This window comes from Psychromarinibacter sediminicola (assembly GCF_029168335.1).
Taxonomy (GTDB): Bacteria; Pseudomonadota; Alphaproteobacteria; order Rhodobacterales; family Rhodobacteraceae; genus Psychromarinibacter; species Psychromarinibacter sediminicola.
This window is the reverse complement of the sequence record NZ_JARGYC010000035.1, coordinates 1-49,071: the sequence shown is the minus strand read 5'-3', so window position 1 is coordinate 49,071 and position 49,071 is coordinate 1. Positions and strand designations below refer to the sequence as shown.

General features: G+C 69.6%; 48 protein-coding genes and 1 tRNA gene. 21 read left to right on the top strand and 28 right to left on the bottom strand.

Going from position 1 to position 49,071, the window contains the following annotated elements; translation table 11 throughout:
• From P1J78_RS13955 to P1J78_RS13945, 3 genes are all read right to left on the bottom strand, one after another.
• A partial coding sequence (locus tag P1J78_RS13955; protein WP_275567987.1) for a LysE family translocator occupies positions 1–641 on the bottom strand: 641 nt, incomplete at its 3' end.
• Between the two features lie 333 nt (positions 642–974).
• The gene (locus tag P1J78_RS13950; RefSeq protein ID WP_275567986.1) at positions 975–1,478 is read right to left on the bottom strand and encodes an SET domain-containing protein; all 504 of its coding nucleotides are present in this window, start codon (positions 1,476–1,478) and stop codon (positions 975–977) included.
• A gap of 225 nt (positions 1,479–1,703) precedes the next feature.
• Positions 1,704–2,564, bottom strand: a complete 861-nt coding sequence (locus tag P1J78_RS13945; protein ID WP_275567985.1) for an N-formylglutamate amidohydrolase — start codon at positions 2,562–2,564, stop codon at positions 1,704–1,706.
• Positions 2,565–2,717: 153 nt separating this feature from the next.
• On the opposite strand from P1J78_RS13945, the gene P1J78_RS13940 reads away from it, so the two are divergent.
• From P1J78_RS13940 to P1J78_RS13930, 3 genes are all read left to right on the top strand, one after another.
• Positions 2,718–2,792 (top strand) — tRNA-Val (locus tag P1J78_RS13940).
• 87 nt (positions 2,793–2,879) lie between these two features.
• Positions 2,880–3,005: a type B 50S ribosomal protein L36 gene (gene ykgO, locus P1J78_RS13935; RefSeq protein WP_275567984.1), complete on the top strand. Its 126-nt coding sequence runs from the start codon at positions 2,880–2,882 to the stop codon at positions 3,003–3,005.
• An 84-nt stretch (positions 3,006–3,089) separates the two neighbouring features.
• Entirely contained in the window at positions 3,090–4,280 is a 1,191-nt protein-coding gene (locus tag P1J78_RS13930; protein ID WP_275567983.1) for an FAD-binding domain, read from the top strand.
• Between the two features lie 157 nt (positions 4,281–4,437).
• Here the strand turns inward: P1J78_RS13930 and P1J78_RS13925 are convergent, their stop codons facing one another.
• Positions 4,438–6,081 carry a peptidoglycan-binding domain-containing protein gene (locus P1J78_RS13925; RefSeq protein WP_275567982.1) on the bottom strand — a complete coding sequence of 548 codons (1,644 nt, stop codon included), beginning with the start codon at positions 6,079–6,081 and terminating at the stop codon, positions 4,438–4,440.
• A 38-nt stretch (positions 6,082–6,119) separates the two neighbouring features.
• Positions 6,120–7,343 (bottom strand): phenylacetate--CoA ligase family protein, encoded by a 1,224-nt coding sequence (locus P1J78_RS13920; RefSeq protein WP_275567981.1) that lies wholly within the window; start codon positions 7,341–7,343, stop codon positions 6,120–6,122.
• Between the two features lie 133 nt (positions 7,344–7,476).
• Between P1J78_RS13920 and P1J78_RS13915 the strand changes: the two genes are divergently transcribed.
• Positions 7,477–8,328 carry a hypothetical protein gene (locus tag P1J78_RS13915; RefSeq protein WP_275567980.1) on the top strand — a complete coding sequence of 284 codons (852 nt, stop codon included), beginning with the start codon at positions 7,477–7,479 and terminating at the stop codon, positions 8,326–8,328.
• A gap of 63 nt (positions 8,329–8,391) precedes the next feature.
• Here the strand turns inward: P1J78_RS13915 and P1J78_RS13910 are convergent, their stop codons facing one another.
• The 11 genes from P1J78_RS13910 to P1J78_RS13860 all read right to left on the bottom strand — a co-directional run bounded on the left by P1J78_RS13910 (position 8,392) and on the right by P1J78_RS13860 (position 18,058).
• A complete protein-coding gene (locus tag P1J78_RS13910; protein WP_275567979.1) occupies positions 8,392–9,033 on the bottom strand; it encodes a hypothetical protein in 642 nt (213 codons plus the stop codon).
• 316 nt (positions 9,034–9,349) lie between these two features.
• Positions 9,350–10,174 carry an ABC transporter ATP-binding protein gene (locus tag P1J78_RS13905; protein ID WP_275567978.1) on the bottom strand — a complete coding sequence of 275 codons (825 nt, stop codon included), beginning with the start codon at positions 10,172–10,174 and terminating at the stop codon, positions 9,350–9,352.
• A gap of 57 nt (positions 10,175–10,231) precedes the next feature.
• A complete protein-coding gene (locus P1J78_RS13900) occupies positions 10,232–11,518 on the bottom strand; it encodes an ABC transporter substrate-binding protein (RefSeq protein WP_275567977.1) in 1,287 nt (428 codons plus the stop codon).
• Positions 11,519–11,586: 68 nt separating this feature from the next.
• Entirely contained in the window at positions 11,587–12,663 is a 1,077-nt protein-coding gene (locus tag P1J78_RS13895; protein ID WP_275567976.1) for a branched-chain amino acid ABC transporter permease, read from the bottom strand.
• A gap of 4 nt (positions 12,664–12,667) precedes the next feature.
• Positions 12,668–12,916 carry a hypothetical protein gene (locus P1J78_RS13890; protein WP_275567975.1) on the bottom strand — a complete coding sequence of 83 codons (249 nt, stop codon included), beginning with the start codon at positions 12,914–12,916 and terminating at the stop codon, positions 12,668–12,670.
• The gene (locus P1J78_RS13885; protein WP_275567974.1) at positions 12,913–13,287 is read right to left on the bottom strand and encodes a VOC family protein; all 375 of its coding nucleotides are present in this window, start codon (positions 13,285–13,287) and stop codon (positions 12,913–12,915) included. Before P1J78_RS13885 ends, P1J78_RS13890 begins: the two co-directional genes overlap by 4 nt.
• Positions 13,287–13,484 carry a hypothetical protein gene (locus P1J78_RS13880; protein ID WP_275567973.1) on the bottom strand — a complete coding sequence of 66 codons (198 nt, stop codon included), beginning with the start codon at positions 13,482–13,484 and terminating at the stop codon, positions 13,287–13,289. The genes P1J78_RS13885 and P1J78_RS13880 overlap by 1 nt, the downstream gene beginning before the upstream one ends.
• A 144-nt stretch (positions 13,485–13,628) precedes the next feature.
• Positions 13,629–14,615: a branched-chain amino acid ABC transporter permease gene (locus P1J78_RS13875; protein ID WP_275567972.1), complete on the bottom strand. Its 987-nt coding sequence runs from the start codon at positions 14,613–14,615 to the stop codon at positions 13,629–13,631.
• Between the two features lie 69 nt (positions 14,616–14,684).
• On the bottom strand, positions 14,685–15,050 hold the full coding sequence (locus P1J78_RS13870; RefSeq protein ID WP_275567971.1) for a hypothetical protein: 366 nt from the start codon (positions 15,048–15,050) through the stop codon (positions 14,685–14,687).
• A gap of 92 nt (positions 15,051–15,142) precedes the next feature.
• On the bottom strand, positions 15,143–15,961 hold the full coding sequence (locus P1J78_RS13865; RefSeq protein ID WP_275567970.1) for an ABC transporter ATP-binding protein: 819 nt from the start codon (positions 15,959–15,961) through the stop codon (positions 15,143–15,145).
• A 123-nt stretch (positions 15,962–16,084) separates the two neighbouring features.
• Positions 16,085–18,058, bottom strand: coding sequence for an AMP-binding protein (locus P1J78_RS13860; RefSeq protein ID WP_275567969.1), 1,974 nt, complete (start codon positions 18,056–18,058; stop codon positions 16,085–16,087).
• A gap of 174 nt (positions 18,059–18,232) precedes the next feature.
• Between P1J78_RS13860 and P1J78_RS13855 the strand changes: the two genes are divergently transcribed.
• Positions 18,233–18,397 (top strand): hypothetical protein, encoded by a 165-nt coding sequence (locus tag P1J78_RS13855; RefSeq protein ID WP_275567968.1) that lies wholly within the window; start codon positions 18,233–18,235, stop codon positions 18,395–18,397.
• Here P1J78_RS13855 and P1J78_RS13850 read toward each other — a convergent pair.
• Positions 18,391–19,590, bottom strand: coding sequence for a hydantoinase/carbamoylase family amidase (locus tag P1J78_RS13850; protein ID WP_275567967.1), 1,200 nt, complete (start codon positions 19,588–19,590; stop codon positions 18,391–18,393). The genes P1J78_RS13855 and P1J78_RS13850 overlap by 7 nt on opposite strands.
• A 243-nt stretch (positions 19,591–19,833) precedes the next feature.
• Here P1J78_RS13850 and P1J78_RS13845 point away from each other — a divergent pair, with 243 nt between their 5' ends.
• Positions 19,834–20,487: a histidine phosphatase family protein gene (locus tag P1J78_RS13845; protein ID WP_275567966.1), complete on the top strand. Its 654-nt coding sequence runs from the start codon at positions 19,834–19,836 to the stop codon at positions 20,485–20,487.
• 121 nt (positions 20,488–20,608) lie between these two features.
• Here the strand turns inward: P1J78_RS13845 and P1J78_RS13840 are convergent, their stop codons facing one another.
• The 6 genes from P1J78_RS13840 to P1J78_RS13815 form a co-directional block, all read right to left on the bottom strand.
• Positions 20,609–21,007 (bottom strand): DUF3775 domain-containing protein, encoded by a 399-nt coding sequence (locus P1J78_RS13840; protein WP_374213283.1) that lies wholly within the window; start codon positions 21,005–21,007, stop codon positions 20,609–20,611.
• A 68-nt stretch (positions 21,008–21,075) separates the two neighbouring features.
• Positions 21,076–22,032 (bottom strand): agmatinase, encoded by a 957-nt coding sequence (gene speB, locus P1J78_RS13835; protein ID WP_275567965.1) that lies wholly within the window; start codon positions 22,030–22,032, stop codon positions 21,076–21,078.
• 456 nt (positions 22,033–22,488) lie between these two features.
• Positions 22,489–24,594 (bottom strand): putative bifunctional diguanylate cyclase/phosphodiesterase, encoded by a 2,106-nt coding sequence (locus P1J78_RS13830; protein WP_275567964.1) that lies wholly within the window; start codon positions 24,592–24,594, stop codon positions 22,489–22,491.
• 85 nt (positions 24,595–24,679) lie between these two features.
• Entirely contained in the window at positions 24,680–25,858 is a 1,179-nt protein-coding gene (locus tag P1J78_RS13825) for a DNA recombination protein RmuC (RefSeq protein WP_275567963.1), read from the bottom strand.
• Positions 25,855–27,711 (bottom strand): DNA mismatch repair endonuclease MutL, encoded by a 1,857-nt coding sequence (gene mutL / locus P1J78_RS13820; protein WP_275567962.1) that lies wholly within the window; start codon positions 27,709–27,711, stop codon positions 25,855–25,857. The genes P1J78_RS13825 and mutL overlap by 4 nt, the downstream gene beginning before the upstream one ends.
• Positions 27,712–27,783: 72 nt before the next feature.
• Entirely contained in the window at positions 27,784–27,987 is a 204-nt protein-coding gene (locus tag P1J78_RS13815) for a DUF1674 domain-containing protein (RefSeq protein ID WP_275567961.1), read from the bottom strand.
• Positions 27,988–28,061: 74 nt separating this feature from the next.
• Here P1J78_RS13815 and P1J78_RS13810 point away from each other — a divergent pair, with 74 nt between their 5' ends.
• The 7 genes from P1J78_RS13810 to P1J78_RS13780 all read left to right on the top strand — a co-directional run bounded on the left by P1J78_RS13810 (position 28,062) and on the right by P1J78_RS13780 (position 36,956).
• On the top strand, positions 28,062–29,330 hold the full coding sequence (locus tag P1J78_RS13810; RefSeq protein ID WP_275567960.1) for an RsmB/NOP family class I SAM-dependent RNA methyltransferase: 1,269 nt from the start codon (positions 28,062–28,064) through the stop codon (positions 29,328–29,330).
• Positions 29,331–29,471: 141 nt separating this feature from the next.
• Entirely contained in the window at positions 29,472–31,181 is a 1,710-nt protein-coding gene (locus P1J78_RS13805; protein WP_275567959.1) for a heparinase II/III family protein, read from the top strand.
• Positions 31,182–31,195: 14 nt separating this feature from the next.
• Positions 31,196–32,785 (top strand): bifunctional phosphoribosylaminoimidazolecarboxamide formyltransferase/IMP cyclohydrolase, encoded by a 1,590-nt coding sequence (purH, locus tag P1J78_RS13800; RefSeq protein WP_275567958.1) that lies wholly within the window; start codon positions 31,196–31,198, stop codon positions 32,783–32,785.
• Between the two features lie 148 nt (positions 32,786–32,933).
• Complete coding sequence (lspA, locus tag P1J78_RS13795; RefSeq protein ID WP_275567957.1) at positions 32,934–33,401, top strand: signal peptidase II; 468 nt, start codon at positions 32,934–32,936, stop codon at positions 33,399–33,401.
• Positions 33,402–33,452: 51 nt separating this feature from the next.
• Entirely contained in the window at positions 33,453–33,974 is a 522-nt protein-coding gene (locus P1J78_RS13790) for a DUF3035 domain-containing protein (protein ID WP_275567956.1), read from the top strand.
• 283 nt (positions 33,975–34,257) lie between these two features.
• Positions 34,258–35,646, top strand: coding sequence for a M16 family metallopeptidase (locus P1J78_RS13785; protein ID WP_275567955.1), 1,389 nt, complete (start codon positions 34,258–34,260; stop codon positions 35,644–35,646).
• Positions 35,643–36,956, top strand: coding sequence for a M16 family metallopeptidase (locus P1J78_RS13780; RefSeq protein ID WP_275567954.1), 1,314 nt, complete (start codon positions 35,643–35,645; stop codon positions 36,954–36,956). Before P1J78_RS13785 ends, P1J78_RS13780 begins: the two co-directional genes overlap by 4 nt.
• A 106-nt stretch (positions 36,957–37,062) precedes the next feature.
• Here P1J78_RS13780 and dapB read toward each other — a convergent pair whose 3' ends face one another.
• On the bottom strand, positions 37,063–37,875 hold the full coding sequence (gene dapB / locus P1J78_RS13775) for a 4-hydroxy-tetrahydrodipicolinate reductase (RefSeq protein WP_275567953.1): 813 nt from the start codon (positions 37,873–37,875) through the stop codon (positions 37,063–37,065).
• Positions 37,876–37,978: 103 nt separating this feature from the next.
• On the opposite strand from dapB, the gene rbfA reads away from it, so the two are divergent.
• From rbfA to P1J78_RS13750, 5 genes are all read left to right on the top strand, one after another.
• A complete protein-coding gene (gene rbfA / locus P1J78_RS13770) occupies positions 37,979–38,374 on the top strand; it encodes a 30S ribosome-binding factor RbfA (RefSeq protein WP_275567952.1) in 396 nt (131 codons plus the stop codon).
• A gap of 8 nt (positions 38,375–38,382) precedes the next feature.
• Entirely contained in the window at positions 38,383–39,123 is a 741-nt protein-coding gene (locus tag P1J78_RS13765) for a phosphodiester glycosidase family protein (RefSeq protein ID WP_275567951.1), read from the top strand.
• A 52-nt stretch (positions 39,124–39,175) separates the two neighbouring features.
• Positions 39,176–40,081, top strand: coding sequence for a tRNA pseudouridine(55) synthase TruB (gene truB / locus P1J78_RS13760; protein ID WP_275567950.1), 906 nt, complete (start codon positions 39,176–39,178; stop codon positions 40,079–40,081).
• 78 nt (positions 40,082–40,159) lie between these two features.
• On the top strand, positions 40,160–41,722 hold the full coding sequence (locus tag P1J78_RS13755; protein WP_275567949.1) for a hypothetical protein: 1,563 nt from the start codon (positions 40,160–40,162) through the stop codon (positions 41,720–41,722).
• Positions 41,723–41,766: 44 nt separating this feature from the next.
• Positions 41,767–42,273, top strand: coding sequence for a DUF1643 domain-containing protein (locus tag P1J78_RS13750; protein WP_275567948.1), 507 nt, complete (start codon positions 41,767–41,769; stop codon positions 42,271–42,273).
• A 16-nt stretch (positions 42,274–42,289) separates the two neighbouring features.
• Here the strand turns inward: P1J78_RS13750 and P1J78_RS13745 are convergent, their stop codons facing one another.
• A complete protein-coding gene (locus tag P1J78_RS13745) occupies positions 42,290–43,960 on the bottom strand; it encodes a calcium-binding protein (protein ID WP_275567947.1) in 1,671 nt (556 codons plus the stop codon).
• A gap of 233 nt (positions 43,961–44,193) precedes the next feature.
• Positions 44,194–44,655: a hypothetical protein gene (locus tag P1J78_RS13740; RefSeq protein ID WP_275567946.1), complete on the bottom strand. Its 462-nt coding sequence runs from the start codon at positions 44,653–44,655 to the stop codon at positions 44,194–44,196.
• Between the two features lie 341 nt (positions 44,656–44,996).
• Between P1J78_RS13740 and rpsO the strand changes: the two genes are divergently transcribed.
• Positions 44,997–45,266: a 30S ribosomal protein S15 gene (gene rpsO / locus P1J78_RS13735; protein ID WP_275567945.1), complete on the top strand. Its 270-nt coding sequence runs from the start codon at positions 44,997–44,999 to the stop codon at positions 45,264–45,266.
• A gap of 107 nt (positions 45,267–45,373) precedes the next feature.
• Here rpsO and P1J78_RS13730 read toward each other — a convergent pair whose 3' ends face one another.
• Together P1J78_RS13730 and P1J78_RS13725 are read right to left on the bottom strand one after the other, a co-directional pair.
• A complete protein-coding gene (locus P1J78_RS13730; RefSeq protein ID WP_275567944.1) occupies positions 45,374–45,601 on the bottom strand; it encodes an N-(5'-phosphoribosyl)anthranilate isomerase in 228 nt (75 codons plus the stop codon).
• A 65-nt stretch (positions 45,602–45,666) separates the two neighbouring features.
• Positions 45,667–46,161 carry a ClbS/DfsB family four-helix bundle protein gene (locus P1J78_RS13725; RefSeq protein ID WP_275567943.1) on the bottom strand — a complete coding sequence of 165 codons (495 nt, stop codon included), beginning with the start codon at positions 46,159–46,161 and terminating at the stop codon, positions 45,667–45,669.
• A gap of 261 nt (positions 46,162–46,422) precedes the next feature.
• Here P1J78_RS13725 and pnp point away from each other — a divergent pair, with 261 nt between their 5' ends.
• Both pnp and P1J78_RS13715 read left to right on the top strand, forming a co-directional pair.
• On the top strand, positions 46,423–48,564 hold the full coding sequence (gene pnp, locus P1J78_RS13720) for a polyribonucleotide nucleotidyltransferase (RefSeq protein ID WP_275567942.1): 2,142 nt from the start codon (positions 46,423–46,425) through the stop codon (positions 48,562–48,564).
• 87 nt (positions 48,565–48,651) lie between these two features.
• A complete protein-coding gene (locus tag P1J78_RS13715; protein ID WP_275567941.1) occupies positions 48,652–49,047 on the top strand; it encodes an ATP-binding protein in 396 nt (131 codons plus the stop codon).
• The last annotated feature ends 24 nt before the right edge of the window (positions 49,048–49,071 follow it).

The following is a 49,071-nucleotide window of genomic DNA, read 5'->3' as shown; positions in this document are numbered from 1 at the left end:
GAAGCCGACGTGAACCTGCCGGGCCGAGAGGCCGAGATCGCCGACATTGTTGAGCGCCAGTATGGGTTGCACAGGGAGGAGGCCGCGCGCGCCAAGCCACCGCCGACCCGTTCGATCCAGACACGCGCGCCGCCCTTGAACCGTTTGACAATCCAACTCGACCCGAGGCCATAGGACGACAGAAAGAGCCCGTCCATGACGATGTAAGTGGCGGATAGTATCAAGAACTGCGGCCAGAAAGCGGCTTCGCTGGTGATGAATTGCGGGAAGAGCGCCGCGAAGAAAACAACAGCTTTCGGGTTCGCAGCGGACGTCAGGAAACCTTGGAGCCAAAGGGTTCGCAGTGAAGCTCTCTTCCGCTCCGCAGGCCCACCTGTGTCATCTGGCTTAGCTCGTCGGATCATGCGGACGCCCAACCAGATCAGGTATGCAACCCCCACCCACTTGATGACTGTGAGGGCAGTCGCAGATGCCGCGATAATAGCGGCCAGCCCCAAACCCGCCGCCAGCATCTGCAAGGCGTTTGCTGAAAGGTCACCTGCGGCGGTCGACAACGAACGCTTGAAGCCGTGAACGCCACTAGTGGTGAGCATCAATAACTGGCTTGGTCCCGGCGTACTCATCAACGCCAGTACGGTCATTACGTACAATGTCCAGGTTTCAATTGGCATCGGTTGGCACCCTCCCGTTCCCCTCACTCTTACATTGAACGAATCTCTTCACAATTTTGAAATGCTTTCGTGCTGTGCGTTCCGGGTTAGCAGACATTGGCTGCAACGCGAAAAGCTGGAATTCTGGCCTCCTTCCGGCCGTGCGCTGCATCCGGGTGCGTGGTGCGTGCGCGCACGCACCCTACGGGGCTACGGGGCGCGCTGAACCATGTCCGACCCGAACCGGACCCCGGTCGCCGGGCGCAGGAAGGTCCGCTTCGCGAGACGAAGCGGACCCTCCGGCCATGCTGCGGAAGTTCGGCTTTAGTGGCCGGGTTGCCGCATCTTCCTTTCAAGGTAGTCGGCAAAACGCCCTGCATAGCGACGCTGAAGCTCGGGAATTTGCCAATCCTTGCCGCTCACTTGTCCACGACAGCCTACGGAACCACAGGCACAATCCATCTGCCAATCGTCGTCATCACCGGTTGCGTAGTCGAAGGTGAGTTCTTCGCCAACTTCTATATCCCGGATGGCCCGAAACGTGATTTGACCAACGATTTGAACGTTAGGGTTACACGAATGGTTCAAACACATCATTGATGCGTCACGCTCTTCCTGCGTTATCGGACCGATGAACAAGTGGTCGTCGATTTGAATTTCTGCCGGACCGAGCGTTTCGGCGAGTTCGTCGCGGGTGCGCCGGTCGAACACGTGACCGCCCTTTACGACCACCGTTTCCCCTGGTGCGATGGCCGACACACAGAAAAGGCCGAGCCCTTCTATGTTGCTACCCCGCTTTTCAACCTTGTCCGAAAACCATGTCGTCACAACTGCACCTCCGTCGCCAGGTGGCGATCGTTATCTGAGCCTTGTGACAAGCCTGTGAACGAGGCACTTATCGTGCTCCAGCGATCGTGCGTAGAGTGGCCAGCGGTCATTCGCTGCACCACCCTCCATCAGCAGGTACGGCCTCCTTCCGCCCGTCCGCTGCATCCGAGTGCGTGGTGCGTGCGAGCACGCACCCTACGCGGCGCGCGGGGCGGATGGGCCGGCCTACTCCGCCGCCAGGGGGAGGTCGACGCGGCCGATCCGGGTCAGGTCCGCCACCACGCCGCGCATCAGCTCCTGGAAGGCGGCGAAGTTGCCGTTGGGCCGCACGTGACGCTCGTCCATGTAGAGCGCGCGGTCGATCTCCACCTGGACCACATGCTGCCCGCGCGAGGGGCGGCCGTAATGCTGCGCCGTGTAGGCGCCTGCGAAGGGCGAGTTGCGGACGACGCGCAGACCGGCCCCGGCGAAGGCGGCCTCGATCATGTCCACCACCGCGGCCTCGGCGGCGGCGCCGAAGCGGTCGCCCAGGACGATCTCGGGATGCGGGGTGCCGGCCGTGCCGACGCTGTCGATCGCCTCGTGCGGCATCGAGTGGCAGTCGATCAGGATCGCCTGGCCGTGCAGATCGCGCGCCGTCGTCAGCAGCGCCTGAAGCTGCGCATGATACGGCCGCCAGTGGTCGCGCAGACGCTCCTGCGCCTCGTCCTGCGTCAGCTTCGCGCGATAGATGGCGCGGCCGTTCGCCACGACGCGCGGGATCACGCCCAGCCCGGAGGTCACCCGCGGATTGTGGGCCGAGCGGCGCACCCCCTCGATCAGGGCGGGGTCGAGCTCCTCGGCGGAGCGGTTCAGGTCGATGAAGGCGCGCGGCGCCGTTGCCGCCAGAAGCGGCGCCCCGAATTCGGGCGCGCAGCCGAAGAGCTGGTCGACGAAGGCATCCTCGGAGGACCGAATCGCCCGCTCGTCCAGCACCGACCGGCGCAGGAAGGCGCTCGGATAGTCGCGCCCACTATGCGGCGAGGCAAAAACCACCGGCGTGGTCTGCCGGTCCGGTCGGGCGAGTGTAAACGGTGGCTTGGTCAATCCCGTCTCCTGCTGAAAGGCAATATAGACGGAACCGGGCGGATGCCAAAAGCCCTTGAACAGCGCGCACGGAGACTTTATACGCTCAGCCCTACGGCGCGGGGGACACCCGCGTCTTGTTCGTTCGGAACGGGACGCGGCCACCGGGCCAAGGGGCGGTTAGCTCAGCGGTAGAGCACTACGTTGACATCGTAGGGGTCACTGGTTCGATCCCAGTACCGCCCACCATCCCGCCGCCGCGGCGGGGACAGATCATCGCCCCATGGGGCGGACCGTAACCACTGGCGCCCGGGCGCCGGCAACAGGAGATGACCGATGAAAGTTCGGAATTCGCTCCGCTCGCTGAAGAACCGGCACCGCGACTGCCGGGTCGTGCGCCGCAAGGGCCGCGTCTATGTGATCAACAAGTCGCAGAAGCGGTTCAAGGCCCGCCAGGGCTGATCACCGGCGCCAGCGTGCGAAACGGGCCGCCCCGCCAAGGCGGCCTTTTTCTGTTGGACCCGCTGCCGCGGCGGGAGGTGTGACATGCGGATCGGAATCAGCGGGGCCGGCATTGCCGGGCCCACCCTGGCCTGGTGGCTGGAGCGGGCCGGGCACGCCCCGACACTGATCGAACGCGCGCCGGCGCTGCGAACCGGCGGGTACATCATCGACTTCTGGGGCGCCGGCTATACGGTGGCCGAGCGGATGGGGCTCATGGACCGCATCCACGCGCGCGGCTACCGGCTGGAGGAACTGCGCCTGGTGGACCGCCACGGCCGCCGCGCGGGCGGGTTTTCGGCCGATGTGTTCCACCGCGCCACGGGCGGCCGTTTCGTCAGCCTGCCGCGGGGCGATCTGGCCGCGGCGATCCACGGCGATCTGCAGCGGACGGAGACGGTGTTCGGGCGGTCGGTCGCGGAGCTGGCGCCGCAGGACGACCGCGTGGGCGTGACGCTGGACGACGGCACGGCGCACGAATTCGACCTTCTGGTCGGCGCCGACGGGCTGCATTCGCAGGTGCGCGCGTTGGGCTGGGGGCCGCAGGACCGGTACGAGCGGACGCTGGGCTATTATGTCGCCGCCTTCGAGACGGCGGGCTATCCGCATCGCGACCCCGATGTCTATGTCAGCCATCTGGCGCCGCAGCGCAGCCTGTCGCGGTTCTCGCTGCAGGGCGACCGGACGATGGTGCTTCTGGTGTTCTCCGCCGATCTCCTGGACGGGCCGGAGCCGCGGGACGCGGCCGGGCGGCGAGCGCTTCTGCACGACGTCTTCGGCGGGTGCGGCTGGGAAGCGCCGGAGATCCTGCGCCACCTGGACGGGGCGGAGGATCTCTATTTCGACCGGGTCAGCCAGATCGAGATACCCGAGTGGCACCGGGGCCGCACGGTCCTGATCGGCGACGCGGCGGCCTGCGCCTCGCTCCTGGCCGGCGAAGGGACGGGGCTTGCCATGACCGAAGCCTACGTGCTGGCCGCCGAATTGCAGCGCGCCGGGGCCGACATGCCCGCCGCGCTGGCCGCCTACGAGACCCGGCTGCGCGACTTCATCGCCGGCAAGCAGCGCGCGGCCCGCGGGCTGGCCTCCTCCTTCGCGCCGAACAGCGCCTTCGCCGTCCGGCTGCGGCAGCTGGCGACGCGGCTGATGCGCGTCGGGCCGCTCGCCGACCTGATGATCGGGCGCATGCTGCGCGACGACGTCGACCTGCCGGACCCGGGGCGCCCGGCGGGTTAGACCGCGTCGCGTTCCTTCGCAGTCACGCGACGCGCTCCAACCTGTTTAGGTCGCATGCCCGGGGCGCACAAAACCGGTCCCCACTTTTGTGCGGCATGCTCCTGTTCCTGCATGCCCGGGGCGCACAAAACCGGTCCCCACTTTTGTGCGGCATGCTTCAGCGCCCGACCGCCGAGATCAGCAGCCGCACGATGGTGTCGCGGGTGACGTACCCGGTCGCGGGCAGGTTGCTCATCCGCTGGAACCGGCGCAGCGCGCGGCGGGTGGAGTCGGTGAAGTCGCCGTCGACCGTGCCGGGCTGAAGCTCCATCTCGGCGAGTTGCGATTCGATCATCCGGCGCCGGAACGGGTCGAGGTTCAGGCTGCGCTCCTCGTCGCGGGCGGCCTCGACCACATGGGCCGGCGTCTCCGGCGCGCTGAGGCTGTCGATCCGTGCCCGGGCCTCGGCCGCGAAGCGTCCGTTCGGGTATTCGGACAGGTACTGGCGGTACGACGCGATGGTGCCGCCGTTCACCGCCGAATCCCAGGCCCGGCGCTCGGCCTCGGCGGCGGCCTGCCGCTTCTCGCGCTCGATGCGGTCCAGCCCGGCCTTCGCCCGGTCCGAGAACAGACCGTCGGGATAGCGCTGCAGATAGGCGCGATAGCCGTCCTCGGTGCCGTCCGCGCCGGTGCGCCGCCACCAGTCGCGGTCGCGCCGCTCTTCCTCGGCGCGGCGCCGCTCGGCCTCGCGGCGCAGTTCCTCGGCGCGCGCGGCGCCTTCCTGCTCGATGCGGGCGACCTGGTTGGCGGTCAGGTAGCCGGTCGCGTTCGCGCCGACATCGTTCTGGAACCGCCGGATGGCGCCGCGCGTGTTGGGCCCGAAGACGCCATCGACGCCGCGCGTGTCATAGCCCAGCAGCGTCAGGTATTCCTGGATGTGCCGCCGCCGGTCGCGGTCGAGGTTCAGCGCCACCTCCTGCTCGCGGGCCCGGTCCTCCGGCGTCGCGCTGAGCTCGTCGATGCGGGCGCGGGCCTCCTGCGCGAAGCGGCCGGTCGGGTAGCGGCGGAGATAGCGCGCATAGCTCGCCGGCGAGTCGCCGTCGACCGCCTGCTGCCACAGCGCCCGCTCGGCCGCGTCCGGCGGCACCACCGGCGCCGAGGCGGGCAGGAAGGCGCGCGCGCGCGGGATATAGCCGTCGACATTCACCCCGTCCGGCGCCGCGCGCACCGCGTCGGCCACGCTCATCCCCGGCGACAGGATGCCGCCGCGCAGGAAGTCGGCGATCCGCGAGGGCACGCCCGTCGCCACCGTCACGCCGTTCGGAATGTCCCCCGACCGGAAGCCGCGGCGCAGGCTCCAGCCGATCTCGGGCGCGTCGTTGTCCACCGCCACCGCGATCAGCGCGTCGCCCGCATTGCGCCGGGCGACGTTGTAGAGCGCCTCGAAGGACAGCCCGTAGCGGCCCACGGTAAAGCTGTCGGGCGCGTCGGCATCGGTGGTCAGCAGCCAGCTGTCGCCCTGCATCCGCGCATAATGGCCGTGGGTGACGACGATGATCCGGTCGGCCCGGGCCAGCTCGCGCCCGATATCGGGCAGCCGCCGCGCCAGGGTCGCGCTGTCCAGGTTCTCCACCACGATGGTGCGGAACCCGGCGCCGTTCAGGAACGGCACCAGATCCAGCAGCGCGCGCGCGTTCTCGGCCCGGGGGTAGTTGCGGTAGTCGTTGTTGGCGACGATCAGGGCCAGGTTCTCGGCACGGGCGGCGCCGGCGGCCGCTAACATGGCCAGGGCGATCAGGATTCGGGCAAACGGGTGTCTCATCAAACGGACTCCTTCATCGAATGGGGCGATCGGACGGCTCAGCCGTAGTCGCGCCGGTCGTCGATCACCTTGCCATCATTGGGCAGCGTCCCAACGCCGACAAGCGCGACGCGGCCCCGCAGCTTCAACACATCGGCAACGCTCTGCTCATAGTCGGCGGAACTCTGCGCGTCGGTCTCGATCTGGACGTCCAGCACGTCGCGCTCCTCGGCGCGGGTGACGGTGATGCGGGCGCGCGCGACCTCGGGGTGCCGCGCGACCAGCTCGGCCACCTGCTCGGGGCGGACGAACATGCCCTTGATCTTGGCGGTCTGGTCGGCGCGGCCCATCCAGCCCCTGATGCGCATGTTGGTGCGGCCGCAGGGGCTTTCTCCGGGCATCACGGCCGACAGGTCGCCGGTGGCGAAGCGGATCAGCGGGTAGTCGGGGTTCAGCGTGGTGACGACCACCTCGCCGACCTCGCCGTCGGGCACGGGGTCGCCGGTACCGGGGCGCACGATCTCGACCAGCACGCCCTCGTCCACGATCATCCCCTCCATGGCCGGGCTCTCATAGGCGATATTGCCGAGATCGGCCGTCGCATAGCATTGCAGACAGGCGATGCCGCGGTCGGCGTATTCCTGGCGCAGCGAGGGAAACAGCGCCCCGCCCGACACCGCCGCCTTCTCGATCTTCAGCGGCAGCCCCAGCGCGTCGGCCTTGTCGAGGATCGACTTCAGGTAATCCGGCGTCCCGGCATAGCCGGTCACGCCCAGATCGGCGGCGGCGCGCGCCTGCAGCTCGGTCTGCCCGGTGCCCGCCGGAAACACCGTGGCCCCCACCGCCCGCGCGCCGTTCTCGAAGATCATGCCGGCCGGCGTCATGTGATAGGAAAAGCAGTTCTGCACGATATCGCCGCGCCCGAACCCGGCGGCGTGCAGGAAACGCCCCAGACGCCACCAGTCCGGGCTGGTCCGCCCCGGCTCGTAGATCGGGCCCGGCGACTGAAAGACATGCTCAAACCCGGCGACGGCATGGGTCGCGAAGCCGCCGAAGGGCGGATGCGCCTTTTGCGCCGCGCCCAGCGCCGTCTTGCGGATCACCGGCAGCTCCGCCAGCGCCGCGCGGTGCGTCACGTCCCCGGCGGCCACGTGGCTCAGCATCTCGGCGATGGCCGGCGCCTTGGCCTTGGCCTGCGCGATCTGCTCGGGCAGACGCTGCGCGAGATCGGCCGCGCGGGTCTCTGCGTCGCGGGTTTCGAGCGAGTCGAAATAAGACGTCATCCATGTCCTCCCTTGCTGGGCGGTCTTTCGCCGCCGCGACATTGTGTACGATTGTATGCCGAATGCCGCGTCCTTACTGCCTCTCCTCCATAGCACGGAACGCGCGCACGTGTAGGGATTGGAGGACACCGCATTGACCGACGCCGAAACCGGGGCCCGCCCGGACCTGGCCCTGACCCGCGAAGAGATCGATCGGCGCATCGTCTTTCACGACGAGCTGCAGACGATGGAGGTGGATTTCTCCGACCTCGCGCTGACCGGCACGGCGGAGGTGAACGCCTTCTACGACCGGGTCGAGGAGCGCATCGCCGAGACCGGCGAGACGCAGTGGTTCTTTCTCGTCAACTACTCGGGCAGCCGGATCGAACCGGATGCCTGGTTCGCCTTCGCCCGCCGGGGCAAGGTGGTGAACCGCGCGCATTCCATGGGCAGCGTCCGGTTCGACGCCTCCGACGAGACCCGCCGCCAGATCGAGCGCGACGCCGGGACCGAAAAATTCGACGCCAACCTCTTCGCCGACCGCGACGCCGCCATCGCCCGCATCCGCGAGATGCCGTCGACCCGGCGGCGCCGGATCCGCCACGTGCCGTCGCACACGCCCGAGGAGATCGCGGCGCGGGTGAGCTTCCTGCCGGAGGACGAGATCATGGAGGTCGACCTGTCGGGCTTCGTGCTGGCCCATAGCCGCGACGTGAACGACCTCTACGACCACCTGGAGCGGCGCATCGAGGAGACCGGGCGCCGCTGGTACTTCCTGGTCAACTACAACGACACCCGGATCATGCCCGAGGCCTGGGTGCAGTTCGCCAAGCGCGGCAAGGCGCTGAACGAGGGCGGCGCGCTCGGCTCGGTGCGCTACGAGGCCGGCGCGCAGACCGAGGCCGACATCCGCCTGCGCGCCGAAAGCCAGGGCTTCCGGCCGAACATCCGCAGCACCCGCGCGGCGGCGCTGGCGCGGATCGCCGAGATGAAGAGGGGCGGCTGACACCCGCGCACCGCGCCCCCGCGGCTTCTTCTCGTCGCAAATACGCATGGCCGGCCGCCCGCCTCACCGCGCCGCCGTCACCGCTTTCGCGGGCCCGTCCAGCGACGCCCGGGTCAGCGCCGCGACCAGCCGCACGAAACGCGCGCGGCCGCCGGCCAGATCGGCCAGCGCGTCGGCGTCCTGCGGCAGGCCCAGCTCGGCCGCCGCCGCCTCCGCCGGCTTGCCCAGCGTCGGATAGAGCGGCGCCCAGACCAGCTGCGCCTCGCGGGCGAATATCTCCGCCCCGGCGGGGCCGATGCCCTTCACCTCCTGCAGCGCCTTCAGGATGCCGGCACGGTCGCCGCCCGCCGCGCAGAGCTTGCGCAGATCGCCCGAGTAACGCTCCTTCACCAGCTGCGCCGCGGCCTCGATGTAATCCGCCCCGCGGTTGTCGAACCGGGCATAGCCGTTCTCGTTCAGCACGCGGATCCGGGTCTCCCGGTCGGCGGCCAGGATCGCGTCGATCTTGTGCAGCCCCTCGGATTTCAGCCCGGCCCCGGCCGCGACCGCGTTCGCCGCGGCGATCCGGGCCGATAGCAGCAGCGCGCCGATCAGCCAGTGAAACCACTGCACCGGCGCGTCCCGCGCGATCTCGGCGCCCATCTCCTCGCTGTAGAGCCTGCCCTGATGCTCGATCAGGGCGTCGACGACATCGCGCGTGCCCATGGCGGTCCTCCTGTCCCCGCCAACCCCCGGCGCGCGCCGGTTGTTCCGGGCGGCGGGGCCCCGCGTCGGCCGCAAGGCCGGCGTGGGGAGAAAGATCGTGCCGCCCGCGGCGCCTTTCGGAAACGACCGCCAACCGACAGCCCGGCCGAAAGAACACAAAACCCCGCCGAAGCGGGGCTTTGGGACGGTGACACTATCTAGGCTGACTTGAGCTTGTCATCGCTCGCTGGCCAACCTGCCTAGTACTCTAGGTCTTAAAGCCCGATAACCGGGATACGTCGTGACGATAACGCCCGGCGCTGCCTTTTGGCAAGGCTCAGCTCAGCCAGCGCTTCCGTCGGCGGTACGAGCGCACGTCGCGGAACGACTTGCGGCCCTCGTCGGACATGCCGAGGTAGAATTCCTTCACGTCCGGGTTCTCGCGCAGCTCGTCGGCCGGGCCGTCCATCACCACGCGGCCGGATTCCAGTATATAGCCGTAATGCGCAAACCGCAGCGCCACGTTGGTGTTCTGCTCGGCCAGCAGGAAGGACACGCCCTCGTTCTCGTTCAGCCCCTTCACGATGCCGAAGATCTCCTCGACCAGCTGCGGCGCCAGGCCCATCGAGGGTTCGTCCAGCAGGATCGTCTCGGGCCGCGACATCAGCGCGCGGCCGATGGCGCACATCTGCTGCTCGCCGCCCGAGGTATAGCCGGCCTGCGACCGGCGCCGCTCCTTCAAGCGGGGAAAGTAGGAATAGACCAGCTCCAGGTCCGCCTCGACGGCCGCCTTGCCGTCCTTGCGGGTATAGGCGCCGGTCATCAGGTTCTCCTCGACCGTCAGGTGCTCGAAGCAGTGCCGGCCTTCCATCACCTGCACCACGCCGCGCTCCACCAGGTCCGACGGCGCCAGGCCCTGCACCCGTTCGCCGCGATAGACGATGGCCCCCTTCGTCACCTCGCCGCGCTCGGAGCGCAGCAGGTTCGAGATCGCCTTCAGCGTCGTCGTCTTGCCCGCGCCGTTGCCGCCCAGAAGCGCGGTGATCCCGCCCTTGGGCACGCCGAGGCTCACGCCCTTCAGAACGAGGATCACGTGGTTGTAGATCACCTCGACATTGTTGACTTCCAACAGCGTCTCGTCGGTGCGTCCGGCGTCCAGCATGGGCATTCCCTTGCGAAGAGGGCCCGCCCCGGACGCGCCGGGACGGGCCGGATCATCCTACTCGCAGCGCAGCTCGATGCCGTTTTCCTCGGCATAGGCCATCGAGTCCTCCTCGACGAGCGCGTTGATCACCTCCTTGTCCGACTCGATATAGTCGGTGATCTGCGTCCATTCCTCGGCTTCGGCGTCCCATTGCTGCACGATGCCCAGGCCCGAGCCGCCGTGGTTCTCGCAGGTCACCTCGAATTCCGGGCCGAAGCTCGGCAGGCCGAGGCTCTCCATCAGCGCGGCGTCGATCACCAGCGCTTCCATCCCGTCGCGCATCATCGCGGGCGTGATGTCCGAGGTGCCGTGGATCTCCTGCGCCTTCTTCGCGGCCTCGACGGCCAGCATCGCGGCATAGAGCCCCCGGTTGTACAGCACCGAGCCCGCCTGGTCGCCGGCGCCCGCGGCGAGGCCGGCGTCGTAGACATGGGTCTGCAGGTCGTCGTAGATCGGGAAGTCGGCGCCCGGCAGGTGCATGTTCAGCGCCTTGTAGCCGTCGGCGCCGTCGCCCACCGGCAGCACGTCGTTCTCCGAGCCCGACCACCAGATGCCGATGAAGTTCTCCATCGGATAGCGGATGTTCGCGGCTTCCTGGATCGCGACCTGGTTCATCACGCCCCAGCCCCACATCAGCACGTAGTCGGGCCGCTCGCGGCGGATCTGCAGCCATTGCGACTTCTGCTCCTGGCCCGGATGGTCCACCGGCAGCAGCATCAGCTCATAGCCGTGCTTGTCCGACAGCTCCTCCAGCGTGCGGATCGGCTCCTTGCCGTAGGCCGAGTTGTGGTAGACCAGCGCGATCTTCTTGTCGTCCAGGCTGCCGTCGTTGAGGTCCAGAAGGTGCTTGATGGCGATCGACGCGCCGTCCCAGTAGTTGGCCGGATAGTTGAAGACCCACTCGAACACCTTGCCGTTCTTGGCCGAGGTCCGGCCGTAGCCCATGGTGTGCATCGGGATGCCGTCGGCCGAGACCTTGGGGATCAGCTGATAGGTGATGCCGGTCGACAGCGGCTGATAGACGAGGCTGCCCTCGCCCTTGGTGGATTCGTAGCACTCCACGCCCTTTTCCGTGTTGTAGCCGGTCTCGCACTCGATCATCTCGATCATCTCGCCGCCGATCCCGCCGTCGCGCTCGTTGATCAGCGTGAAGTAGTCGGCATAGCCGTCGGCGAAGGGAATGCCGTTCGCCGCGTAGGGGCCGGTACGATAGCTGAGCGACGGGAACACCAGCTCGGCCATCGCCGGCGCCGCCGCGGTCATCGCCCCGGCCAGCGCCAGGGTTGCCAGTTTCAGTTTCATCGGTCCTTGTCCTCCCTGTTGTGTCCGATGTCGCCGGTGTGACCCGGCTTTCCTCCCGGGCCGCGCCCCTAGTACGGGAAGGGCCACAGCCTCAGTTTCTCCTTCGCCACGCGCCACAGCTGCGCCAGCCCGTGCGGCTCGGCCACCAGGAACGTCACGATCAGTGCGCCGACGATGATGAACTCGATATGCGCGGCCAGATCGGTGGGCCAGCCCAGCCCGCCCACCAGCACGTTCTTCAGAAAGACCGGCATCAGCACCATGAAGGCCGCGCCCGCGAAGGCGCCGAAGATCGAACCGAGCCCGCCGATGATGATCATGAACAGCACCAGGAACGATTTCTGGATGCCGAACGCCTCGCCCACCTCGACGGCACCGAGGTAGACGGCGAAGAACAGCGCGCCCGCCACGCCGATGAAGAAGGACGACACCGCAAAGGCCGACAGCTTGGCGGTCAGCGGGTTCACCCCGATGATCTCGGCCGCGATGTCCATGTCGCGGATCGCCATCCACTTGCGGCCCACCGAGCCGCGGGTGAGGTTCCGCGCGATCCAGGCCAGCGCCACCACGAAGACCAGGCAGAACAGATAGGTCGCCCAGGCGTCCGTCGCCGCCCCGGTGACGGGGATGCCGAAGACCGTCCGCTCCGGCGCGCTGATCTGGCCGGAGGCCGAATAGTTGTAGAACCACGGCACCCGGTTGAACAGCCAGACCAGGAAGAACTGCGCCGCCAGCGTCGCCACGGCCAGGTAGAACCCCTTGATCCTGAGCGACGGCAGCCCGAACAGTACGCCGACCCCGGCGGTGATGAACCCCGCGATGATCACGTGAAAGAAGATGTTCACGTCGGGAAACCCGGTCATCAGCTTGTAGCAGGCATAGGCCCCCACGGCCATGAACCCGCCGGTGCCCAGGCTCACCTGCCCGCAATAGCCCACCAGGATGTTCAGCCCGATCGCCGCGATGGCGTAGATCAGGAAGGGCAGGAAGATCGCGTTGACCCAGTAGTCGTTGATGACGAACGGGACGACCAGGAACGCCACCGCCAGCACCGCGTAATACCGCCAGCGGTCGAAGGCGATCGGGAAGGTCTGGCCGTCCTCGACATAGGAGGTGCGGAACTCGCCCGCTTCACGGTAGAACATATGACTATTCCTCGAACCTACCATCGTAGCCAGACTGCCTGTTGGCAATCCAGAGCTGCCGGATAATCTCTTGCAGATAGTTGTAGATTAGAAGAACGGAGCCAGAAATCAGTAGCCCGATACCGCTTAGGACGGCGTCCTCCAACTGCGACAAGGAAATGAAATAGACAAAGGCAACAGAAAAACCGATCAGCCCAAACAGCGGAACCAACTTCAACCATGTTTCACTGATCTGAGGCGGTCGTTTGCTCATTCCATCTCCCTCGCGTCGCCCGGCCAGTCGTCGCCCTGCGGCCCCACCAGGCAGAACCGGTGGCCCGTCGGCGCCTCCATCACGATCCAGGACCTGATGCGCGCCACTTCCGTCGCGCCCAGGCCCTTCAGCCGCGCGCATTCGGCCTCCATGTCGTCGGTCTCGATATCCAGATGCACCCGCGGCGGATGCTCGACCTTCTGCAGCAGCACCTTGGGATAGCCCGCGTGCCCGTCGAACTGCGCATACTTGCCGTCGGGGTCGACCGCGCCCTCCATCCCCAGAAGCGCCGACCAGAATTCGGTCGCCGGCCCCAGATCGTCGGTCTCGCAGTCGATGCAGACCACGCCGATGCGCGAGCGATGCGTCATCACCCGCCCATCCGCATCAGCCGCAGCCAGCACCAGACGCCCAGCACCAGCCCGGCAAAGGCCAGCACCGCCGCCCCCACCATCTGCATCGTGTTCTCCGCCGGCGCCGTCACCGCCAGGAACCCGAACACCCAGAACGCCGACCAGCCCAGCACGTTGCCGTTGGCGATCCACCGCAACATCGTCTTCCGACTCATTCGCCCATCCATCCGATCCAAACCGCACCCGGCTTCTTCTGACCAAAAATATCCCCGCCGGAGGCATGGCCCGCAGGGCCATTCATAGGCGCGCCGCGCGTTCCTCGCCGGCATCCGTCCCCCGGACGGATGTCCGGCCGCTCGTCACACCCGCTCAATGATCTTCTCCCCGAACAGCCCCTGCGGCCGGAACACCAGGAAGATCAGCGCCAGCACATAGGCGAACCAGTTCTCCGTCGCCCCGCCCACCAGCGGGCCCACCAGGAACTCGAACAGCTTCTCGCCCACCCCGATGATCAGCCCGCCGACGATGGCGCCGGGGATCGAGGTGAAGCCGCCCAGCATCAGCACCGGCAGCGCCTTCAGCGCGATCAGCGACAGCGAGAACTGCACGCCGGATTTCGCGCCCCACATGATGCCGGCGACCAGCGCCACGAAGCCCGCCAGCGACCAGACCAGCACCCAGATGAAGTTCAGCGAGATCCCCACCGACAGCGCCGCCTGGTGGTCGTCGGCCACCGCGCGCAGCGCCCGGCCCTGCTTGGTGTATTGCGAGAACAGCACCAGCCCCGCCACCAAGAGCGCCGCGATGATCGTCGCCACGATGTCGAGATTGTCGATGAAGAAGCCGTAGCCGAACGCCTCGTAGGTCGTCTCGTCGATCCACAGGTTGATGCCCTGCGGCAGGCCCACATCCAGCGTCTTGATGTCCGAGCCCCACATCAGGTCGCCGAGACCTTCGAGGAAATAGGCGAGCCCGATGGTCGCCATGAACAGGATGATCGGCGCCTGCCCGACGAGATGGCGGAAGATGAACCGGTTGACGGCCCAGGCCAGCGCGATCATCACCACCATGGTCAGCACGATCGCCGCCAGTGCCGGCACGTGCCAGCCGAAGTGATGCAGCTCGGTCCCGAAGACGGCGTTGATCAGGTGCGCGAACGGCACCTGCCCCTCCATGATCCCCACCAGCGTCAGCGCCGCGAACAGCGCCATGACGCCCTGGGAATAGTTGAAGATGCCCGAGGCCTTGAAGATCAGCACGAAGCCCAGCGCGACCAGCGCATAGAGCACCCCGGCCATCAGGCCGTTGAGCGTGACCTCGATGGCGAAAAGCAGCTGGTCAGGCATCCGCGCGCCCTCCTCCCGCGCCCCGCGCGCGGCGCGGGGCGACGGGGGCGCCCCGATCCGTCGTCGCCTCTAGCCGCCGGGCACCGGGCAGTGGCAGTCGGCCAGCAAGGCCTCGGCCTTCTCCGAACGCTCGCTCGCGGGCACCGCTTCCAGCGTGGCGCGCGCCGCCGACAGGCCACGCTCCAGATCCTTGGGCGTGTAGCTCGGCCGCGCGCCGCCCTCCGCCGCGCCCGGCCCGCGCGCATCGCGCGACGCCCGCGCCGCCTGCGCAAAGGCCTGCAGCACCGCGTCGCGTTCGCGGATCTGCAGCTCCGCCAGGTCGTCCGGCCCGAACATCGCCACCGCCGAGGCGGTGCGGTCGTCCAGCCCACGATCCTCGCCGAGGATCTCGCCCAGCTGTTTCTTGGTCCAGGTGATGTCTTGCATATCCGCCATCGGGAACCTCCTTTGCCGGGATCCCAACGCAGAGCCGCGGCGGAAGTTCACGGGCGGCGGGGCGCAGGAGAGGCCGGGCGGCCCAGAACGTCCTAGTCATGCGCCACCCCCAGATAGGCGTCGATCACGTCCTGGTTCGCGCGCACCTCGTCCGGCGTGCCGTCGCCGATCTTCTTGCCGTAATCCATCACCACCACCCGGTCGGACAGGTCCATGACAACGCCCATGTCGTGCTCGATCAGCGCGATGGTGGTGCCGAACTCGTCGTTCACGTCGAGGATGAAGCGCGACATGTCCTCCTTCTCCTCCACGTTCATCCCCGCCATCGGCTCGTCCAGCAGCAAGAGCTTCGGCTCCGCCGCCAGCGCGCGCGCCAGCTCCACCCGCTTCTTCAACCCGTAGGGCAGCCGCCCCACCGGCGTCTTGCGGATCGCCTGGATCTCCAGAAAGTCGATGATCCGCTCCACCTGCGCGCGGTTCTCCACCTCTTCCGCCTGCGCCGGCCCCCACCAGAGCGCCTGGCGCCACAGCCCGGTCCTCATATGGGTGATGCGCCCGGTCATCACGTTGTCCAGCACCGTCATCCCCTCGAACAGGGCGATGTTCTGGAACGTCCGCGCGATCCCCTCGCGCGCCACCTGATAGGGCTTCACCGGCCCGCGCTTCTCGCCGCGGAAGAAAACCTCGCCCTCCTGCGGCTTGTAGAAGCCCGAGATCACGTTCAGCATCGAGGACTTGCCCGCCCCGTTCGGCCCGATGATCGCCCGGATCTCGCCTTCGCGGATGTCGAAGGAGATGTCGCTGATCGCCGTCACCCCGCCGAAGCGCAGGGTGATGTGCTTCATCTCCATCAGCACCCCGCCGATGGTCCGGCCGTCGGGCGTGGTAAAGCTCTCCCCGCCATCAAGCACGCGGCCGCTCCTTCATCCTGGCGAAAATACTCACGTCGCGCCCCATCCAACCGCACAAGCCACAGGGCCCCGTGCCCCGGCGGGAGGGCGGGCGGGGCGATGCCGCAGGCGAGCGCCGCACCGTCATTCCGCCGCCATCTTCGGTTCGTCGGCGCCCACCACGGCCACGTCGCGGATCTCCAGCGTCGCGCGGATCTTGCCCTTGCGGCCGTCCTCGTAGGTGACTTCCGTCTCGGTATAGATCTCCCCCGACCCGTCGTAGAGCGCCGTCACCAGGTCGTCGTACTTCTCCGCGATCAGCCCGCGGCGCACCTTGCGGGTCCGGGTCAGCTCGCCGTCGTCGGCATCGAGCTCCTTGTGCAGGATCAGGAAGCGGTGGATCTGGCAGCCCGACAGCATCTCGTCCTCGGCGATGCCGGCATTCACCTCTTCGACATGCTCCTGCACCATGGCATAGACCTGCGGGTGCTGCGCCAGCTCCTGGTAGGAGCCGTAGGCGATGTTGTTGCGCTCGGCCCAGTTGCCCACCGCCGTCAGGTCGATATTGATGAAGGCGCAGCACTTGTCGCGCCCCGACCCGAACACCACCGCCTCCAGGATGTTGGGGTAGAACTTCAGCTTGTTCTCCACGTATTTCGGCGCGAACAGCGACCCGTCGGCCATCTTGCCCACATCCTTGGCGCGGTCGATGATCCGCAGGTGGCCGCTCGACTCCTCGATGAACCCGGCATCCCCCGTCGCGACCCAGCCGTCGGGATCCTTGGTCGAGGCCGTGGAGTCGGGGTTCTTGTAGTATTCCACGAACACGCCGGGCGAGCGGTAGAACACCTCGCCCGACTCCGCGATCCTCAGCTCCACCCCCGGCGAGGGCACGCCGACCGTGTCCGCCCGCACCTCGTTGTCGGGCTGCTGGGTGATGAAGACCGACGCCTCGGTCTGGCCGTAAAGCTGCTTCAGGTTGACGCCCAGCGCCCGGTAGAACTCGAAGATCTCCGGCCCGATCGCCTCGCCGGCGGTATAACCCACGCGCACCCGGCTCATCCCGATGCGGCTGCGCACCGGCCCGTAGACCAGGATGTCGCCGATCCGATAGCGGACCCGGTCCCAGGCGCTCACCGGCTCGCCGTCGAGGATCTTCGGCCCCACCCGCTTGGCGAAGTTCAGGCAGGTGTGGAACAGCCAGCGCTTGAACCGGCTCGCATCCTCCATCCGGATCATCAGGATGGTCAGCCGCTCCTCGAAGTACCGCGGCGGGGCGAAGAAATAGGTCGGCGCGATCTCGTGCAGGTTCTCGTACATCGTCTCGGGGCTTTCGGGACAGTTCACGCAGAACCCGTTCCAGTAGGCCTGCCCGATCGAGAAGATGAAATCGCCGACCCAGGCCATCGGCAGATAGGCCAGCACCTCGTCGCCGGCGCGCAGGCGGTCGAATTCCGACGACGCCTTCGAGGTCTCGATGATGTTGCGGTTCGACAGGACCACGCCCTTGGGCTTGCCCGTGGTGCCGGAGGTATAGAGCATCACGCAGGTGTCGTCATAGCCGAGCGCCGCCTCGCGGGCCTTCAGCTCGCCCTCCAGCCGCCCCTGCGCCGCGCGGCCCTCGGTCATCACCTCGCGCATCGCGTGCAGCCGCGAATGGTCGTATTTCCGCAGGCCCCGCGGATCCAGGTACAGAAGATGCTCGATGCCATGCACCGTCTCCTGCACCTCGATCACCTTGTCGACCTGCTCCTGATCGCCGCAGACGGCGAAGCGCGCGCCGCAATGCTCCAGGACATAGGCCATCTCCTCGGCGCTGGCGTCCTGATAGAGCGGCACCGGGATCGCGCCGACCTTCTGCGCGGCGACCATCGACCAGTAAAGCGCCGGGCGGTTGCGGCCGATCACCGCGACATAGTCGCCCTTCTCCACCCCCAAGGCCAGGAACCCCAGCGCCAGCGCGCGGATTTCCTCGGCCGCCTCGATCCAGGTCCAGCATTGCCAGATGCCGAATTCCTTCTCGCGATAGGCCGGCTGGGCACCGTATTTGCGCGCATTGCGCGCCAGCAACGCGGGTATGGATATCAGCTCAGCCGCCTGAGGGCTCTTGTCCGGCACCAGTTTCCTCCCTTGTGGCTGGCCCTGCCACAGGTGCTTTCCTTGGAAAGACCCTCGCGAAGTTGAAATACCGGTATCCGTTGTGTCAACGAAAATCCGACCGCACGGTCGGTCTTTCCCGACGGAACCCTGCAGGGGCTACGCCGCGCCGCATCCTGTGCTACGCTGCGCGGCATGGACCCGGTGACCCTGACCTATTACGCGCTCGTCTGCGGCCTGCTCTCGGCCTTCGCGCCGACGGTCCGGCGCCGGATCGCGCGGCTGGCCGTCGGGGCCGTCATCGGCCTCGTCGCCGCGGGCGCCCTTCCTTTTGTGCGCGCCACGCTGCCGTTCTACTGAAGCCGCGCGACGGCGCCGGCCAGCACCTTCAGCCCCGCAACAAGGTCGTCCTCTGCCGTGTCCTCGGCGAAGTCGTGGCTGATCCCGCCGATCGACGGCACGAACAGCATCGCCACGGGCATCAGGTTGGACACGTTGGACGCATCGTGCAGCGCGCCCGAGGGCATCCGCCGCCACTTGCCCGGGCAGACCTCCTCGGCCGCCGCCGCCAGCGCCGCCTGCAAGCCGTCGTCCATCTGCACCGGGTCGAGCCCCAGCATGGTGCCGAAGTCCAGCCCCAGATCGCGTTCGGCGGCCACCTCGGCGGCGGTGTCGCGGATGATCTTTTCCATCTTCTCCAGCCGCTCCGCCGCCCCGTCGCGCCACTGCATCGAGAACACGGCCTTTCCGGGCACGATGGAGGACGCCGAGGGCGTCAGCGCCACATGCCCGATGGTCCAGACGGTCGCCGGCGTCACGATCTCGGCGAAGCGCGCGTTGATCCGCCGGTTGAACTCCGCCAGCCCCTGGAAGGCGTCGCGGCGCAGGTGCATCGGCGTGGTGCCGGCGTGGTTCTGCTGGCCGGCGAAGGTGATGCGCATGTCGCGGATGCCGACGATCGCCTCGACCACGCCGACCTTCTCGCCGGTCTTCTCCAGCCACGGGCCCTGCTCGATATGCGCCTCGACGAAGCCGGTGAAGCGGTCGGCCGGCACCCAGTCGCCGGCCAGATCCGCCATCCGCGCCCGCGCCTCGGCAAAGGACAGGCCGCCGTGGTCCTCCAGCCGGTCGGCCTCGTCCAGCGACAGCTTGCCGCGCCAGACGGTAGAGCCGGTGGTGACGCCCCAGCGCCCTTCCTCGTCCTGGAACGACACGACCGACACCGGCGGCCCGCCCGCCTCCTGCGCCGCGCGCGCCACTTCCAGCCCCGCGACGACGCCCAGCGCGCCGTCGAGCCACCCGCCCTCGGGCTGGCTGTCGGAATGCGAGCCCATCAGCAGGCTTGTCTCCCCGGCGATCCCGAACAGGTTGCCGACGGGGTCGAATTGCGGCTGCAGCCCCGCCGCTTGCATCCGGCCGGCGAGCCATTGGCGCGCGGCGATATCCGCCTCGGAATAGGCGGGGCGGACCACGCCCTTGCCCACGCCGGCCGCGCCGAACTGCCGCAAATCGTGCAGGTCCTTCAGGAATCTCTCGGGCTGGACGGGGATCATCGGGCGCCTCCTGTGGCTGAGTCCCGGCCTATTTATCATGAAAAATGGGCAGACGCGCGGCCGAATGCCGGGGGCCCGGGGCCCGTGCCGCGCGGACGCCCCGGTTCAGTTACCGCTATCAATAACGAAATCAGCGCCTTGGACCCCCGTCCAACCTCGGACACCCCGCCGCGGCGGCGTCGATTCCGGGCGTGACCTTCCCCGCCCGCCGCGCTAAGCCCGCCCCGCAGGCAGGAGCAGATCATGGGCGAAGTCATTCTCATCCGGCACGGCCAGGCCAATTCCGCCTCGCAGGACGAGGCGAGCTACGACCGGCTGTCCGAGCTTGGCCGGCAGCAGTCGCGCTGGCTCGGCGACTGGCTGCGCGCCCACGAGGCGCCGTTCGACCGGGTGCTGACCGGCACCCTGCGCCGGCACCGCCAGACGGCCGAGGCCCTCGGCGCCGTCGGCCCGGCGCCGCAGGAGGACGCGCGGCTGAACGAGATGGACTACTTCAACCTCGGCCGCGCCCTGCAGGACCATTGCGGCCGCCCGATGCCGCAGGCGCCCGAGGAGTTCGCGACCCATGTCGTCGAGGTGCTGGAAGCCTGGCATCGCGCCGAGATCCGCGGGCAGGAGAGCTTCGACGCCTTCGAGGCCCGGGTGACCCAGGTGGTCGAAGAGGCCGCGACGCCCGGCCTCCGCGTGCTCTGCGTGACCTCCGGCGGGGTGATCGGCATGGTCATGCGGCATTTCCTGCGGCTCGATCCGCGGCGCATGGCGCATGTTCTGATGCCGATCCGGAACAGCTCGGTCCACCGGGTCGACGTGGCGCCGCACGGCACCCTTGTCTCCGGCTTCAACGCCACGCCGCACCTGGACGCGCCCGACCGCGCCCATGCGCGCACGACCTACTGACGACCGTCGCCGCGGAACCTGCACCGCCCGGACGCGGCCTCCCACCAGCACGCGGCCCGAGGCTTCTTCTGGCCGGAAATACTCCCGCCGGAGGCATGAAGACCCGGTGCGACGGGCCGTGCTAGAGGAAATCCTCCTCCACGTCGCCCACGTCGACGCCCAGCTTCTCCAGCCCGGATTCCAGGTAGTCCGACAGCATCGGGATGCCCAGCAGGTAATCCTCGGTCGGGGTGGTCTTTTCGGCATAGGCCGTCTCCACCGCCTCGTTCCACTCGTCGGCCTCGTAGGTATCGCGGCCGAGCCACATGATGGCGACGAGCTCGGCCTGCTGGTCCTCGGGCAGGCCCGCGATGAACTCGCGCAACTCGGCCTCGGTCGCGTCGCCGCGCCGGCTTTCGAGGATGGCGTCGGAATCGACCGCGTCGCCGGGATTGTCCCAGCGGGCGACCTTGGTGTCCAGCTCGCGGGCGCGGAAGATCACGTGGGCCACGCGGCGGGCGGAAATCTGCATCTCGGCCATTCTGTCGGCTCCTTCCCTTTTCCCCGATATAGGCCCAGCGGCGGGGCCGGGACAATGACCTGCCGCAACTATCCGCCGGCGACCATGGCGCAGAGCAGCTCGAACATGATCGACACGCCGAGGAAGGCGGTGTTGCCGGTCTGGTCGAAGGGGGGCGAGACCTCGACCAGGTCGGCGCCGACGATGTCGACCCCGGCGAGGGCGCGGGCGACCTGCAGCGCCTGGAAGGAATTCGGCCCGCCCACCTCGGGCGTGCCGGTGCCCGGCGCGAAGGCGGGGTCGACGAAGTCGATGTCGTAGCTGACATAGGTCGGCCGCCCGGCGGCGACGGCGCGGGCCTCTTCCATCACGTCGGCCGGGCCGCGGTCGAAGAACTCCTCGATCTCGACGATGCGGACGCCGTGGGCGCGGGCGAAGTCCTTGTCCTCGCTGTCGTAGGCGGTGCCGCGGATGCCGATCTGGATCACCCGTTTCGGGTCCAGGAGTCCCTCTTCCAGGGCGCGGCGGAAGGGGGTGCCGTGGGTGTATTTGGTGCCGCCGAAATAGCCCGCGAAGAAGTCGGTATGGGCGTCGAAATGGATCATGCCCAGCGGCTCGTCGGCGGCCAGCGCGCGCAGGATCGGCAGGCTGGACAGGTGGTCGCCGCCGGCGGTCAGGGGCCGGATGCCGGCGCCGGCGACCTGGCGGTAGAACGAGGTGATGCGTTCAAGGCTGTCCTCGATATCGGCCGGGTTGGGGCCGACATCGCCCAGGTCGGCGCAGGCGGCGGCCTCGAACGGGCGGAGGCCGGTGGCGCCGTTCTGGGCGCGGATCATGGTGGAGGCGTCGCGGAGCTGGCGCGGCCCGTGCCGCGGGCCGGGGCGGTTGGTGGTGCCGCTGTCCCAGGGCACGCCGATCAGGCCGATCTCGACCTCGGCGAAGCGGGCGTGGTCGGGCGGGACGTGGGGCAAGCGCATGAAGGTGGGGATGCCGGCAAAGCGCGGCAGGTCGAAGCCGGAGACCGGCTGAAAGAACGGGTCGGACATGGCGGCTCCTTGGCGGGCGTCGGCGGGAGCGTAGCCGATCGCTGCGGTGGGGAAAACCGGAGTGTCCGAGGTTGGACGCATGTCTATCTGGCTGATATTGTTACAGATAGCGCTAACTGGAGGCTGCGGACCGCGCGACATGGCGCTGGGTTTTCCGTGGGACATTTCCACTCGCGTCGCGCGGCGGAACGCCGTGCAGCGCCGCCCCGCCCATCGGGGCGGCGCTTCTGGCGATGACGGCGCCAAGTGTCCGATCTATATGCTTATGTCTCCGGCATCACAAAGTTCGACCGCGCCCCGGCGGGTCGGCGCTGCACGGCGTTCCGTTCGACCGGGGCCGCTATCTGGCAAGGCCGAGGATGTAGTGTCGTGTAGGGTGTCCGCGGACACCGTCCGTGACACCGGCTCCGGCGTAGACGATATGCCCCCGACCCGCGCGACGGCGCGCCGGGTCGCTCAGCCGCCCCCGGCCGCGAGGCTTCGGCGGGTGGGCGCGGCCGCGTCGCGGGCGCGGTCGTCGTCCCAGGCGCCGGCCGCGGTTCCGTCCAGGCCGAAGCGGCGGCGCGCCTCTTCGGCCGGCATCGGGCGGCCCAGCAGGAACCCCTGTACCTCGTCGCAGCCGAGGCCCGAGAGGATGTCGGCCTGCGCCTCGGTCTCGACGCCTTCGGCCAGGACCGAGATGCCCAGGTGGCGCCCCAGCGCCACGCTGGAATGCAGCACGCCGATCATGCGCGTGTCGTCCTCCATCCGCTGGATGAAGGAACGGTCGAACTTGATCTTGTCGAAGGGCAGCGCGAGCAGGGTCGAGAGCGCGGAATAGCCGGTGCCGTAATCGTCCATCGCCAGCAGCACGCCGAGCCGCTTCAGCTCGGCCACCTGCCGCCGCGCCGAATCGAGGTCGTCGATCACCGTGGTCTCGGTGATCTCCAGCTCCAGCCGGTCCGGCGGCAGGCCGGTGTCGTCCAGCACCTCGCGGACCGTCCCGACCAGCCCGCCGCCCTCGAACTGCGGCGCGGCCACGTTGACGGCGACGCGGCAGGGAAGCGCCCAGCCCGCCGCCTCGGCCGCCGCGGTGCGCAGCACCCAGGCGCCCAGCGGCTGGATCAGCCCGCGTTCCTCGGCCAGGGGCACGAAGACGGCCGGCGACACCGCGCCGCGCTCGGGATGGGTCCAGCGCAGCAGGGCCTCGAACCCGGTGATCCGCTTCTCGCGCAGGTCGAATTGCGGCTGGTAGTGCAGCGTCAGCTCGCCCGCCTCGAAGGCGCGGGCGAGATCGTCGCCCAGCGCCCGCCGGTCGCGCAGGCTGCGCGCGCGTTCCGCATCGTAGAGCTGCGCGCGCCGGCCGCCGCGCTGCTTGGCGTCGAACAGCGCCAGCTCGGCCGCGGCGACCAGGCCCGGCGCCTCTTGCCCCTGCGCCGGGCAGAGCACCAGCCCGGCGCTGGCCCGGCAGCGGATCACCGCCCCCTCCCAGCGCATCGGCTGGTTCAGCCGGGACACCAGCAGGGTTCCGAATTCCAGCGCCTCGGCCTCGGTCCGCGGGCCGGGGACCAGCAGCGAGAACTCGTCGCCGCCCATGCGCGCGGCAAGGCCGCCGGGCGGCAGCGCGTCGAGAATGCAGCGCGCCGCGACGCGCAGCAGCTCGTCCCCCGCGGCATGGCCGTGGGTGTCGTTGACCTGCTTGAACTCGTCGAGGTCGACGGTGACCAGCAGGAACGGCACCAGCGCCCCGTGCGGGTCGCGCATCGCGTCGAGCCCCTCGGCAAAGCCGGTGCGGTTGGCCAGCCCGGTCAGCGGATCCTGCCGCGCGGCCTTGCGCAGGCGCGCGACGCTTTCCGAGCCCGAGATCGCGTCGATCTGCAGCGACGACAGGCCGAGCACCAGGACCAGCCCCATCACCAGCGCCACCGGCAGGACCAGCCCGGGCGCGGAGAAGTAGCCCTGCGGCAGCGGCACGGCGACGGTGGTATCGAGCTCTAACGCCGACATCGCGGTGAAGTGCAAAAGGACGACGGTGAGCACCAGCCCGGCGGTGCCCTGCAGCGTCGAATGGCGGGTCCGGCGCAGCGTGCGGTTGAAGGCCAGCGCCCCGCCCGCGCAGCTCAGCGCGATGGCGGCGACGGTCGCGCCCGGGGCGGTCTCGAAGCCGCAGACGATGGCGAAGCCGGCCATCCCGACATAGTGCATCGCGGCGATCCCCAGGCCGAGCAGCACGCCCCCGGCCTCCGGCGCGACGGGGCCGCGCAGGACGGAGACCGCCGAGACCGAGATCAGCACCGCCACGATGGCGATGAACAGCGACAGGGCGACGAGCGACTGGTCGTGGCCGGTCAGAAGCTCTGGCCGGAAGCCCAGGACGGCGATGAAATGCGTCGTCCAGATGGTGCCGCCGGCGATGATGCTGAGCAGCCAGGCGCGATAGCGCCGCTGCGCGCCGTCGGCCTGGCCGTAGGCGCGCAGCATCCGGACCGACAGGAACGAGCCGGTCACGCAGAACAGGATGGCGACCCCGAGGCTCGCCGGATCGTGGTCGTAGAAGATCGTGTAGAGTAGCTCGCCCAGCATCGCAGCCCGCCGTGTTTGAGGCGGGCCTAGCAGGCCGGGCTTACCACAAGGTTCCCGAAACCGCGTCGATTTTACCTAACGGCGATTACCCGTCGCCGGCGCTCAGCGGCACCAGGGTGCCCGGTTTTCCGGCGGGCGCCTCAGCCTCTTCGAAGTCGAAGCTGTCGAGCCTGGCCGCGCGCTTGCCGGCGCGTTCGGCGGCGGTGCCGATGCCCTCGACATCGGCGCGGGCCTGGCGGAAGTGGGTGTCGAGCTTGCCCACCCGTTCCACCACCAGTTCGACGTCGCGGTGCAGCTGGCGCAGCGTGGTGCGGATGGCGCCGGCCTGTTCGCGCATCCGGGCGTCTTTCAGCACGGCGCGCAGGGTGTTCAGCGTGGCCATGCAGGTGGTGGGCGAGACGATCCAGACGCGCAGGCCGAAGCCCTCGCGCACCAGGTCGGGGTAGTTGGCGTGCAGTTCCGCATAGACCGCCTCGGAGGGCAGGAACATCAGCGCGCCGTCGGCGGTCTCGCCGTCGAGGACGTATTTGTCGGCGATGGCGCGCAGGTGGCTGCGGACGGCGGCGCGGAACTGGCGCTGGGCCTCCTGGGTCTCGGCCTGCGTGGTGGCGGTGCGCAGGGCCTCGTAGGGCTCCAGCGGGAACTTGGCGTCGACGGCGATGGGGCCGGGCGGCTGCGGCAGGTGGATCAGGCAGTCGGCGCGCTTGCCGTTGGGCAGCGTAGCCTGCAGCGTGTAGCCGTCGGGCGGCAGGGCCTTGGCGACGATGTCGTTCAGCTGGATCTCTCCGAAGGCGCCGCGGGTCTGCTTGTTCGACAAGATGTCCTGCAGCGAGAGGACGTCGCCGGAGAGCCGGGTGATGTTGTCCTGCGCCTTGTCGATGGCGGCGAGGCGTTCCTGCAGCTCGCCGAGCGAGCGCGCGGTGCGGGTGGAGGCGCCGTGCAGGTTCTCGCCCATGGTGCGGGTGACTTCCGCGAGGCGCTGTTCCATCAGCTGCAGGGTCTGGGCCTGCTGCTGCGCCTGCGCTTCCGACACATGGGTGAGGCCGCCGAACAGCTGTTGCTGGCCGTCGGCGAGGGACTGGACGCGGTGGTGCAGGCCGCCGATCTGGCCGGCGAGCTTTTCCGCGGCGCGGGCGGAGCGGCCGGCGCGGGCGATGGCGAGGATCAGCAGGAGCAGGACGAGGAGGAGCGCGGCGGCGCCGGCGAGGGCGGCGAGCGTGAGGGGGTCGGCGGGGTCGACCATGTGGCCGGCGATCTCGATCACGTGCGCCCGAACAGCCGTTCTATGTCGGCGAGCTTCAGTTCGACATAGGTGGGGCGGCCGTGGTTGCACTGGCCGGAATGCGGCGTCGCCTCCATCTCGCGCAGGAGGGCGTTCATCTCGTCGGCGGACATGCGGCGGCCGGAGCGGACCGAGCCGTGGCAGGCGACGCGCGAGAGGATGGCGTCGATCCGGGCCTGCAGGGTGAGGGTGTCGCCGAGGTCGTCCAGCTCGTCGAGGATGTCGCGGATCAGCGCCGAGGCGTCGACGGGGCCGAGGATGGCGGGCGTCTCGCGCACGCAGACGGCGCCTTGGCCGAAGGGCTCGATGGTGAGGCCGAGGCGGGCGAGATCGTCCGAGAGGTCGAGGAGGCGGGCGGCGTCGGGGTCGGAGAGCTCGACCACCTCGGGGATCAGCAGGGCCTGGGCGGCGACGCCGGTCTCGGCCATCTGGCGTTTGAGCTTTTCGTAGACGAGGCGTTCGTGGGCGGCGTGCTGATCCACGATGACCATGCCGCTGGCGGTCTGGGCGATGATGTAGTTCTCGTGGACCTGGCTGCGCGCCGCGCCGAGCGGGTGGTCGGGCGCGTCCGGGGTCTCGTCCGCCCCGTGCGGGGCGTCCTCGACGCGGGCGGCCAGCGGCGCGGTCTCGGCGAAGCCGGGCTGCGGCGCGGCGTCCGGCGCCTGGTACTGGTGCGCGGTGCGGAGCGCGGTCTGCGAGGGGCGGTCCATCTGGTAGACGCGGGGCGGGCCGGCGGGCTCGCGCTGCATCGCGCCCAGCGTGGCGGTGGCGACGGTGGTGGAGGCGCGGTGGCCGGCCTCGGCCAGGGCGTGGCGCAGACCCGAGACGATCAGGCCGCGGGCGATGCCGGGTTCGCGGAACCGGACCTCGGCCTTGGCGGGGTGGACGTTGACGTCGACGAGATGCGGGTCGCAGTCGAGGAACAGCACCGCCGCCGGGTGCCGGTCGCGGCTGAGGAAGTCGGAATAGGCGGCGCGCAGCGCGCCCAGCAGCATCTTGTCGCGCACCGGGCGGCCGTTGACGAAGAGGTACTGGTGGGTGGAGGAGCCGCGCGAATAGGTGGGCAGCGCGGCGTAGCCGGCCAGCGTGAGGCCGTTGCGCTCCGCCTCCAGCCGCAGGGCGTTCTCGGCGAAGTCGGCGCCGAGGATGCGGGACAAACGGCCGTGGAGCGCGCCGAACAGGTCGCCCGTCTCGGGATCGGCACGGAATGTCACGCGGCCCTCGCCGCCGCCGGTGCAGTCGCGCAGGGTGAAGCCGATGAAGGGCTCGGCCATCGCCAGCCGTTTCACCACGTCGCCGACGGCCTGTGTCTCGGCGCGGTCGGAGCGCAGGAATTTCAGCCGGGCGGGCGTGGCGTAGAAGATGTCGCGCAGTTCCACCACCGTGCCGGCGTTCAGCGCGGCGGGTTTCACCGGGTCGATGCGGCTGCCGGAGACGGCGATGCGCGCGGCCTCGGCGCCGGAGCGGGAGGTGATGGTCAGCCGGCCGACGGCGCCGAGCGAGGGCAGCGCCTCGCCCCGGAAGCCGAAGGAATGGATGTTCAGGAGATCCGAGCCGTCGATCTTCGAGGTCGCGTGGCGGCTGAGCGCCAGCGGCAGTTCGTCGGCCGGGATGCCGCAGCCGTCGTCGGTGACGCGGATCAGGGTCTTGCCGCCGCAGGCGATGGCGACCTCGATCCGGGTGGCGCCGGCGTCGATGGCGTTCTCCACCAGTTCCTTGACGGCGGAGGACGGGCGCTCGACCACCTCGCCCGCGGCGATGCGGTTGATCGCGGCCTCGTCCAGTTGGCGGATCGGAGGCCGCTCCGGGCTTATCTTGGGCTGCGGCGCGGTCATACCACTAGGAGTAGCATGACGGCAGGGGGCTTGGCCATACGGATCGTGGCCGGGCCGGCGCCTTTCCGCGGGTCAGAAGTCGATCGCCAGGCCCTTCTTCTCCCAGTCGCCGTAGCGCACCGGCTCGGGCCCGTCGCGGCCGCCCAGTTCGGTCGGCAGCTCCTGCGGCTTCGCCTTCTTTCGCCGTTCCTCCGCCTCGGCCAGGGCGCGCTGCGCGGCGGGGGGCAGGTCGGGATTCGGGTCGGGGGTCGGGTCGGGATTCGGGTCGTCGGGCATTGGGCACACTCCTTGCCGGGCGTCTGGCGTTGATATACGTCGCCGCAGCCCCGTTGCAAACCCGAGAGGTCCCCATGGCCAGACCCGGCCTTGCCCCGCGCCGCGCCGCGCTCCGCCTGATCGGGCGGGTGACGGAAGACGGGCGGCTGCTGTCCGAGCTGCTGCCCCGGGCGGTGGAACAGCTGTCGCCGGACGAGCGGGCGCGCACGCAGCGGCTGGCGACCGAGACGCTGCGCTGGGCCGACCGGGCTGACCGGCTGCTGGGGCCGCATCTGCGCAAGAAGCCCGCGATGCCGGTGCTGAACGCGCTGCGGCTGGGCGTGGTGGAAATGGCGGTGGAGGGCGCGGCGGCGCATGGCGTGGTGGATGCCTGCGTGAGCCTGGTGCGGGAGGACCGCAAGACCGCCTCGGCCGCCGGCCTGGTCAACGCGGTGCTGCGGCGGGTGGAACTGGCGAAATGGGACACACTGCCGCCGCCGCGGCTGCCGAAATGGCTGCGCGGGGCGCTGGTGGCGGCCTGGGGCAAGGAGACGGTGGCGCGGATCGAGGCGGCGCATGCGGCGGGCGCACCGCTGGACCTGACGCCGAAGGACGGCGACGCGGCGGCGCTGGCGGCGCGGGTGGCGGGCACCGCGCTGCCCACCGGGTCGGTGCGTCTCGGGGCCCGAGCGCAGATCTCGGCGCTGCCCGGCTACGACAGCGGCGACTGGTGGGTGCAGGACGCGGCGGCGGCGGTGCCGGCGCGGGTGCTGGCGGCGCGGCCGGGCGAGCGGGTGCTGGACCTTTGCGCCGCGCCGGGCGGCAAGACGCTGCAGCTGGCGGCCACCGGGGCGGAGGTCACGGCGCTGGACATCTCGGCGGCGCGGATGGCGCGGGTGACGGAGAACCTCGCGCGGACCGGGCTGAGCGCCGACGCCGTCACCGCCGACGCGCTGGACTGGGAGCCGCCCGCGCCGTTCGACGCGATCCTGCTGGACGCCCCCTGCTCCGCCACCGGCACGATCCGCCGCCACCCGGACCTGCCGCATGCCAAGGACGGCGGCGATTTCCCCGCGCTCTTCGCGTTGCAGGCGGCGCTGATCGACCGCGCCGCCGCGATGCTGAGACCGGGCGGGCGGCTGGTGTTCTGTACCTGCTCGCTTCTGCCCGACGAGGGCGAGGTGCAGGTGGAGGAGGCGCTTGCCCGCCATCCCGACCTGACGCTCGACGCCGACGCGCTGCGGCTGCCGGGGATCGAGCCGGCCTGGATCGGCGCGGAGGGCCTGCGGCTGCGGCCGGACCTCTGGGAGGACGCGGGCGGCCTGGACGGGTTCTTCGTCGCGATGCTGCGGAAAGCCGCCTGAGCCCGTTTTCCCCCATGACGAACCGCCCCGCCCGCCCTATGATGCGGGCCAAAACGGCCGCGGGGATGCGGCCATAATCAAGGCGAGGCGACGCGGGACTTGTCCCTGAAACACCGCTTCTCGGGGCGCTGGACGCATATGATGAACCGGTGGCAGGCCCGCCGGGCCACCTTCGCGCGTCCGGCCGGCGGCTTCGTGTCGCAGCCCGAGCCGCGCACCATCGGCCGCTATGCCCGCGGCAAGCAGCTGTGTGCCGGCAACTTCCTGGTGGCCGGGCGCGTGGTCGAAGCCCCCGGCGGCTCGATCTGGGAGCTGGGCGATTTCGGGCCGGAATTCGACGACGAGATCCACGGCTTCACCTGGCTCGACGACCTTGCCGCGCTGGGCGATCACAAGGCGCGGACGCTGGCGCAGACCTGGACGCGCGAGTGGCTGGACCGCTACGGCAAGGGACAGGGGCCGGGCTGGATCCCCGACACCACCGGCCGCCGCCTGATCCGCTGGATCAACCACGCGGTGTTCCTGACCCAGGGCGAGGGCAGCGCGCTGTCGCAGGACTATTACCGCTCGCTCGGGCAGCAGACGATCTTCCTGTCGCGCCGCTGGAAGGCCGCGCGCCCCGGCGTGCCGCGGTTCGAGGCGCTGACGGGGCTGATCTATGCCGGGCTGTCGCTGATCGGGATGGAGCGCCACGTGGCCGCCGCCGAGCGTGCGCTGGCCCGCGACTGCCGCGACCAGGTGGACGACGAGGGCGGCATCCGCACCCGCAACCCCGAGGAGTTGCTGGACGTCTTCACCCTGCTGACCTGGGCGTCGCACGCGCTGACTGAAAGCGGCCGCCACCCGGCGCAGGCGCATCTGGACGCGATCGCGCGGATCGCGCCGACGCTGCGGGCGCTGCGCCATTCCGACGGCGCGCTGGCGCGGTTTCACGGCGGCGGCCGGGGCCTCGAAGGGCGGCTCGACGCGGCGCTGGCGGGGGCGGGCATCCGCGGCGGGCCGCGGCCGGGGCTGGCGATGGGCTTCGTCCGGCTGCAGGCGGCGCGCACCTCGCTGATCGTGGATGCGGCGGTGCCGCCGGCGGGCCGCGCCTCGACCCGGGCGCATGCCTCGACCCTGGCCTTCGAGCTGACCTCGGGGCGCCGCCCGCTGATCGTCAGCTGCGGCGACGGGCGGCAGTTCGGGCCGGACTGGGCGCGGGCGGGGCGCGCCACCGCCTCGCATTCCGGGCTGGCGCTGGAGGGCTATTCCTCGTCGCGCTTCGGCCCGACGACGCCCGGCGAGACCGGGCGCGAACAGCTGACCGACCGGCCAAACTCGGTGAAGATGCAGTTCGGCACCGCCGCCAGCCGCATCGCCCTGGTCGCCGGGCATGACGGCTATGTCGCCACCCACGGGCTGACCCATGTGCGCCAGATCGAGCTGTCGGACGACGGCCGCGCCGTGGCGGGCGAGGACATGCTGGCGGCCATCGAGGAGGACCACCAGCGGCTGTTCGACCGGGCGATGGACCGCACGCGGCTGCAGGGCATCGCCTATCAGATCCGGTTCCACCTGCATCCCGACGTGGATGCCGAGGTCGACATGGGCGGCGCGGCCGTGTCGATGGTGCTGAAAAGCGGCGAGGTCTGGATCTTCCGCCACGACGGCACGGCGCAGATGACGCTGGAGCCCTCGGTCTACCTGGAAAAGGCGCGGATCCGGCCGCGCGCGACAAAACAGGTGGTTCTGTCTTCCCGCGCGATCCGCTATGCGACGCGCGTTCGCTGGACCCTCGCCAAGGCGCAAGAGACGCCGACGCATATGCGCGACTACGAGCGGGACGAGAGCGAGCTGATGGAACCGATCTGAGGGACACTGCAAGAATGACCGATCTCGCCCCCGTGCGCCGCGCGCTGATTTCCGTATCCGACAAGGCCGGGCTGGTGGACCTGGCGCGCGAGCTGGACGCGCGCGGCGTGGAGCTGCTGTCGACCGGCGGCAGCGCGAGGATGCTGCGCGAGGCGGGGCTGCCGGTGCGCGACGTGGCGGAGGTGACGGGTTTTCCAGAGATGATGGACGGCCGGGTCAAGACGCTGCACCCGGCGGTGCATGGCGGGCTCCTGGCGCTGCGCGACGACGAGTCCCACGTGGCGGCGATGGAGGCGCACGGGATCGGGCCCATCGACCTTCTGGTCGTCAACCTCTACCCGTTCGAGGAGACGGTGGCGAAGGGCGCGGACTACGCCACCTGCATCGAGAATATCGACATCGGCGGCCCGGCGATGATCCGCGCGGCGGCGAAGAATCACGGCTTCGTCAACGTGGTGGTCGACGTGGCCGACTACCGCCCGCTGCTGGACGAGCTGGCGGCGCATGACGGGCAGACCTCCTATGCCTTCCGCCAGCGGCTGGCGCTGACGGCCTATGCGCGGACGGCGGCCTATGACGCGGCGGTTTCCGGCTGGCTGTCCGGCGCGCTGGGCGAGGCGACGCCGCGCCGCCGGGCCTTCGCCGGCACGCTGGTGCAGAGCCTGCGCTACGGCGAGAACCCGCACCAGCAGGCGGCGTTCTACGCCGACGGGACGAACCGGCCCGGCGTCGCCACGGCGCAGCAGTGGCAGGGCAAGGAGCTCAGCTACAACAACATCAACGACACCGACGCCGCGTTCGAGCTGGTGTCGGAATTCGACCCCGCCGACGGCCCCGCCTGCGCCATCATCAAGCACGCCAATCCCTGCGGTGTGGCGACGGGCGACACGCTGGCCGACGCCTACAGGCGCGCCTTCGACTGCGACCGCACCTCGGCCTTCGGCGGGATCGTGGCGCTGAACCGCCGGCTGGACCGCGAGACGGCCGAGGAGATCGTGCAGATCTTCACCGAGGTGGTCATCGCCCCGGGCGCCGACGAAGACGCCATCGCGGTCTTCGCCGCCAAGAAGAACCTGCGGCTTCTGACGACCGAGGGGTTGGCCGACCCGGCCGAGCCGGTGCTGACCTACCGCCAGGTCTCGGGCGGATTCCTGGTGCAGGACAAGGACAACGGCCAGGTCGCGCCCGACGCTTTGAAGGTGGTGACGAAACGCGCGCCCACGCGCGAGCAGCTGGCCGACATGCGGTTCGCCTGGAAGGTCGCCAAGCACGTGAAGTCGAACGCCATCGTCTACGTGAAGGACGGCGCGACGGTGGGCGTCGGCGCCGGGCAGATGAGCCGGCTCGATTCGGCGCTGATCGCCGCGAAGAAGGCGGAGCGGATGGCCGAGGCGCTGGGCCTGTCCGAGTCGCCCGCCAAGGGCTCGGTCGTGGCCTCGGACGCCTTCTTCCCGTTCCCCGACGGGCTGATGGAGGCGGCCGGCGCGGGCGCGTCGGCGGTGATCCAGCCGGGCGGGTCGATGCGCGACGACGCGGTGATCGAGGCGGCCGACGCGGCGGGGCTGGCGATGGTCTTCACCGGCATGCGGCATTTCCGGCACTGATGGCGGCGGGGGCGCAGTCGGCCGGGCGCAACCCGCGTCGAAGCGGCTTGGCGCACGCGGTTTCGAAACCGCGTGCCAAGGGCATTGCAAGGCCCTTGGCCAAGGCGTTTCGAAACGCCTTGGCCGCCGGGGCGGAGGGCGCGCGCCGATGAAACGCATGTACCTCGTGGCCGGCGCGGTCTTCGTCCTCGACCAGCTGTCCAAGCTCTACGTGCTGTCGGTCCTGAACGTCGACCGGCACGACGTCGACGTCTTCCCGCCCTTCCTGACCTTCCGCATGGCCTGGAATTACGGGATCAATTTCGGCTTGTTCTCGGGCCATGCCGGCTGGACCCGCTGGCTGCTGATCGGCATCGCGCTGGCGATTTCCGCCTGGGTCGCCTGGTGGATGCGGCGCGAGCCGCGGCCGCTCGCCCGGGTCTCCGGCGGGCTGCTGATCGGCGGGGCGCTGGGCAACGTGGTCGACCGGCTGCTCTACGGCGCCGTGGCGGACTTTCTCAACATGTCCTGCTGCGGCATCGACAACCCCTACAGCTTCAACATCGCCGACATCGCGATCTTCGTCGGCGCGGCCGGGCTGATCCTGTTCACGGGCGAGCGCAAGAAGACCCCGTGACCTCGCCGCGGCAATGGGTTAAAGAGACCGAAAACGTGTGAGGGGCGAAGGATGCAGGTCCGTCTGGGCAAATCGGCGATGTGCGCGCTGGCGCTGCTGGCGCTGGCCGCCTGCGGCAGCGACAATCCGCAGCTGCTGAACATCACCTCCACCACCGAAGGGCCGGACGAGTTCGCCATCGTGCCGAACCGTCCGCTGGAGGCGCCGGAGGATTTCAACGCCCTGCCGCCGCCCACGCCCGGCCGCGGCAACCGCACCGACGCCAACCCCAATGCCGACGCCATCGTCGCGCTGGGCGGCCGGCCCGAGGCGCTGCAGTCGGTGCCCACCCGAGATGCCGGCATCGTGACCGCCGCCACCCGCTATGGCGTGTCGCCCGATATCCGCCAGACGCTGGCGGCCGAGGATCTGGACTTCCGCCGCCGCAAGGACGGCCGGCTGCTGGAGCGGCTGTTCAACGTGAACGTCTATTTCCGCGCCTACGACCCGATGTCGCTGGACCAGTATGCCGAGCTGGAGCGGTTCCGCCGGCTGGGCGTGCGCACGCCGGCGGCGCCGCCGAAGCCGCAGTAGGGTTCGGATCGCCGTTGGCGATCCGACCGCGGTGGGGGGCCAGCCCCCGCCGTCCATCGTGCTCGAACCGATGGCGCACAATGAACGGCCCCCCGGAGTATTTTGGGCCAGAAGAAGCATAGGACGCCTGCGAGGGCAGGACGTGGCGTGCACCGACCGCGGGGGGAGCGGGCGTGCGGCGCATCGGGACTCAAGTGCCTCTCACATCTGCGTTGCCCGGCTTGTTTACGCGGGCGCAGGCTGTACCTTGGCCGCGACATCGCCCGTTCAGAGGATCCGCCGCATGCGCCGCCTTTTCGCTGTTCTGATCGCCCTGGCGCCCGCCCTGCCGGCGCTGGCCACGGAGGTCACGACCCGCACGCTCGACAACGGTCTGGAGGTCGTGGTGCTGGAAGATCACCGCGCCCCCGTCGTCGTCCACCAGGTCTGGTACAAGGCCGGCGCCGCCGACGAGCCGCCGGGCAAGTCGGGCATCGCCCATTACCTGGAGCATCTGCTGTTCAAGGGGACCGACGACCTGGAGGAAGGCGAGCTGTCGGCCACGGTCGCGCGCCACGGCGGCTCGGACAACGCCTTTACCCACTGGGACTACACCGGCTACTGGCAGCGCGTCGCCGCCGACCGGCTGGAGCTGATGATGGAGATGGAGGCCGACCGGATGCGCGATCTGCAGATCGACGATGTCGACATCGCCACCGAGCGCGAGGTGATCCTGGAAGAGCGCAGCCAACGGGTGGACTCCAACCCCTACCGCCTGTTCGGCGAGCAGAAGATGGCCGCGCTCTACATGAACCACCCCTACGGCATCCCGGTGATCGGCTGGCGCCACGAGATGGAGGCGCTGGACCTCGACGACGCGATGGCGTTCTACCGCACGTACTATGCGCCCAACAACGCCATCCTGATCGTCGCCGGCGACGTGGCGCCCGACGAGGTGTTCGCGCTGGCCGAAGAGCATTACGGCCCGCTGGCGCCGACCGCGGGGCTCGGCCCGCGGGAGCGGCCGCAGGAGCCGCCGCAGCTGGTCGAGCGGCGGATGACCTTCGAAGACCCGCGCATCTCGGAGCCCTATGTGAGCCGCGACTACCTGGCCCCGGCGCGCGAGCCCGGCGCGCAGGAGGAGGCTGCCGCGCTGGTGATCCTGTCGGGGATCCTGGGCGGCAACGACTTTACCTCGGTCCTGCCGCGCAAGCTGGTGCACGAGGATCAGACGGCACTTTACGCCTGGTCGTATTACTCGGCCACCTCCTACGACGCCACGAGCTTCGGCATCGGCATCCAGCCCGTGCCGGGCGTCGGCCTTGAACAGGCCGAGGCGGCGCTGGACGACGCGCTCGCCGAGTTCCTGGAGGAGGGCATCGACGACGAGCAGTTCGAGCGGGTGAAGTTCCAGCTGCGCGCCCAGCGCATCTATGCCGAGGATTCCACCCGCCACCTGGCGGAACGCTACGGCCGCGGGCTGACCTCGGGCCTGACGGTCGAGGACGTGCAGGCCTGGCCCGACGTGCTGCAGGCGGTCACGCAGGAGGACGTGATGGCCGCCGCGCGCGCCGTGCTGACCCGCGACCGCGCCGTGACCGGCTGGGGCCGCGCCCCCGCCGAGACGGAAGAGGAGGCCGCCGCGATGGATGCCTCCGCCCCCGACGCGCCCGTTGAAGAGGTGACCCAATGATCCGCATCGCCCTGGCCGCCTGCCTGGCCATCGCCGCCGCCTGGCCCGCCCGCGCCGCGGTGGAGATCCAGGAGGTCACCTCGCCCGGCGGCATCACCGCCTGGCTGGTCGAGGAGCACTCGATTCCGTTCACCGCGCTGGAGATCCGCTTCAAGGGCGGCGCGTCGCTGGAGGCGCCGGGCAAGCGCGGGGCGATCAACCTGATGACCTGGATGCTCGAGGAAGGCTCGGGCGAGATGGACAGCCAGGCCTTCGCCGCCGCGCAGGAGGCGCTGGCCGCCAAGTTCGACTTCGACATCGGCAACGACACGCTGTCGGTCTCGGCGAAGTTCCTGACCGAGATCCGCGACGCCTCGGTCGATCTGCTGAAGACGGCGCTGACCGATCCGACCTTCCCCGCCGAGGCGATGGAGCGGGTGCGCGCGCAGGCGCTGGCGCGGATCCGTTCCGACGCGACCGACCCCGAGGAGATCGCCTGGGACGCCTTCGACCGCGCGGCCTTCGGCGACCATCCCTACGGCTCCGACAAGGTGGGCACGCTGGAAAGCGTCGCCGCGCTGACCCGCGACGACCTGTTCGACGCGCATGACCGGGTGCTGACCAAGGATCACCTCTATGTCTCCGCCGTCGGCGACATCACGCCCGAAGAGCTGGGCGCGCTGCTCGACACCCTGCTGGGCGAATTGCCGGACGAGGGCGCGTCCTATCCGCCGATGGCCGAGCTGGGCATCGAGGGGGGCGTCAACATCGTGCCGTTCGACACGCCGCAATCGGTCGCGGTCTTCGGCCATGCCGGCATCCGGCGCGACGACCCGGATTTCTTCGCGGCCTTCGTGCTGAACCAGATCCTCGGCGGCGGCGACCTGAGCTCGCGGCTGTTCACCGAGGTGCGGGAGAAGCGCGGCCTGACCTACGGGGTCTATACCTACCTGGCCGACTGGGACTATGCCAAGCTGCTGATGGGGCAGGTGCAATCGGCCAACGACAAGGTGGCCGAGGCGATCTCCGTGATCCGCGACGAGTGGGCGAAGGTCGCCGAGACCGGCGTGACCGCCGAGGAGCTGGAGGATGCCAAGACCTACCTCACCGGCGCCTACCCGCTGCGCTTCGACGGCAACGGCCGGATCGCGCGCATCCTGGTGGGGATGCAGCTGTCGGACCTGCCGATCGACTATATCGAGACCCGCAACGACAAGGTCGAGGCGGTGACGCTGGAGGACGTGAAGCGCGTCGCGGCCCGGCTGATGCGGCCGGAGGATCTGCACTTCACCGTGGTGGGCCAGCCCGTGGGCCTGGAGGCGACGAACTAGCGCGCGGCGCGTCCGGCCCGGCTGCCGCCTTCCCCGGGGCGGCGGGCGGCTGCAGGGGAACACGGGCCCGGGAGCCGGAGCAGGGCGGACCGGCCCCCGAGAACGGTCACCCCAGGCCCAGCACGTCGTGCATGTCATAGGCGCCGGGTTTCTTGTCCTGCCCCCAGAGCACGGCCTTCAGCGCCCCCCGGGCGAACAGGCCGCGGTCGCTGGCCACATGCCGCAGCATCAGCCGCTCGCCCGCCCCGGCGAAGATCACGTCGTGCTCGCCCACGATGTCGCCGCCGCGGAGAGCCGCGAAGCCGATGTCGCCGCGCCGGCGCGGGCCGGTCATCCCGTCGCGCCCGCGATCGGCCACGTCGTCCAGCTGCACGCCCCGCCCGGCCGCCGCGGCCTCGCCGAGCATCAGCGCGGTGCCCGAGGGCGCGTCGACCTTGCGGTTGTGATGCGCCTCGACGATCTCGATGTCGTATTCGTCGTCCAGGGCGGCCGCTACCATCTGCGTGACCTTCGTCAAGAGGTTCAGGCCCAGCGACATGTTCCCCGCCTGCACGATCACCGCGTGACGCGCGGCGGCGGCGATCCGGTCCAGGTGGTCCGGCCCGAGCCCCGTGGTGCCGATCACATGCACCGCCCGCGCCTGCGCGGCGATCCCGGCGAACTCCGCGCTGGCCTCGGGCGCCGAGAAGTCCAGGATGCCCTGGGCCTTGGCGAAGGCCTCCAGCGGATCGTCGGTCACGGTGATGCCGCAGGCGGTGCCGCCCATCGCCTCGCCCAGGTCGCGGCCGATCCAGTCGTGGCCTTCGCGCTCCACCGCGCCGACCAGATGGGCGCGCTCCGATTCCATCACCGTGCGGGCCAGCATCTGCCCCATCCGGCCCGATGCCCCCGTCACCACGATCCCCGGCGTCTCGGTCATGTCGCTGCCCCTTTGCTGTGCGTCCGTCCCGCCATACCGCCCGCGCGCGCCGTTGGCAAAGCCTGCTGTTGCGCCGCGCCGCGTTCGCGCCTAGATGGGCGCCATGGCCAGACATGCGACAGACCGGGGCGCCGGCCCCTCCCAACGCCAGCTGCGCGTCGGCGAATTGATCCGCCGGACGCTGTCGGACGTGCTGAACCGGGGCGACATCCACGACCCCGAGCTCAATGCCATGTCGATCACCGTGAGCGAGGTGCGCACCTCGCCCGATCTCAAGGTCGCCACGGCCTATGTCCTGCCGCTGGGCGGCGGCCACCGGGACGAGGCCATCGACGCGCTGAAGCGCAACAAGGGCGAGTTGCGCCGCGCGATGAACAAGGGGCTGACCCTGAAATTCTCGCCCGAGCTGCGCTTCGTCATCGACGAGAGCTTCGACCGGATGGACGAGACGCGCCGCCTGCTGAACCGGGACGACGTGCGCCGCGACCTGGACGAGTAGGCCGCCGGATGCGGTGGCTGGTCCTCCTCCTGCTCGCGATGCTGGCGGCCCCGGTCCCGGCCGCGGCGGCGCATTGCGACACCACCGGCTATGACGGCGCGTCCTTCACCTGGTGCCGCATCGACCTGTCGCGGGAAGAGCTGCGGCTGTGGCTGGCCGACGACGCGGCCGAGCCCTGGGGCAGCTTCCACCGCCTCGACGCCGCGCTGGCCGAGACCGGCCGGCACATCGGCGTGGCGATGAACGGCGGCATGTTCCACACCGACCGCTCGCCCGTCGGCCTCTATATCGAGGACGGCGAGGAACGCGCACCGATCGTCACCTCGGACGGGCCGGGCAATTTCGGGCTGCTGCCGAACGGCGTGTTCTGCATCGGCGAGCGGGATGCGCAGGTGATCGAGAGCCGCGCCTACGCCGCCGCGCCGCCGCCCTGCCGCTTCGCCACGCAGTCCGGGCCGATGCTGCTGATCGACGGCGCGCTGCATCCGAAATTCCTGAAGGACAGCGACAGCCTCTACATCCGCAACGGCGTGGGCGTGCGCGCGGGCGGGCGCGAGGTGATCCTCGCGATTTCCGACGAGCCGGTGAACTTCCACCACTTCGCCCGGTTCTTCCGCGACGTGGCCGAAACGCCGGACGCGCTGTTTCTCGACGGCGACGTCTCGCGCCTCTACGCGCCGGGGATCGACCGGTTCGACATGGGCTTCCCCGTCGGCCCGATCCTGGGCACGGTGGAGCCGGACGGTTGACAGCCACGGCGCGCCGGGGCTACCCCCCGCGCCTGGTTTCTCGGAGAACGTGATGGGACGCAGACGCAAGGGGCGCGACATTTCCGGCTGGCTGGTGGTCGACAAGCCCGCCGGCCCGACTTCCACCGCCGTGGTCAACAAGGTGCGCTGGGCCTTCGACGCGAAGAAGGCGGGCCATGCCGGCACGCTGGACCCCGACGCGACGGGCGTGCTGGCCGTGGCGCTGGGCGAGGCGACCAAGACCGTGCCCTACATCACCGACGCGATGAAGGCCTATCGCTTCACCGTCCGCTTCGGCCAGGCGACCAACACCGACGATGCCGAGGGCGAGGTGATCGCGGAATCCGACGCGCGGCCCTCGGACGACGAGATCCGCGCCGCGCTGCCGCAATTCACCGGCGACATCATGCAGGTGCCGCCGCAGTTCTCGGCGGTGAAGATCGACGGCGAACGCGCCTACAAACGCGCCCGCGACGGCGAGGAGATGGAGCTCGCCGCCCGCCCGCTCTTCGTCGAGGAGCTGGAGATGGTCGAGCGCCCCGATGCGGACCATGCCGTTGTGGAGATGGTCTGCGGCAAGGGCGGCTATGTCCGCGCCATCGCCCGCGACCTCGGGCAGGCGTTGGGCTGTCACGGCCACGTCACCGACCTGCGCCGCGTCTGGTCCGGCCCGTTCGAGGCGGAGGACGGCGTGTCGCTGGCGCAGATCGAGGAGCTGGCGAAGTCGCCCGAGCTCGACGCCTACCTGCGCCCCTTGGAAGACGGCTTGGCCGACCTGCCGGAACTGCGCGCCACCCCCGAGGGCGCCGCGAAACTGCGCAACGGCAACCCGGGCATGGTCCTGACCTCCGAGGCCGAGTACGGCGACGAGGCCTGGGCCAGCTACGAGGGCCGCGCCGTCGCCGTGGGCACCTACCGCGCCGGGGAACTGCACCCCAGCCGGGTGTTCAACCAGTGACCGGGCGCATATTTCCGCTGGCCTGACGGGCCGCTCCCCGCGCAGAATGCCCCCGTGTTCGTCTTACGGGAGAGTTTCATGCGACGTCTGGCCCCGATCCTTCTGGCGCTGGCGATGGCCGCCCCTGCGCAGTCCGCGACCATCACCGAGGGCGGCGACACGTCGCTGAACTGCCGCGTCACCGTGACGGGCGCCATCGCGCCGGGCGACGCCGCGCGGATGATCGACGCGCTCGACGCGGTGCTGGCCGGCTACGACATGGAGCCCGACCTGCCGCCCGAGCAGTATTTCAACAAGGGCGAGATCCGCGTCTGCCTCGATAGCGCCGGCGGCGACTGGGCCGAGGCGCTGCGGATGGGCGACGCGCTGGCCTACCGCTATCCCGACCTGCCCTATCCCTACACGATGATCGGCACCGCCATCGCCTCGGGCGCCACCTGCGAGGGGCCCTGCGCGATGGTGTTCATGGCGGGCGGCTATTTCTCTCACCTCGCCGCCACCGGGTTTCACGAGCCCGACCGGCTTTTGCACACCAACGGCACGCTCGGGTTCGGCCTGCCGGGCGGGATCGACCCGCTGGAGGCCCTCAACGCCATCGCCGACCGGGCCGAGCGCTACATGATCTATCCCAACCTGTTCCGCACCATCCTCGGCACCCCGCCGAGGGCGCTGACCCGGGTCGAGACGGTCGCCCAGGCGGCAAGCTGGCGCATTCAGCTGGCTGGCACCCCGGCGGTGCGCGACCCCGGGCCGGTGGCCTACGAATACGCCTGCAAGAACCTGACCGCCGGGTCGTTCTTCGCCCTCGGCTCCCGCTACCGCTACTCCGACGAGGCGCCGGCGGAGATCCGGGATCAGGCGGGCGGACTGTTCAATCTTTACAGCTACGGCATCCCCAACGCCGACTACTGGGGCGACGCGATGGAGCGGCGGGCAGAGGACGGGTGGTTCGTGTCGGGCGACAGGCAGGTCAGCTTCGTGCTGCCCGACTGCTTCGGCATGTATTTCCCGGACAGCCGCAAGATCATCCTGAACGACGGCGACGCGCTGTCGATGCATTACGAGGTGTTCACCCCCGCCCGGATCGGCGGGCGCATGCCGCTGCGCCAGACCTACTGGACCGAGGGCGACACGCTGCGGCCCGGCGAGGCCGGCAACTGGATGCTGTTCCCGCCCTGGACGCGGCTGGGCGATATGGCACGCGCCGCCCGGGACAGCGGCGACGGCTGGATTCCCGGCGACACGGTGCTGACGCCGGTCACCGACCGCTTCACCGCCCATTGCGCTGGGCTGGAGGACGGCGCCGTGGTGGCCGATGCGGACTGCGCGGTGGAGCTGACCGGCCGCGTCACGGCGGATGCGCGCACGGTCACCCAGACCGTCGTGGTCCGCTGGCCCGGCGGCGCGGAAACCCGCTTCCCCCTCGGTGCGCCGGAGCAGGCGGTGCCGGGGCCCGGCGGCGCCGACCTGCGCCACGCGGGGCGCTGGCCCGACACGTTCGACGGCGCGCTGAACGTGCCGCCGCGCTACGATGTCAGCCTGGGGCTCTCGGCCTGCTTCACCCGGCCCGGCACCGCGCTCGCGCAATGCGTCGAGACGACGGGGTTCACCGGCACGGACTTCCCGTTCTGGGACCGCTGAGGCCGGGGTTGCCCCCCGCACGCGGGCGCGGCAAGGAGGGCGCCATGATCACCCGGACCCACCAGAAGGGCGACGCGGCCTCCACCGCCGTCTATTCCGACTGCGAGCGCTATCGCTACCAGTTGACCCGCATCTGGGAGCCCGAGGGGCGCCGCGCGCTCTTCGTCATGCTGAACCCCTCGACCGCCACCGAGGTGCAGAACGACCCGACCGTCGAACGCTGCGAACGCCGGGCGCGGACGCTGGGCTTCGGCGCGTTCCGGGTGACGAACATCTTCGCCTACCGCGCCACCGACCCCAAGGTGATGCGCGCCGCCGACGACCCGGTCGGCCCCGAGAACGACGCCGCCATCGTCGACAGCGCCCCCTGGGCCGACCGCATCGTCTGTGCCTGGGGCAGCCACGGCGCGCATCTCGACCGCGGGCCGGAGGTGGAGCGGCTGCTGCGCGCCACCGGCCTGCCGCTGTTCCACCTCGGGCTGACCAAGCACGGCCACCCGAAGCACCCGCTCTATATCGGCTATGCCGTGCAGCCGGTGCCCTGGACGTGACGCCGCCGCGCTCCGGTCAGGTGCCCGGCCCGGCGGGGAAGATGTCCGGCGCCACCTCGGCATAGACGTCCGAGGCGGTGGCGCCCGGCGCCCCGCGCAGGATCGCCACGAGGTCGCCATTGACCGTCACCAGCGCGTCGGCGCCGTCGGCCGACGGTTCCACGGTCACGGCAGGGTCCCCGTTCTCGCCGATCTGCGGATCGAGCGAGACGCGCAGGAAATCCTCGCCGAGGGCGAAATCGGTCACCTCCACCGGGTCCGCGCCGGTGGTGTAGACCCAGAACAGGTCGTCGCCCGCGCCACCTTCGGCGATGTCCGCATCGCCCAGGATCAGCGTGTCGTCGCCGGCGCCGCCCGACAGGCTGTCGACCTCGCCGCCATCCACGTGCCAGGCGAATTCGCGGTGCTCCTCGACCTCGCGTTCCTCGGCCAGCCCCAGATGGTCGATCACGTCGTCGCCGTCCCCGCCCTCCAGCTGATCGGCCCCAAGCCCGCCGCGGATCAGGTCGTCGCCCGCGCCGCCGGCCATGACATCGTTGCCCGCCATCCCGGGCACAGGCTCGCCGCCCTCCAGCACATCGGCCCCGGCGCCGCCGGTCACCGTGTCATCGCCCGCGCCGCCGTCCAGATAGACGCCGGCCGCGCTGGCCTGTCCGTCCAGCACGTCGCGGCCGTCCCCGCCATAGAGCGCCGCGGCGCCTTCGCCGCTGTGCAGCGCATCATCGCCCGCGCCGCCGAACAGATAGGCCGCGGCGTCCCCGGCCGTCACCGAGTCGGCGCCGTCGCCGGCGTCGACGACGGCGATCGTGCCCTGCGAGGACAGAACCGGCGTGCCCTCGGACAGGTCCAGCCGCCCGGCCTCGCCCGACCCGTCCTCCGGCAGCGTCAGCGTATCGTCGCCATCGCCCAGCCGCGTCTCGGCCAGGCCCGCCGCATCCGCGGCGTCCAGCGCGGCGCCGAGGCCGAACAGGTTGCCGCTGTCGCGCGCCATCAGCTCCGCCAGCCCCGCGGTGCCGTCCGGCACGTCGGGCGCGTCCGGGTCGGTCGGGTCGAGCACCTCGCCGGTGACCTCGGGGCCGGGGTCGCCCGGCGCCTCCGGATCGGACGGGTCGAGCACGTCGCCCTCGGTCTCCGGCCCCGGCCCGTCCGGCTCTTCCGGGTCGGTCGGGTCGAGCACGCCCCCGGTCGGCATACCCGCCTCCGCCGCTTCGGCCTCGCCCAGGAACAGCGCGGCGTCGCGGAGGCTGATGGCATAGCGCTCGCCGGTGGCCTCGTCGTCGAGCGCCAGCGTCACGTCGCCCGCCGGCACCGCGCTCAGGCCCGGGAAGCGGAGCGTCAGCACATCCTCGCCCAGCGAGAACGACAGCGTCGCCCCTTCCGCGTCCTCGGCGGTGTCGAAATACAGATCGCCCGCCTGCCCGGTCAGGTCGATCTCGACACTGTCGACGCCCGGCTCGAAGGCCGGCAGGACCGCGTCGCCCGGCCCGGCATCGAGGACGTAGCGCGCGCCCTCGGCCTCCGCCGCGGGGGCCGCCTCGTCCAGAAGCGGGCCCCAGTCCTCGGCAGATTCCGGCTCGGGGTCCGGGGGCGGCGGCCCGGTATCGTCATCGTCCGCCGCGCCGCGCGTCTCCATCAACGGCATGGCCGCGAACGGCAACACACCCAACAACAGCAATGCCGCAAGCATTGTCCCACCTCCAGATACGCCCCTCCGTCCTTCTAGCAGAGGGAGCTGAACGGAAGCTGAGCAAAGCCCTTACAATTCAAAGTAAACGGCCTGCCGAAGAGGGACGTACGGCAAGACGCGCCGCCGTCAGGGGGGCCGGATTGCGGCCGAAGTTGTTCGGGAGGCGTGGAGGGGAACCCGATGGCCCCCGTGAGGCCCCCCGAGTCGTGCGCATGTCGTACGGACGGCGCGGTCTAGTCGATGACCAGCCGCAGCGCCTCTTCCGCATCCGGTCCGGCGCCGCGGATCCGCGCGAGGTCGATGCCGTCGATCGAGACGATGCTGCTGTCGCCGTCCTGGCGCACCGCGATCTCGGGCGACAGGGACAGGCCCTCGGGCAGCTCCACGACGATCACGTCGCGGCTGGCGTCGAAGGATTCGATGACCGGCAGCTCCGCCGCCTTCGCGCCGGTCTCGACGACCCCGCCATCGCCCGCGCCGCCTTCGGCCGCGCTGCCTACGCCGGTCCCGTCTTCACCGGTCCCGTCGCCGCCCAGCGCCCGCATGATCGCGGCGACCCGCTCCTCCAGTCCCGGCTCGATCCGGGTCTCGTCGGCCGCGCCGGTGTCCCCGGCCGCCGCGGGCCCGTCGCCCACGCCGACCAGCTGCGCGCCGGTGTGGCGGGTCAGCAGGAGGAAGGACATTCCCAGTGCCATCAAGCCCAACAGGGCGGCAAGGCCAAGCATCGCGGCGAACTCCAGAATGGCGGTGTCTCGGAAGGCGAAAGGGTAAACGGACGACGCCCGTCGCCAAAGCGCGCGGCGCGGCCGGGGACCGGCGGCGCCGGAGGCCGCGACAATGCGGCCGATTCCGGCCCACTGGCCCGACACGGGAAACGCCCGGGCGGGCGCGCGGCGAGGCGGCGATTCGGGGTTTTCAACATCGCCGCAATCGCCTATACGCCGCGCTCTGTCCCGGACGGTCCGGGGCATGTCTCTCCACGGGCCCTGCTGGACGACATCCCGGCTTGCGCCATGAAACGGGAAAGGAGACCCCGATGTCGATTACGGCTGAAGAGAAACAGCGCCTGATGAAGGATTTCGCCACCAAGGACGGCGACACCGGTTCGCCGGAGGTCCAGGTGGCCATTCTGACCACGCGCATCGCGTCGCTGACCGAGCACTTCAAGACCCACAAGAAGGACAACCACTCGCGCCGTGGCCTTCTGAAGCTGGTGGCTCAGCGCCGCAAGCTGCTGGACTACGTGAAGGGCAAGGACGAGCAGCGCTATCTCGACCTGATCAAGCGGCTGGGCATCCGCCGCTGAACCGGCGCAGAGCGCCCTGCAGGAACGCCCGCCGATCGCGCGGGCGTTTTTCGTTTGCCGCGGGGCGGACCCCGAATTTTCGTCGAAAATTCGCAGCCGCCCCGCGCTCATACCAGCCGCCGAATCGGCGCGCGATTGCAGACCACCACGAACTGCCCGCCGCATTCCAGCAGGTGGAACCCGCGCAGCCGCACCTCGTCGACGAACCGGTCCTCGCCGATCTCGTTGCGCACCCAGGCCACCGACCGGCGGATGACCCCGCCGCGCATGGCGGCCTTGGCCGAGAACACATGCGCGATCCACGCCTCCGGGCGGGTATGAACGGGCGACTCCATACCGGCACTCTGGCCGCGACACGGTAAACACCGGGTAAAGCCGAACACCGGACAAGCCCGGGCCGTCACCGCAGCTGCCGCAGCCGCCCCCGCAGGTATTTCGCCGCCGAGCGGAAATGGCTCGGCCCCGCCGCCTCGGCCCAGCGGCCCGCGGTCCAGGCGTTCTGCGCCCCCTTCATCGGCCCGCCGTAGAGCGCCGCGTCGTCCAGCGCCTCGATCAGCGCGACCAGCCGGGCCTCGCGATCGGCGAGCATCTCCGTCGCCTCGGCCCAGGATATCCCGGCCTGCCGCGCCCGAAGATCGGCGTTGTAGCGCTTCAGCTCGTTCCATTTGTAGCCCGGCGCCGGAAAGGCGACCTCCCGGCCCGCCTGCCCGTCCCGGTACCAGCCCAGGAACAGGTCGATCCAGTGCGCGCGATGCCCGACCACGTCCTTGATCGACGTGTCCTCGGCATCCTTCGCGCCCGCCTCGGCCTCCGTCACATCCGCCAGACCCGCCGCGAGCTTCGCGTATTCCTTCTCCGTCAGCGCCAGCAGGTCCGCCTTGTTCGTCGCAGCCATCGTCCGCCCCTCCGTCAGGCGCATCCTGCGCCTGTCGCCCCGCGCCCGCCATGATCCGCATCAAGCCGCGCCCCGGCCGGCCGGCGCGGCGCCGGAATCCGCCTTTCCAACCGGGCCAAAAACCTGTATGGGCCGCAAATCTGAGACGATGTGCACCAGCCCCCGGCACGCGAACAGGATGACAGGGGGCGGCGGCAATGCGGCCGCCAGTCAATCGGGAGACCCGGGATACGCCCGGGAGCGCTCCCCAGAGGATACGCAATGTTCAATATCACGAAGAAAAGCATGCAGTGGGGCGAAGACACGCTCACACTGGAAACGGGCAAGGTTGCCCGCCAGGCCGACGGCTCGGTGATCGCCACTTTGGGCGAGACCTCGGTCATGGCCAACGTCACCTTCGCCAAGAAGGCCAAGGAAGGTCAGGATTTCTTCCCGCTGACCGTCCACTACCAGGAAAAATACTACGCCGCCGGCAAGGTTCCCGGCGGGTTCTTCAAGCGCGAGGCGCGGCCGACCGAGAAGGAAACGCTGACCGCCCGCCTGATCGACCGGCCGATCCGGCCGCTCTTCGTCCCCGGCTTCAAGAACGAGGTGCTCGTGATGTGCACCGTTCTCAGCCATGACCTGGTCAACGACCCCGACATCGTGGCGATGATCGCCGCCTCGGCCGCGCTGACCATCTCCGGTGCGCCCTTCATGGGGCCGATCGCCGGCTGTCGCGTCGGCTACTCCGACGGCGAATACGTGCTGAACCCCGATGTCGAGGACATGCAGGACCTGCGCGGCGACCCGGACCAGGGGCTCGACCTCATCGTCGCCGGCACCCGCGACGCCGTGATGATGGTGGAATCGGAAGCCTACGAGCTGTCCGAGGAGGAGATGCTCGGCGCCGTCACCTTCGCGCACGACCAGCTGAAGCCGGTCGTCGACCTGATCGTCTCGCTCGCCGAAGAGTCCGCGAAGGATCCGTTCGACTTCCAGCCGCCGGATTACGCCGCGCTCTACGACAAGGTGAAGTCCGCCGGCGAGGAGCAGATGCGCGCCGCCTTCGCCCTCAAGGACAAGCAGGAGCGGACCGAGGCCATCGCCGCCGCGCGCGAGGCGATCATGGGCCAGCTCAGCGAGGAAGAGCAGGAGGATCCGAACCTCGGCTCTGCCTTCAAGAAGCTGGAATCCGGCATCCTGCGCGGCGACATCATCCAGGGCGGCGCCCGGATCGACGGCCGCGACAAGGAGACGGTGCGCCCCATCGTCTGCGAAACCGGCATGCTGCCGCGCACCCACGGCTCGTCGCTGTTCACCCGGGGCGAGACGCAGGCGCTGGTCGTCACCACGCTGGGCACCGGCGAGGACGAGCAGATCATCGACGCGCTGCACGGCAACTTCCGCTCGAACTTCCTGCTGCACTACAACTTCCCGCCCTACTCGGTCGGCGAAGCGGGCCGCGTCGGGCCTCCGGGACGGCGCGAGATCGGCCACGGCAAGCTTGCCTGGCGCGCGCTGCAGGCGGTGCTGCCGCCGGCGACGGAGTTCCCCTACACCATCCGCCTGGTCTCCGAGATCACCGAGTCGAACGGCTCGTCCTCGATGGCCACGGTCTGCGGCTCGTCGCTGTCGATGATGGACGCGGGCGTGCCGTTGAAGGCGCCGGTCGCCGGCGTCGCGATGGGCCTGATCCTGGAAGAGGACGGCCAGTACGCGGTGCTGACCGACATCCTGGGCGACGAGGACCACCTCGGCGACATGGACTTCAAGGTCGCGGGCACCGAGAAGGGCATCACCTCGCTGCAGATGGACATCAAGGTCGCCGGCATCACGCCGGAGATCATGAAGCAGGCCCTGGCCCAGGCCAAGGACGGCCGGATGCACATCCTGAGCGAGATGAACAAGACCCTGTCCGAGGCCGGCGGCTTCTCGGAACACGCCCCGCGGATCGAGACGATGACCGTCCCGCAGGACAAGATCCGCGAAGTGATCGGCTCCGGCGGCAAGGTGATCCGCGAGATCGTGGAAACCTCGGGCGCCAAGGTCGACATCAACGACGACGGCGTCATCAAGATCGCCTCGCCCAACGGCGAAGCCATCCAGAAGGCCTATGACATGATCTACTCGATCGTGGCCGAGCCGGAAGAGGGCAAGATCTACAAGGGCAAGGTCGTGAAGATCGTCGACTTCGGCGCCTTCGTGAACTTCTTCGGCAAGCGCGACGGCCTGGTGCATGTGTCGCAGATCGAGAACCGCCGCCTGAACCATCCGTCCGACGTTCTGAAGGAAGGCCAGGAGGTCTGGGTCAAGCTTCTGGGCTTCGACGACCGCGGCAAGGTCCGCCTGGCGATGAAAATGGTCGACCAGGAGACCGGCGAAGAGATCAAGGAAGGCAAGAAGGAAGAAGCGGCCGACTGAGCGGCGCCTTTCCGTCTTGACGCGTTTTAAGCCCCGGCGGGAACGCCGGGGCTTTTCTACGTTTCCGGTGCGTGTAAGAATGATGTTATGAGGTATAACCCGTTTGTGCCGAACGGCATTGCCTTTCCTGGCATGTTCACCGGTCGTCTCGATGAGATTGAGACTATCGAGCACTCACTCTTTCAAACAAAGAACGAGAATCCGCAGCACGTCCTAATTTCTGGCGAACGAGGTATCGGAAAATCGTCGCTTCTATTTTATGCGGATTTGATCGCCCGAGGAGATATTGAGGTCGAAAAGGCGAACTTCAACTTTCTTTCGGTTTCGACCGATCTGGCAGGGGTCACATCTCAGGGCGGTATTATCGAGCAGATTGGCCGGGAGCTTCGATCCAAACTAAAGTCCTATGATAAACTTAGAGCGTTTGCCCACCGACATGAATCGATTGGGGATTCCCATTCGGCCGAGGGACTGATTCACTGACCCTGGGGCAGATACTGGGGGCAG

Coding starts and splice junctions, on each gene's coding strand:
- ykgO (WP_275567984.1), top strand. CDS start 2,880: ATGAAAGTTCGGAATTCGCTCCGCTCGCTGAAGAACCGGCACCGCGAC.
- P1J78_RS13930 (WP_275567983.1), top strand. CDS start 3,090: ATGCGGATCGGAATCAGCGGGGCCGGCATTGCCGGGCCCACCCTGGCC.
- P1J78_RS13925 (WP_275567982.1), bottom strand. CDS start 6,081: ATGAGACACCCGTTTGCCCGAATCCTGATCGCCCTGGCCATGTTAGCG.
- P1J78_RS13920 (WP_275567981.1), bottom strand. CDS start 7,343: ATGACGTCTTATTTCGACTCGCTCGAAACCCGCGACGCAGAGACCCGC.
- P1J78_RS13910 (WP_275567979.1), bottom strand. CDS start 9,033: ATGGGCACGCGCGATGTCGTCGACGCCCTGATCGAGCATCAGGGCAGG.
- P1J78_RS13905 (WP_275567978.1), bottom strand. CDS start 10,174: ATGCTGGACGCCGGACGCACCGACGAGACGCTGTTGGAAGTCAACAAT.
- P1J78_RS13900 (WP_275567977.1), bottom strand. CDS start 11,518: ATGAAACTGAAACTGGCAACCCTGGCGCTGGCCGGGGCGATGACCGCG.
- P1J78_RS13895 (WP_275567976.1), bottom strand. CDS start 12,663: ATGTTCTACCGTGAAGCGGGCGAGTTCCGCACCTCCTATGTCGAGGAC.
- P1J78_RS13890 (WP_275567975.1), bottom strand. CDS start 12,916: ATGAGCAAACGACCGCCTCAGATCAGTGAAACATGGTTGAAGTTGGTT.
- P1J78_RS13885 (WP_275567974.1), bottom strand. CDS start 13,287: ATGACGCATCGCTCGCGCATCGGCGTGGTCTGCATCGACTGCGAGACC.
- P1J78_RS13880 (WP_275567973.1), bottom strand. CDS start 13,484: ATGAGTCGGAAGACGATGTTGCGGTGGATCGCCAACGGCAACGTGCTG.
- P1J78_RS13875 (WP_275567972.1), bottom strand. CDS start 14,615: ATGCCTGACCAGCTGCTTTTCGCCATCGAGGTCACGCTCAACGGCCTG.
- P1J78_RS13870 (WP_275567971.1), bottom strand. CDS start 15,050: ATGGCGGATATGCAAGACATCACCTGGACCAAGAAACAGCTGGGCGAG.
- P1J78_RS13855 (WP_275567968.1), top strand. CDS start 18,233: ATGGACCCGGTGACCCTGACCTATTACGCGCTCGTCTGCGGCCTGCTC.
- P1J78_RS13850 (WP_275567967.1), bottom strand. CDS start 19,590: ATGATCCCCGTCCAGCCCGAGAGATTCCTGAAGGACCTGCACGATTTG.
- P1J78_RS13845 (WP_275567966.1), top strand. CDS start 19,834: ATGGGCGAAGTCATTCTCATCCGGCACGGCCAGGCCAATTCCGCCTCG.
- P1J78_RS13840 (WP_374213283.1), bottom strand. CDS start 21,007: ATGGCCGAGATGCAGATTTCCGCCCGCCGCGTGGCCCACGTGATCTTC.
- speB (WP_275567965.1), bottom strand. CDS start 22,032: ATGTCCGACCCGTTCTTTCAGCCGGTCTCCGGCTTCGACCTGCCGCGC.
- P1J78_RS13830 (WP_275567964.1), bottom strand. CDS start 24,594: ATGCTGGGCGAGCTACTCTACACGATCTTCTACGACCACGATCCGGCG.
- mutL (WP_275567962.1), bottom strand. CDS start 27,711: ATGACCGCGCCGCAGCCCAAGATAAGCCCGGAGCGGCCTCCGATCCGC.
- P1J78_RS13815 (WP_275567961.1), bottom strand. CDS start 27,987: ATGCCCGACGACCCGAATCCCGACCCGACCCCCGACCCGAATCCCGAC.
- P1J78_RS13810 (WP_275567960.1), top strand. CDS start 28,062: ATGGCCAGACCCGGCCTTGCCCCGCGCCGCGCCGCGCTCCGCCTGATC.
- P1J78_RS13805 (WP_275567959.1), top strand. CDS start 29,472: ATGAACCGGTGGCAGGCCCGCCGGGCCACCTTCGCGCGTCCGGCCGGC.
- purH (WP_275567958.1), top strand. CDS start 31,196: ATGACCGATCTCGCCCCCGTGCGCCGCGCGCTGATTTCCGTATCCGAC.
- lspA (WP_275567957.1), top strand. CDS start 32,934: ATGAAACGCATGTACCTCGTGGCCGGCGCGGTCTTCGTCCTCGACCAG.
- P1J78_RS13790 (WP_275567956.1), top strand. CDS start 33,453: ATGCAGGTCCGTCTGGGCAAATCGGCGATGTGCGCGCTGGCGCTGCTG.
- P1J78_RS13785 (WP_275567955.1), top strand. CDS start 34,258: ATGCGCCGCCTTTTCGCTGTTCTGATCGCCCTGGCGCCCGCCCTGCCG.
- P1J78_RS13780 (WP_275567954.1), top strand. CDS start 35,643: ATGATCCGCATCGCCCTGGCCGCCTGCCTGGCCATCGCCGCCGCCTGG.
- dapB (WP_275567953.1), bottom strand. CDS start 37,875: ATGACCGAGACGCCGGGGATCGTGGTGACGGGGGCATCGGGCCGGATG.
- rbfA (WP_275567952.1), top strand. CDS start 37,979: ATGGCCAGACATGCGACAGACCGGGGCGCCGGCCCCTCCCAACGCCAG.
- P1J78_RS13765 (WP_275567951.1), top strand. CDS start 38,383: ATGCGGTGGCTGGTCCTCCTCCTGCTCGCGATGCTGGCGGCCCCGGTC.
- truB (WP_275567950.1), top strand. CDS start 39,176: ATGGGACGCAGACGCAAGGGGCGCGACATTTCCGGCTGGCTGGTGGTC.
- P1J78_RS13755 (WP_275567949.1), top strand. CDS start 40,160: ATGCGACGTCTGGCCCCGATCCTTCTGGCGCTGGCGATGGCCGCCCCT.
- P1J78_RS13750 (WP_275567948.1), top strand. CDS start 41,767: ATGATCACCCGGACCCACCAGAAGGGCGACGCGGCCTCCACCGCCGTC.
- P1J78_RS13745 (WP_275567947.1), bottom strand. CDS start 43,960: ATGCTTGCGGCATTGCTGTTGTTGGGTGTGTTGCCGTTCGCGGCCATG.
- P1J78_RS13740 (WP_275567946.1), bottom strand. CDS start 44,655: ATGGCACTGGGAATGTCCTTCCTCCTGCTGACCCGCCACACCGGCGCG.
- rpsO (WP_275567945.1), top strand. CDS start 44,997: ATGTCGATTACGGCTGAAGAGAAACAGCGCCTGATGAAGGATTTCGCC.
- P1J78_RS13730 (WP_275567944.1), bottom strand. CDS start 45,601: ATGGAGTCGCCCGTTCATACCCGCCCGGAGGCGTGGATCGCGCATGTG.
- P1J78_RS13725 (WP_275567943.1), bottom strand. CDS start 46,161: ATGGCTGCGACGAACAAGGCGGACCTGCTGGCGCTGACGGAGAAGGAA.
- pnp (WP_275567942.1), top strand. CDS start 46,423: ATGTTCAATATCACGAAGAAAAGCATGCAGTGGGGCGAAGACACGCTC.
- P1J78_RS13715 (WP_275567941.1), top strand. CDS start 48,652: ATGAGGTATAACCCGTTTGTGCCGAACGGCATTGCCTTTCCTGGCATG.